Below are 57248 nucleotides of genomic sequence, written 5' to 3'. Positions count from 1 at the left end.
TGGAGCCCGGCGGTCGCGCGGAACACGCCGCCGAAATAGCCGACATCCTCGCCCATCACGACGACCTGGTCGTCGCGCTCCATCATCACGTCCATGGCGGAGTTGATCGCCTGGATCATGTTCATCCGGGGGGCGCTCATATGCCCGCCGCCTTGCGCTCGGCGATCATCTGGTCGCTCTGTTCCTTCAAATGCCAGGGCATCTCCTCGAACACGCCCTCGAACATGGTTTCGAACGGCTGGTGCATGCCGTGGCCGAGGATGCCGTTCTTCTCGGCCTCCTTCTGCGCGCGCTTCACCGTCTCGGCGAGTTCGAGGTCCATCGCCGCGTGGCGCTCCTCGTCCCATTCGCCGAGGCCGATCAGGTGATCCTTCAGCCGCCGGATCGGATCTCCGAGCGGCCAGGCATTGGGTTCGCCGGCCGAGCGATAGGCGCTGGGATCGTCCGAGGTGGAGTGGCCCTCGGCGCGGTAGGTGAAATGCTCGATCAGCGTCGGGCCCTGGTTGGTCCGCGCGCGCTCGGCCGCCCATTCGGTAGCCGCATAGACCGCCAGCGCATCGTTGCCGTCGACGCGCAGCCCGGCGATGCCATAGCCGATCGCGCGCGCCGCGAAGGTGGTCGCCTCGGCGCCCGCAAAGCCGGAGAAGCTCGAGATCGCCCACTGGTTGTTGACGACGTTGAAGATCACCGGCGCGCGATAGACGGTGGCGAAGGTCAGCGCCGAGTGGAAGTCGCCCTCCGCGGTCGAGCCCTCGCCGCACCAGGTGGCGGCGATGCGGGTGTCGCCGCGCGCCGCGCTCGCCATCGCCCAGCCCACCGCCTGCGGATATTGCGTGGCGAGGTTGCCGGAGATCGAGAAGAAGCCGGTCTCCTTCGACGAATACATGATCGGCAGCTGCCGGCCCTGCAGCGGATCGCCGCGGTTCGAGTAGATCTGGTTCATCATCTCGACCAGCGGATAGCCGCGCGTGATCAGGATGCCCTGCTGGCGATAGCTGGGGAAGCACATGTCGTCGCCGGCCATCGCCAGCGCGGCGGAAACCGACACCGCCTCCTCGCCGGTCGACTTCATGTAGAAGCTGGTCTTGCCCTGGCGCTGGGCGCGGAACATGCGCTCGTCGAACGCGCGGGTGAGCGCCATGCTGCGCAGCATGCGGCGCTTGGCCTCGGCGTCGAGCCGCGGATCCCAGGGGCCGACGGCGTTGCCGGCATCGTCGAGGACGCGGACCAGGCCATAAGCGAGTTCGTGGAAGCGGTCGGCCGGCTCGGCGGTGTCCGGGCGGCGTGCGGCGCCGGCGGGGGGCACGACGAGATCGCTGAAATCGGCCTCGTCGCCGGGGCGAAAGCGCGGCTCGGGGACATGCAGCGATAGCGGCGGCAGGTTGGCGCGCGGGGCGTCCACCGTCATGGTCTCTCCATCAAATACGGCCGTGTCGCCACGGACAACGCACGAACTCGAATTGCGCAAGGCTGTTATAAAATTTCAACGCGTCTGTCGAGATGGGGCAGCAGGGCTGGCCTAAAAATTTGGGACACCGAGCCCGATTGACTCCTGTCTGGATTGGAACAAAATAGGAACGAACGAGTCGGACCTGTCATCAACCCCCGAGCGAGTCGCCGTGCCCGATCCTGCCACTCTCGACCAGTTGCGCGCAATGCTCAGCGCCATCGACGGCACCGGATTCCGCCGGCGCCCGGTGCTGCCGTTCGGGCTGGAGCGGCTCGATTCGCGGCTGGCGGACGGCGGGCTGCGGCTCGATGCGCTGCACGAGATTTCGGGCGCGACGCCCGACCTGACCGACGATTGCGCCGCCACCACCTTCCTCGGCGGAATCGCCGCGCGCTGCTGGGGGCCGGTGCTGTGGGTGGTGCGCCGGCGCGACCTGTTCGCCCCCGGCCTGGCGCAGGTGGGCCTCGATCCCAAGCGGGTGATCTATGCCGAGGCGCGCGACGACGACGAACTGCTCGCGATCATGGAGGAGGGGCTGCGCCATCGCGGCCTCGGCGCGGTGATCGGCGAGGTGAAGCGGCTCGCCATGCCGGCGACCCGGCGGCTGCAGCTGGTGGCCGAGGGGGGGCGCACGATCGCGCTGCTGCTCAAGCGCCATGCCCGTGAGGGGAGCGATCCGCTGGGGGCGCCGTCCGCGGCGGTGACGCGCTGGCGGATCGGCTGCGCGCCCTCGGCGCCGCTGCCGGTGGAGGGGGTCGGTCGGCCGCGCTGGGACGTGTCGCTGGCGCGGCAACGTGGGGGGGAATCATTCCAACTCTTGGTGGAGGCCTGCGATGCAACGGGTCGCTGCGCTCTTCCTGCCCCACTGGTCGCTCGATCGCGTGCGGCGGGCCGAGCGGCGCGCGCTGCCGCCGCCTGAGCGGGGCCGGGCGCTTTCTACGAACGATACCGCACCCGTTGCCCTGCCGCTTGCGAGAGGGGCCGGGGGAGGGGCTGATCTTAGCGTAGTCCACCCTCTCCACGTCAGTCCCTCCTCCAGGCGGGAGGGGAGCGAAGACTTGGAAGGGCTCGTCCAGGCACAAGCGCTCGCCGCTGCCGAGCAGGAAGCCGCGTGCTCCGTCCAGCGCGGTGGCGGCTGGCGGCCGGGGGCGCGCTGGGCGCGGGCCGCGCGCGATGCTGCCATCGCCGCGCTGCCGCCGCACCAGCGGCCGCCGATGCGCGAGCTCGGCCGGCGCAGCGAGGCGGCCGAGCCGGTGTTCAGGCGGATGCGGCCCGACGAGGGCGGGGCAATGGCGGGTGGGGTGGTGCGGTTGCCGCTGGCGGCGCGCGGGGCTGCGCCGTCCGTCGTGGCGTCGGCGCCTCCCCCACAATCGTCATCCCGGCGAAAGCCGGGATCCATTCGCCTGTCGGTTTCGGCTTCCTCCCCAGCGGAGAAGGTAATGGATCCCGGCCTTCGCCGGGATGACGAAAGGGGTGTGGAGTCTCCCCGCATCCTCTCCCGCCGCACCGGCAGCCGCAGCGAAGTCGCTGCGGCCTGCCCGGCTGCGCTTGCCGCGGGTATCCGCATCGGCATGGCGCTTACCCAGGCCCGTGCGCTGGTGCCCGAGCTCCGCGTCGACCCGGCCGATCCGGACGGCGATCGCGCCGATCTCGAACGGCTGGCGCACGGCCTCGCGCGGCGCTGGTCGCCGAGCGTGACCCTGGCCGGGGAGGACCTGCTGTTCCTCGACCTGACCGGCGTTGCCCATCTCCACGGCGGCGAGGCCAGGATGCTGCGCCGGCTGCATGCGCTGCTCGCCCGGCTGGGCTTCGCCGCTAGGATCGCCGTCGCCGATACCCTTGGCGCCGCCTGGGCCTTGGCGCGCTTCCGCCCCGAGACGCTGCTCCGCTGCCCGCCCGGCGAACATGGCGCGTGGCTCGCGCCGCTGCCGGTCGAGGCGTTGCGGCTGGAGGGGGATGCGCTCGACCTGCTGCACCGGCTCGGCGTCGACAGCATCGGCCAGCTCGCCGCGCTCCCCCGCGCGCCGTTGGTCCGCCGCTTCGGCACCGTCATCGCCGCACGGCTGGACCAGGCGCTGGGCCGCATCCCGGAGCCGGTCACCCCCGTCACACCGCCCGAGCCGATCGCGGTCACCCAGCGCTTTGCCGAGCCGATCGCCACGCCTGAGGCGATCGCCCACTGGCTGGGCGATCTCGTCCACCGTCTCGCCGAAGCATTGGCCGAAGCAGGGCAAGGGGCGCGCCGCATTGGGCTGGTCGCCGACCGCGTCGACGGCGTGCCGCAACGGATCGGCATCGGTCTCGCCCGCGCCAGCCGTGATCCCGCGCATCTGCTCCGCCTGCTCGCGCGCCGGATCGACCAGATCGAGCCGGGCTATGGCCTCGACGCGATGACGCTGCATTTGCTGCGCAGCGAACCCCTCGGCGCGCTGCCGGTGGAAGAGCGGCTCGATGCCGAGACGGTGCCCGATCTCGCGCCCTTGATAGACACGCTGGCGACGCGGATCGGCATGGCGCGGCTCTGGCGGATGCGGCCGGTGGAGAGCGACGTGCCGGAGCGCTCGGCGGCGGCCCTCCCGCCGCTCGATCCGCCCGAACGCGAGGCCCCGCCGATGAAGGCCGACGATGTCCGCCAGCTCGACCGCAATGCCCCGCTGCCGCCCTGGCACCCCGACTGGCCGCGCCCGATCCGCCTGCTACGCCGGCCCGAGCGGCTGGACTTCGTGGTCGCCGAGCTGCCTGACCAGCCGCCGCGTCGCTTCACCTGGCGGGGCGAGCGGCACGAGGTGGTCCATGCCGACGGGCCCGAGCGCATCCATGGCGAATGGTGGAAGCGCGCGGCGGAAACCCATGCCACGCGCGACTATTTCCGCGTCGAGGACGAGCGCGGCCGCCGTTACTGGTTGTTCCGCCAGGGCGATGGCGAACGTAGCGTTACCGGCGATCTCAGCTGGTATCTCCACGGCCTGTTCGGGTGACCGCCATGTATGCCGAACTCCAGGTAACCAGCCATTATTCCTTCCTGCGCGGTGCCTCCGCGCCGTCCGAGCTGTTCGAGGCGGCGGCGGCCTATGGCATGCCCGCGCTCGGCATTACCGATCACAACAGTGTCGGCGGGATCGTCCGCGCGCTGGTCGCGGCGGAGGCGACGGGCGTGCGGCTGGTCACCGGCTGCCGGCTGGACCTGACCGACGGCAGCGGCGTGCTGGTCTGGCCCGAGGATCTCGCCGCCTGGTCGCGGCTCACCCGGCTGCTCAGCATCGGCAAGGCGCGGGCGGATGCGCAGCATGGCGAGAAGGGGCAGTGCTTCCTCCATTGGGAGGATGTGGCGGGGCATGCCGACGGCCTTGTCGCCGCGCTGGCGCCGGGCATGGCGGATGGCGGCGACCCGGCGGCGCTGCGCTGGATGGCGGATGTGTTCGGGGAGCGCGGGCATGTCACGCTCACCCGCCATCGTCGCCCGCAGGAGGCGGTGCGGCTGCACAGGCTGGCAGAGGCCGCCGCGGCGCATGGCCTGACCCCGCTCGCCACCGGCGATGTGCTCTATCATCACCCCGATCGGCGGATGCTGCACGACGTGATGACCGCGATCCGCCACACCACCACCGTCGACGATCTCGGCTTCCGCCGCGCCCGCAGCGCTGACCGGCATCTCAAGCCCCCGCACGAAATGGCGCGCCGCTTCGCCGCCTGGCCCGAGGCGCTGCAGGCGGTGGAGGCAGTGGTCGAGCGCTGCAGCTTCAATCCCCGCGAACTCGGCACGCTCTATCGCTACCCCGACGAAGTGGTGATGTCCGGCCGCAGCCCGCAGGAAGCGCTGGCCAAGCTCGCCCGCGATGCGCTTGCCGTGAAGTTTCCGGAGGGACCGCCGCCGGCCTATGCCGAGCTGCTGGAGAAGGAGCTGACGCTGGTCGAGAAATTCGGCTACGCGCCCTATTTCCTCACCGTGCATTCGATCGTCCGCTACGCCCGCGCGCAGGAAATCCTGTGCCAGGGGCGGGGCAGTGCGGCCAATTCGCTGATCTGCTTCCTGCTCGGGGTCACCTCGATCGACCCGGTGGTGCACAAGCTGCTGTTCGAGCGGTTCCTCTCCGCCGACCGCAACGAGCCGCCCGATATCGACGTCGATTTCGAGCATGAGCGGCGCGAGGAAGTGATCCAGTGGATCTACGAGACCTATGGCGCGCGCCACGCCGCGCTCACCGCCGTGGTCAGCCGCTATCGTACGCGTGGGGCGGTGCGCGAGGTCGGCAAGGCGCTGGGGCTGCCCGAGGACGTCACCGCCGGGCTGGCGGGGCAGGTCTGGGGCTGGTCGAACGAAGGGGTGAGCGAGGCCGATGCCGCCGCGCTCAACCTCGATGCCAGCGAACCGCGGCTGGCGCTGACGCTCGATCTCGCCCGCCAGCTGATCGGCACCCCGCGCCATCGCTCGCAGCATCCCGGTGGCTTCGTGCTGGCCCAGGCGAATCTCGACGAGATCGTGCCGATCGAACCGGCGGCGATGGTGGCGCGGCGGGTGATCGAATGGGAGAAGGACGATATCGAGGAACTCGGCCTGATGAAGGTCGATATTCTCGGGCTCGGCATGCTCGGCTGCATGCGGCGCGCGTTCGATCTGCTCGAACAGCACAAGGGGGTGAAGCTCACGCTCGCCTCGGACGCGATGCAGGAGGACGATCCCGCCACCTTCGCGATGATCCGACAAGCCGATACCCTCGGCACCTTCCAGATCGAAAGCCGGGCGCAGATGTCGATGCTGCCGCGGTTGAAGCCGCACAAATTCTACGACCTCGTCATCCAGGTCGCGATCGTGCGGCCGGGGCCGATCCAGGGGGACATGGTGCACCCCTATCTGCGGCGGCGCGAGGGCAAGGAGGAGGTCGAGTATCCGAGCGCGGAACTGGAGGACGTCTTGTCGAAGACCTTCGGCGTGCCGCTGTTCCAGGAGCAGGCGATGAAGGTCGCCATCGTCGGCGCGGGGTTCGAACCGGCCGAGGCCGATGCGCTGCGCCGCGCGATGGCGACCTTCAAGTCGACCGGCGGCGTCACGCACTTCAGGGAGAAGATGATCAGCGGGATGCTCAAGAAGGGCTACACCCAGGATTTCGCCGAGCGGACCTTCAAGCAGATCGAGGGTTTCGGCAGCTATGGCTTTCCCGAGAGCCACGCGGCGAGCTTCGCCAAGATCGCCTATGCGTCGAGCTGGATGAAGTGCCACCATCCGGACATCTTCTGCGCGGCGCTGCTCAACGCCCAGCCGATGGGCTTTTACGCGCCGGCGCAGATCGTCCGCGATGCGCGCGAGCATGGCGTCGAGGTGCGCGCGGTGTGCGTCAACGACAGCGACTGGGATACGCGGGTCTTACGATCCTCCCCGGAACGGGAAGGGGGACCATGTGCGCCAGCACATGGTGGAGGGGCCGCCGCGGCACGCGGCGGTGATCCCGGACGACGTGGCACTACCGCGCCTTCGGCGCGGCCCTTCCACCCCGCGCCTGCGGCGAGCGGTCCCCCTCCCCGTTCCGGGGAGGAATTATTGCCCCTTCGCCTCGGCATGCGCGTCGTCCAAGGGCTCTCCGCGCGCGATGCCGAGGCGATCCTCGCCGCACGCGCCGAGCGGCCCTTTACCTCGATCGAGGACGTATGGCGCCGCGCCCGTGTCTCCCCCGCCGCGCTGACGAAGCTCGCCCAGGCCGATGCCTTCCGCGCCTTTGGGCAGGACCGGCGCCAGGCGCTCTGGGCGATCAAGGCGCTCGACCAGGCGCCCTTGCCGCTGTTCGCAGGCATCGAGGGGCCGATCCAGGCCGCCGAGCCTGCGGTGACGCTCACCCCGCTCACCGCCGGGCGCGAGGTGGTGGAGGATTATCGCGCCACCCAGCTGAGCCTTCGCGCGCATCCGCTCCACTTCCTGCGCGGCACGCTCGCGGCGCGGCGCATCCGCCCCTGCGGCGACCTCAAGACGCTCAAGGACGGCGCGCGGGTGGAGGTGGCGGGAATCGTGCTCGTCCGCCAGAAGCCGGGCAGCGCCAAGAGCATCTTCCTCACGCTGGAGGACGAGAGCGGGATCGCCAATGCGATCGTCTGGCCGGCGCGCTTCGCGCTCTACCGCCCGATCATCCTCGCCGCGCCGATGATCGCGGTGCGCGGGCGCCTCCAGCGCGAGGGCGAGGTGCTGCACCTGATCGCCGAGACGATCACCGACCTGACCGATCTGCTGCGCAGCGTCGGCGCGCTCGACCTGCCGCGAATGACGATGCCCGGCGACGGCGCGACGCATGGCGGCACGATCGATTCGCGCGATCGCAAGGTCACCCGGTCGAGCGATCCCGCGCAAGCCTATCCAAAGCAGCGAACGCCGGAGAGCTGGCCGTCGCGGCGCGAGGATATCATCCCGATCAAGTCGCACGATTTCCACTGATTCTGAATATCGCTACGCCGTTGCATCATCTTCCGGGGGGGAACCATGCTGAACCATCTTCTGATCGCCGGATCCGGTCTGCTGCTCGCATCCACCGCGCACGCGCAAAGCGTCGCGCCGCCGCCCGCGGCGCTGCAGGCGCTCGAAGGCTGCTGGCAGGGCAGCGGCAAGGTGATGGACAAGCCCGTCACCCTCACGCTCCGCGCCGCGCCGACGGCGATGGGGGCAATGATCGCGCTCGATACGACCAGCGTCGCCACCGCCGATGCCGCCGACCGCTACGCCGCGCACCTCGTCTTCGGCTGGTTGCCCGCCAAGGCCGGGCGCCCGGCAGGCGCGTTCACCGGCTATTGGGCGGACAGCTTCGGCGGCGCCTTCGCGGCGCCCGGCGAGGGCGAGGCGCAGGATCAGGGATTCGAGATGCGCTATCGCTTCGGCAGCGACACCTTCGTCAATCGCTGGCGGCGCACGGGGCAGATGCTCGACTGGACGATCGTCGCGCGCGATGCCGCGGCCAAGGAAAGCACCTTCGCTACGTACCGGCTGACCGTCACGCCGTGCGGACCGGCCAGGCCGGCGCCGCGCCGTTAGGACGCCGCGCCGGCCCGCGGATCAGCCTGCCACCACCGTCTGCTCGATCGTGCCGAAGATCGGGTGGTGCTTGTCGTCCTCCGCCCAGATGCGGATCGTGTCGCCGGCCTTGAGGAACGGTGTCTCGGCGCTCCCACGCAGGATCGTCTCGACGGTGCGCACCTCGGCGAGGCAGCAATAGCCCTTGCCGCCCTCGCCGATCGGCTTGCCCGGGCCACCACCCTCGTCGCGGTTGGAGACGGTGCCCGAGCCAATGATCGTGCCTGCACCCAGCGCGCGCGTCTTCGCCGCATGGGCGATCAGCGTGCCGAAATCGAAGGTCATGTCCTCGCCCGCGTCGACCCGGCCGAACGGCTGGCCGTTGAGATCGACCATCAGCGTGCGGTGGAACTTGCCCTCCTGCCACCAGTCGCCCAGCGCATCGGGCGTGACGAACACCGGCGAGAAGGCGCTGGCCGGCTTGGACTGGAAGAAGCCGAAGCCCTTGGCGAGTTCGCCCGGGATCAGGTTGCGCAAGCTCACGTCGTTGGTCAGGCCCACCAGCCGCACCGCCGCCAGCGCTTCCTCACGGCTGGCACCCAGCGGCACGTCGCCGGTGACGACCACCACTTCGGCCTCGAGGTCGCAGCCCCAGCTTTCGTCCTTGAGCGGGATCGAATCGCGCGGGCCCAGGAAGCCGTCGGATCCGCCCTGGTACATCAGGGGATCCTGCCAGAAGCTCTCCGGCAGCTCGGCGCCGCGCGCCTGCCGCACCAGCGCGACATGGTTCACATAGGCGGAGCCGTCCGCCCATTGATAGGCGCGGGGCAAGGGGGCTGCGGCCTGGCGCTCATGGAAGCGCATCATCGGGATGGTCTCATGCTCGAGATCGGTGGCGAGGTTGCGCAGATCGCCCTCCACCCGCGCCCAATCGTCCAGCGCCGCCTGCAGCGTGGGGGCGATATGGCTGGCATCGGCGCACCAGGCGAGATCGTTCGAGACGACGACGAGCTTGCCGTCGCGGCCCTGCTTGAGGCTGGCTAGTTTCATTTGACACCATCTCCTTCGGCGGTCGCATTAGAGCAACTTCGCGCTCGGCGGAACCGTAGCGCGTTGCTACGTATTTTGCCCAGTCGCATTGACTTCGGGGTGGGCCATGATCAACGAATTGCACATGGCTGCGCCGCTACGCTTTCTGGATCATGGCGGTGAGATGGCCGACCGTATCCGGACGTTCGACTGGACCGGCCATCCGTTCGGCACGCCCGCGACCTGGTGCGAACCGCTGCGCATCGCCGTCGATATGATGCTGGCCTCGCGCTTTCCGAAGGCGATTTACTGGGGGCCCGAGTTCCGCCTGCTCTACAACGACGCCTGGGCGCCGATCGCAGCCGACCGGCATCCTTGGGCGCTTGGACGGGCGGGCAGCGAGGTCTGGGCGGAAATCTGGGACGTGATCAGCCCGCAGATGGAGGAGGTGGTCGCAACCGGCCGTGGCTTCGCCGTCTATGACCAGCTGCTGCGCATGGCGCGCGACGGCGTGCCGCGCGACAGCTGGTGGAATTACAGTTTCACGCCGATTCGCGACGCCGAGGGCCGGGTGCTCGGCATCCTGAACCAGGGCAATGAGACGACGCGGGTAGTGCTCGCCGAGCGGGCACAGCAGGCCGAGCTGGAGCGGCTGCGAGAATATTTCCAGCAGGCCCCGGGGGCGGTGGCGCTGGTCGAGGGGGCGGAACACCGCTTCGTCCTTGCCAACCCGGCCTATCTCGAACTGGTCGGACGGGATGCGGTGGTGGGCCGGTCGGTCGCGGAGGTGCTGCCCGAGATCATCGAGCAGGGCTATGTGGAGGTACTCGACCAGGTCTACCGGAAGGGCGAACCCTATCGCGCGGTCAATCGCGACGTCCTGCTGCGCCGGGGCGAGGAAATCGACGCGAAGCGTCGCGTGCTGGACTTCGCCTTCCAGCCGATCAAGGACGGGAGAGGCGCCTGCACCGGCATCTTCATCGCCGCCGCGGACATCACCGAGCGCGCCGAGGCCGAGGAGGCCCTGCGCCGGAGCGAGGAGCGCCTGCAGCTCGCGCTGAACGCGTCGACCGGCGTCGGCACATGGGACTGGAAGGCGGAAACCGGCCGGATCACCGGTGACGAACGTTTCGCGGCGCTGTTCGGGATCGCTCCGGAGCGCGTTGCCGATGGCGGCGGTTTCGATCGGGTCCTCAACCTGATCCACCCGGACGACCGCGCGCGCATCGCCGCGGAAGTGCGCCAGTCGATCGCGGACCGCAGCGCGCTCAAGCTCGAATTTCGGGTGATGCGTGCGGACGGACAGGTGCGCTGGCTGCTGACCCAGGGGCGCTGCATCTTCGATGCTGCGGGGCAACCGGTCCGCTTTCCGGGTGTCAGCCTCGACATCACCGATCGCAAGCTGGCGGAGGAGGCCGCGCAGGAAGCAGCCGACGATCTGCGCGGCATCACCGAATCGCAATCCTTCCTGCACGGCCTCGCGGAGCGTCAGCGCGCGCTGGACACGCCCGATGCGATCATGGAGCTGACCGCCGCCGAACTGGGCAGGAAGCTAGGCCTGTCCCGTGTCGGCTTCTACCGGGTGGCGGGGGACGTCATCCATCTCGGTCCCTGCTGGACCGATGGCGGCCTGCCCAAATTCGCGGGCCAGTGGCGACTGGACGCCGTCGCCCCGCTGGTCGAGCGCTACCGCGAGGGGCGCACGATCACCTTCGACGACAGCAATGCCGAATATCCGCATACGGAGCTGAGCAGACTCTCTCCCTCGGCAATCGGCGTGCCGCTGCTGCGCGGGGGGCAATGGGTTGCTACCTTCTACGCCAACGGTTCCGGCCCGCGGCATTGGAAGCCGGAGGAAATCGCCTTCGTCGAGACCGTGGTGGAGACCACATGGGATTCGGTGGAACGTGCCGATGCGGTGCTGGCGCTGCGCAAAAGCGAGGCCCAGTTCCGCGCGATCACCAACTCGATCGACCATATGGTATGGTCTGCGGATGCCGAAGGGGCCGTCGATTACTATAACGACCGCTGGTACGAATATACCGGCGTCGAACATGGCAGCACCGATGGACATGCCTGGGGCAAGGTACTGCATCCCGACGATCAGCGACGCGCGGCGGCAGTGTGGGAGCATTGCGTTCAGACCGGCGATCTGTACCGCATCGAATATCGGATGCGGCATCACAGCGGCACCTATCGTTGGGCCTTGGGACGCGCGCAGGCGCTTCGGGACGATAGCGGACGAATCGTGCGCTGGTTCGGCACCAGTACCGACATCCAGGATATCGTGGACGCCCGCGAAGTGCTCGCCCGCTCGCGGGAGGAGCTGGAGGCGGCGGTCCGCGAACGAACCGAGCGGTTGATGGCTGCCGAGGCCCAGCTCCGCCAGGCGCAGAAAATGGAGGCGGTGGGCCAGTTGACTGGCGGCATCGCGCACGACTTCAACAATATGCTGGCGGTCGTGATCGGCGCGCTGGATCTGATGGAGCGGCGCGTCGCGCAAGGCCGCACCGATATCGATCGCTATCTGATCGCCGCGCGGGATGGAGCGAGCCGCGCCGCCGCGCTGACCCAGCGCCTGCTTGCCTTTTCGCGCCGACAGCCGCTGGCGCCGACCGCGCTCGATGTGAACGATATGCTGGGGGGCATGATCGAGCTGCTCGTCCGCACCCTGGGCGAGGGGGTGGTGATCGAGACCCAGTTCGCCCGTCGGCTCGACCCCGTCGTCGCGGATCGCAACCAGCTGGAGAATGTGGTCCTCAACCTCGCGGTGAACGGTCGCGACGCGATGCCGCAGGGCGGTACGCTGACGATCGAGACCGACCATGTCGCGATCGGGGCCGAGGTTGCGGCGCGGTACGAGATCGCGGCCGGCGATTATGTCGAGATCCGTATCCGCGACACCGGCGTCGGCATGCCGCCGGACGTGGCGGCGCGCGCGTTCGATCCTTTCTTCACCACCAAGGGCGTGGGCAAGGGAACCGGTCTGGGGCTCAGCCAGGTGTTCGGCTTCATCCGCCAGTCGGGCGGGCATGTCACGATCGAGAGCGAGCCGGAGCGCGGCACCAACGTTCGCGTGCTGTTACCCGCCAAGCCGGAGGCCGTCCCGGCACCTGCGGCAAATTGCATCGAAGGCGAGTTGCCGAGGGGCAAGGCGTCCGAAATCATCCTGGTCGTCGAGGACGAGGATCGGGTACGAACCTACTCGGTCGAGGCGCTGCGCGAGCTTGGCTATGGCGTGGTATTCGCCCGTGACGGGATCGAGGCGCTGCGGCTGCTCGAGCGCGGTCAGAAGGTCTCGCTGCTGTTCAGCGACGTCGTCATGCCCGAAATGAGCGGGCGCGAGCTGGCGGCAAAGGTGCGCGCGCGGATGCCGGCGCTGAAGGTACTGCTCACCAGCGGCTATGCTCCCGACGCACCGGCGCCCGATATGGACGAGGCCATCCTGCCCAAGCCTTTCGACATCGCGACGCTGGCCACCGCGATCCGTGCCGCATTGGACGGTTGACGGCAGGAAAGGCTTGACCTTCGGGCCCGTTCTCGCCATTCGCCCCGCGGCTTCGGGCGACGCGTCCGGTTGACCAGTCCCTGCCGCCGAGTCCTGTCGAAGGGCGGCCAGGGTCCGCCCGGCAGGCGGAGGACGTGTATCCATGGCAAATGTGGCAGTGATCGGCGCCCAATGGGGTGACGAAGGCAAGGGCAAGATCGTCGACTGGCTCGCCGAGCGTGCCGATGTTGTCGTCCGTTTCCAGGGCGGGCATAATGCCGGCCATACGCTGGTGATCGGCGAGAAGGTCTACAAGCTCTCGCTGTTGCCCTCGGGCATCGTGCGCGGCACGCCCAGCGTGATCGGCAACGGCGTGGTGCTCGACCCCTGGGCGCTCAAGGCCGAAGTGGAGAAGCTGCGCGAGCAGGGCGTCGACGTGACCCCGGACACGCTGAAGATCGCCGATACCTGCCCGCTGATCCTGCCTTTCCACCGCGATCTCGACGCGCTGCGCGAGGACGCCAGCGGCGCGGGCAAGATCGGCACCACCCGTCGCGGCATCGGCCCGGCCTATGAGGACAAGGTCGGCCGACGTGCGATCCGGGTGTGCGATCTCGCCAATCTTGATGCGATCGGGCCTCAGGTCGATCGTCTCGCTGCGCATCACGATGCATTGCGCGCCGGCTTCGGCCAGCCGCCGATCGACCGGGAGGGCTTGCTCGAGGAACTGCGCGGCATCGCCGGCTTCGTGCTGCCGTTCGTGCAGCCGGTGTGGAAGATGCTCAACGAGGTGCGGTCGCGCGGCCGCCGCATCCTGTTCGAGGGCGCCCAGGGCGTGCTGCTCGACATCGACCACGGCACCTATCCGTTCGTCACCTCGTCCAACACCGTCTCGGGCACTGCGGCGAGCGGCAGCGGCATGGGGCCGGGCGCGGTGGGCTTCGTTCTCGGTATCGCCAAGGCCTATACTACCCGCGTCGGATCGGGCCCGTTCCCGAGCGAGCTGGACAATGCGGTGGGCGAGCGGCTCGGCACGCGCGGCCACGAGTTCGGCACCGTCACCGGGCGCAAGCGTCGTTGCGGCTGGCTCGATGCGGTATTGCTGCGCCAGTCGGTCGCGGTCGCCGGCATCACCGGCATCGCGCTGACCAAGCTCGACGTGCTCGACGGGTTCGACGAGATCCAGGTCTGCACCGGCTATCGCCTGAACGGCGAGGTGCTCGACTATTATCCGGCCAGCGCGCCCGACCAGGCAGCGGTGGAGCCGATCTACGAGACGATGGAAGGCTGGTCCGAATCGACCTTCGGCGCGCGAAGCTGGGCCGAGCTGCCGGCGCAGGCGATCAAGTATATCCGTCGCGTGGAAGAGCTGATCCAGTGCCCGGTCGCGCTGGTATCGACCAGCCCCGAGCGCGAGGACACCATCCTCGTCCGCGATCCCTTCGCGGACTGACGCAAAAACGCCCGGCTCTCGAAGGAGGGCCGGGCGAGCTTGGTTCGAGGCGAGGAACCGAAAGGGGGGAAAGGTTCCTCTTTCCCGAGCAGCGCTTAGCGGGGACGCTTGCGCTTCGGCTTGTCGCCGGTGTTATCGCCCATGGTCGAGTCCGTCGTGCTGGCGCTCGGATCGGTGGGGGACGTGGTGGTTGTGGACGAATCCGGCGTGTTCATCGTGCCCGATCCGGTCGTGCCGCCGGGCGTCGTGGTGGTCGACGGATTCATCGAAGGATCGGTGGGCGACGTGGTCTGACCCGGGCTCGTCTGGCCCGGCATGGTGCTCTGATCCGTGGTGGTGCCGCCCGGGGTCGTCTGGCCCGGCGTGGTCTGCTGCGCGAACGCGGCCGGGGCAGCGATCAGCGTAGCGGCGGCGAGAATCGTCTTGATGTACATTACTCGGCATCCTTCTGTTGATCTGCCAACGGAAGAATAACCACCAAGCTCGCAAGAAGTCTCATCAACTGATTTCCATTAGCCGATAAAAGCGAACGGTTCAGGGGTGAGTCGAGCGCAAGATCAGCCGACTTGCGCCCGGTGCAGCAATTTCTGGTCTGCCAGTACGAGCGCCACCATTGCTTCGACGACCGGTACGCCGCGAATGCCGACGCACGGATCGTGGCGGCCCTTGGTGCGGATCTCGCTCGCCGCGCCGTCGCGGGTGACGGTTTCGACGGGGATGAGGATCGAGCTGGTCGGCTTGAATGCCACCCGCATCCGCACCGGCTGGCCCGTGGCGATGCCGCCCGCGATGCCGCCCGCATGGTTGGCCAGGAAGGCGACGCCGCCGTCATTGCCGGGACGCATGGCGTCGGCATTGTCCTCGCCGCGCAGGGCTGCCGCTGCGAAGCCGTCGCCGATCTCGAAACCCTTCACCGCGTTGATCGACATGCAGGCCGCCGCGAGTTCGCTGTCGAGCTTGGCGTAGAGCGGCGCGCCCCAGCCGGCTGGCACCCCGGTTGCCTCGCAGGCGACGACCGCGCCGAGCGAGGAGCCGTCCTTGCGCGCCGCGTCGACCAGCGCTTCCCAGCGGATGGCTGCCTCCGGATCGGGGCAGAAGAACGGGTTGTTGCCGATCTCGGCCGCGTCGAACCTGGCATAGTCGATCGCGTCGCCGCCGATCGCCTCGACCCAGGCGGTGATCGTCACCTCCGGGATCACCAGCCGCGCCACGGCGCCGGCGGCAACGCGCGCCGCGGTCTCGCGCGCCGAGGACCGGCCACCGCCGCGATAGTCGCGGAAGCCGTATTTCTGGTCATAGGCATAATCGGCATGGCCGGGGCGATAGGCCTTGGCGACCTCCGAATAATCCTTGGAGCGCTGGTCGACATTGTCGATGTGGAGCGCGATCGGCGTACCCGTGGTGCGCCCCTCGAACACGCCGGAGAGGATGCGGACCTGGTCCGGCTCCTGCCGCTGGGTGGTGAAACGCGACTGGCCGGGGCGGCGGCGATCGAGAAAGGGCTGGATGTCCGTTTCGGTCAGGTTCAGCCCCGGCGGGCAGCCATCGACCACTGCGCCCAGCGCAGGCCCATGGCTCTCGCCCCAGGTGGTGAAGCGGAATACGCGACCGAAGCTGTTGAACGACATCGGCGCACGCCCTCCGCCTGGTTGAAAACAGCCGGCCGTTTCGCAGGTGTCGCGCGCGGCTGCAACCCGTCCGTCCCGCACCGGGCGGGCAGCAGCCTGTCAGCACGATGATTCGAGTCTTGGGTACGTCTGGCGTCAGTCGCGGAACTCGGGTGCGCGTTTCTGCATATTGGCCATCACCGCCTCAATCTGATTGGGTGTGCGCAGCAGCGCTGCCTGCTCGACGCTCTCCGCCGATAGCACCGCGGCGGCATCGCCCTCATGATTGGCGAGCCGCTTGGCGGCGCGGATCGCGTCCGGGTTGCGACCGGCGATGGCGCCGGCGAGGGCCATGGCTTCCGCATGGGGGTCGTCTGCGAGGCGGGTGACGAAGCCAAAGCCTTGTGCCTCCGCCGCGTCGAACTCGCGGGCGGTGTAGGTCAGCTCGCGCAGCACGTCGTCGCGCACGGTGCCGCGCCAGAGCACGAAGCCGGCCATGTCGGGCACGATGCCCCATTTCAGCTCCATCACCGAGAGCCGCGTATCGGGTGTGGCGATCCGGACATCCGCGCCGCTCGCGATCTGGAGCCCGCCGCCGAAGGCGACGCCGTGCACCGCGGCGATCACCGGTACGGGCAGGGTCCGCCAGCCCCAGGCCACCTGCTGGAAGCTGTTGGCGAGGCCGTGGGTGCGCGCGGCGATGTCGACACTCCCACCGACATTGGCCATGCTCGCCATGTCGAGCCCGGCGCAGAAGGCGCGGCCCTCGCCGGAAAGCACGATCGCGCGCAGGCCCCTGGTTTGTCCGAGCGTATCGATCGCGGCCAGCAGCCCTTCGATCATCGCCGGGTCGAGCGCGTTCATCTTGTCGGGGCGCGCCAGCCGTACATCGGCCACGCCGCCTTCGATGGTCCAGGTCACGCGCTCGGTCATCTCGCATCCTCTCTCGCTTGCCGGCGACTGTGCGGCGAAGCATTTGCGCGGGCAAGATGGCGGCGCTAGAAAAGTGGGTATGTCCCAGCCCAGCGATCCCGCGGCGCCGCCCCGGTTCGATCCGCGCATGTTCTTTGCGCTCCGCTTTCCCAACCATGGCAGCCGCCTGGGGATTGCGCACCACGACCATGGCGAGGACTGGTCGGAGTTGGAGTTGCCCTGGCGCGCCGATCTGGTGGGGCAGGAAGAAACCGGCGTGCTCGCCTCGGGCCCGATCCTTGCGCTGATGGACATGGCGAGCAGCGTCGCGGTGTGGCTGAAAGCGGGCAGGTTCCTGCCGCATGCGACGCTCGACCTGCGGATCGACTATCTGCGTCCGGCGCGGACGGGGCAGACGATCATCGGGCGCGGCGAATGCTACCGGCTCACCCGCTCGATCGCCTTCGTGCGGGGGCAGGCGCATGACGGCGATCCGGCCGATCCGGTGGCGCATGTCGCGGGCACCTTCATGGCGGCGGAGGGCTATTGGTGAAGCTCCCGCCTTATGCCGAGCTGCTGGGGCTCACCGTCGAGCCGGGCGCGGATGCGCCGGTGCTGGTCCTGCCTTTTTCCGGCGACGTGGTCGGGCGACCGGGGTTTCTGCATGGCGGTGCCATCGGCGGGCTGCTGGAAATGGCAGCGGTCGGTGCGCTGCTCCAGGCGCTGGAGGGCGAGGGCGGGGCGAAGGTTAAGCCGGTCAGCGTCACCGTCGATTATATGCGCGGCGGCCGCGAGAAGGAAACGCGGGCCAAGGGCACGGTGACGCGGCTGGGCAATCGCGTGGCGAACGTCAGCGCGGTGGCGTGGCAGGACGAAGAGGACCGGCCGATCGCCGCGGCGCGGATGAATTTCCTGATTGTCCGGTAGGAACGCCCCTCCCGCTGGCGGGAGGGGAGCGCCGATGGCGGGGGCGCCGTCTTACTTCTTCGGGCTGACTCGCATCAGCCAGCCGCCGTCGCCCTTGGCGCCGTCCTGCAGCAGCCAGAGCGAGCCGTCCGGTCCCTGGGCCACGTCGCGGATTCGCATGCCCATGTCCCACTGGTCCGCCTTGCGGGCGTTCGTTCCGTCGAGCGCGATGCGGATCAGCGCCTGGCCGGACATCGCGCCCATCAGCAGCGAGCCCTTCCACTGCGGGAACTCGCTGCCGGTATAGTAGATCAGCCCGGACGGCGAGATCGACGGCACCCAATAGAGCTTGGGCATCTCATAGCCGTCGCCTGCCTTGGGCTTGGGGATCGGCTTGTTGTTGTAGTTCTCGCCGAACGAGACGTTGGGCCAGCCATAGTTGCGGCCCTTGACGATCAGGTTGAGTTCGTCGCCGCCCTGCGGGCCCATCTCGTGCTCCCACAGATTGCCGGATGCATCGAAGACGAGGCCGTACGGATTGCGATGGCCGCTGCTCCAGGTCGAGGCCGGTGCGGGGTTGGGACCGTCAAAGGCGAAAGGCCGGCCCTTGGCGGCCTTGGCGGCCTCGGTGTCTTCCGGCGGATCTATCACCTGCACGGTGGTGGCGCCGACTTTGTCGGCATCGGGATTGTCCGACGCGGGCTTGCCGTCCAGCGTAAGGTGGAGGATCTTGCCGATCGCCTGGTTCGGATCCTGCGCGGGGGTGAAGCGCTGGCGCTCGCCCGAGGAGAGGAACAGCGACTTGCCGTCGGGGGCGAAGGCGATCACCGCGCCGAACTGGCCGCCGTCACCATCCGCGCCCGCGCGGAACAGCACCTCCACATTATCGAGTCGCGGCGCCATCGCCTTGCCGCGGGTGAGCTTGGCGCGGGCGAGCGCCAGTGCGCTGCCGTTGGCGCGCGGCTCCGAATAGGTGAAGTAGATCGTGTTGCTGCTGGCGAAGTCCGGCGCGGCGGCGACATCGAGCAGGCCGCCCTGGCCGCCCGCGGCGACCTTGGGCACGCCGGTGACCGCCTGCGCCTTCTGGTTGACCTCCCAATATTGCAATTGCCCGGCCTTCTCGGTCACCAGCGCGGCGCCGTCGGGCAGAAAGGCGAGCGCGAAGGGCGAGTCGAAATCGGCGACGCGGATCGCCGTGAACGGTGCGCCGGCGGGGAGCGGGGCGGGGGTGCCGCTCGGCACGGGTAGCGGTGTCGGCGCGGCTGCCGCACCGGTCGGCTGTTGGGCGTTGGAGCCTGGCGACGAACAGGCAGCGGCGAACAAGATCGGTATCAGCAGCAGCGAGCGGGGCATGGGAAATCCTCTCCGGCGATGGTTCGGCCACGAACGCAGCCGGTTTTGCAACGTGTTGCAACGACTTTCGTCCGCGAAAAGATGCAAGTAGCGAGGCGCCCCCTTGCTCCCGTAACAAGGATTGCGTATATCGCCGGTGCTTTCTCGGACATCGTCAAACATGATCGAGGTCGGGGCCACCAGGCTCCGGCGCCGAAGCTGCTTGATTTCAACCGGAGATGTGTGTGGCGAATCTCGCCGAACTGGCCAAGATGATCGAAACCGAAGCGCAGGCACTGGGCTTTGCCCTGGTGCGCGTGAAACTGTTCGGCGGCCAGAGCGATCCCACGCTGCAGATCATGGCCGAGCGCCCGGACACGCGCCAGCTGACGATCGACGATTGCGCCGATCTGTCGCGCCGCATCTCGGACCTGCTGGACCGGCTCGAGGCAGAGGGGCGCGATCCGATCGACCATGCCTATCGGCTGGAGGTCAGCTCGCCGGGCATCGACCGGCCGCTCACCCGGTTGCAGGATTTCGCCGACTGGAAGGGCCATGAGGCCCGCATCACGCTCGCGGAGAAGCTCGACGGGCGCAAGCAGTTCAAGGGTGATCTCGCCGGCATCGATGCGGAAGCCGCGACCGTCACGATCGTGACGCAGGGCGAGACGCAGCATGTGTTGCCGTTCGCAGCGATCGAAGACGCCAAGCTGACAATGACCGATCGCCTGATCGCCGCCACCGCGCCGCTCTCCGCCGAGGGCGCCGACAAGATTATCGAAGTAGAAGGATAAGCCCGGATGGCCACCGCCATTTCTGCCAACAAGGCCGAGCTGCTCGCGATCGCCGATTCGGTCGCGAAGGAAAAGCTGATCGACAAGGCCATCGTCATCGAGGCGATGGAAGATGCGATCCAGCGCGCCGCGAAGAATCGCTACGGCGTCGAGAACGACATTCGCGCGAAGCTCGACCCGGTTTCGGGCGACCTCCGCCTGTGGCGCGTCGTCGAGGTGGTCGAGCAGGTCGACGACTATTTCAAGCAGGTCGACCTGAAGGGCGCCGAGAAGCTCCAGAAGGGCGCGAAGGTTGGTGACTTCATCGTCGATCCGCTGCCCCCGATCGAGTTCGGCCGCATCCAGGCGCAGGCCTCGAAGCAGATCATCTTCCAGAAGGTCCGCGACGCCGAGCGCGAGCGCCAGTATGACGAGTTCAAGGACCGGGTGAACGAGATCATCACCGGTGTGGTGAAGCGCGTCGAGTTCGGCCATGTCGTCGTCGACCTGGGCCGCGCCGAGGGCGTGATCCGCCGCGACCAGCAGATCCCGCGCGAAGTGGTTCGCGTCGGCGATCGCGTCCGCTCGGTGGTGCTCAACGTCCGCCGCGAGAACCGTGGTCCGCAGATATTCCTGAGCCGGGCGCACCCCGAGTTCATGAAGAAGCTGTTCGCGCAGGAAGTGCCCGAAATCTACGACGGCATCATCGAGATCAAGGCCGCCGCCCGCGACCCGGGCAGCCGCGCCAAGATCGGCGTGATCAGCCATGACGGCTCGATCGACCCGGTCGGCGCCTGCGTCGGCATGAAGGGCAGCCGCGTGCAGGCCGTCGTGCAGGAAATGCAGGGCGAGAAGATCGACATCATCCCCTGGTCGCCGGACACCGCCACCTTCGTCGTCAACGCGCTGCAGCCGGCGAATGTCAGCCGCGTCGTGATCGACGAGGAAGAGGACCGCATCGAAGTCGTCGTCCCCGACGATCAGCTGAGCCTGGCGATCGGCCGTCGCGGCCAGAATGTCCGTCTGGCGTCGCAGCTGACCGGCAAGGCGATCGACATCCTCACCGAGGCGGATGCGAGCGAGAAGCGCCAGAAGGAATTCGTCGAGCGTTCGGAGATGTTCCAGAACGAGCTCGACGTCGACGAGACGCTGGCCCAGCTGCTGGTCGCCGAAGGTTTCGGCGCGCTGGAAGAAGTCGCCTATGTCGAGGTCGAGGAACTGGCGGCGATCGAGGGCTTCGACGAAGATCTTGCGCAGGAACTCCAGAACCGCGCCCAGGAAGCGCTGGAGCGCCGCGAGGAAGCCAATCGCGAAGAGCGCCGTGCGCTCGGCGTCGAGGACGACCTGACCACCATGCCGTACCTGACCGAAGCGATGCTGGTCACGCTCGGCAAGGCCGGCATCAAGACGCTCGACGACCTCGCCGATCTGGCGACCGACGAACTGGTCGAGAAGAAGCGCGCCGAGCCGCGTCGCCGCGGCGACGACACCCCCCGCAAGGAGCCCAAGGGCGGCATCCTCGCGGAATATGGCCTGAGCGACGAACAGGGCAACGAGATCATCATGGCGGCCCGCGCCCATTGGTTCGCCGATGAAGAACCTGCGCAAGCAGGCGAGGAGGACGCAATTGCGGACTCCGAACAATGATACGCGCCGACTGACATTGGCACTGGTCCTCCCCCCTCTCGGCAACGGGAGGGGACGATGACCGACGCGGTTCGCACCTGCATCCTGTCGCGCGAGGAATCGCCGCGTGAAGGGCTGATCCGACTCGTGCTTTCGCCCGAAGGCGAAGTGCTGCCCGACATTCGTGCCAAGGCCCCCGGACGCGGTGCCTGGATCTCCGTCGACAAGGCGGGGCTGACGGCGTCGCGCGACAAGGGCAAACTGAAGGGCGCGCTGTCGCGCAGCTTTCGCACCGGCGAGATTCGCATCCCCGACGATCTGGAGGACCGGATCGCCGCCCAGCTGCAGCGCGCCGCGCTCGACCGGCTGGGGCTGGAGGCGAAGGCGGGCTATGTGGTGATCGGTGCCGAGCGGATCGAAAAGGCCGCGCGCAGCGGCCGACTCCATCTGCTGCTCCACGCATCCGACGCCCGCGACGACGGCAGCCGAAAGCTGGCCCAGGCGTGGCGAGTTGGCTCGGATCGGGAAGGTTCTGCCCTCAAGGGCTTAACATTGCCGGTCTCGCGCACCATATTGTCCTTGGCGTTAGGCCGCGAAAATGTGGTACACGCCGGACTTATCGACGCCCGGGCGGCGCAGCGGACGAGCGAAGCGCTCGATCGCTGGCTGCACTTTATCGGACCCGAACCTGATCCCGTGTCTTGCGATTCCGAATCGCAAGGCGCATCGGCTTTGCCGTCCGCCGTGCCATTGACGACGAACATTATCGAGGAACTTGAGTAGCCGCATGAGCGACACCGAAAACGACAAGCCGAAACTGGGCATGCGCGCACCGCTGGGACTGAAGCGCACGGTGGAAACCGGCAAGGTGAAGCAGAGCTTCAGCCATGGCCGTTCCAACACCGTGGTCGTGGAGGTCAAGCGTCGCCGTGTTCTCGGCCCGCAGGGTGCGCCGATCGACGAGTCGACGCCGGCCCCTGCCGCTGCGCCCGAGGCTCCGGCTGCTCAGGCTCCCCGTCCCGCTGCCCCGCAGCAGGCATCGCGCCCGGCTGCCCAGCCGCCGCGCAAGCCGATGGACAATCTCTCGCCGCAGGAGCGCCAGGCCAAGCTGCTTCGCGAGGCCGAGGAACAGCGCATGCAGGCGCTGGAAGAGAGCCGTCGTCGTGACGACCGACTCCGCGCCGAAGCGCAGGAAGAAGAGCGTCGCCGCGCCGAAGAGCGCGCACGTGCCCAGACCGAGGCGGCGGCCGCCCCGGCGCCTGCGCCCGAGCCGACGCCGGCCCCTGCGCCCGCACCGGAACCGAAGCCGGAAGTGGTAGCGGAGGCCCCGGCGCCGACGCCCACGCCGACGCCGGAGCCGACTCCCGCACCCGCACCCGCACCCGCTCCGGCGGCACCGCAGGCCGCTGCCCCGCAGCAGCCGGCAGCGCCCAAGCCTGCCCAGCCGCAGGCCGCAGCGCCCAAGCCGGCCACGCCCGCGCAGCCGCCGCGCCGTCCGGTGCCCCAGGGTCCGATCACGCTGCAGCTCGACGCGTCGCTGCCGGCGCCGCGCCGGTTCACGCCGGTCGTGCGCCCGGAAATCCCCAAGCCGCAGCCGAAGCCCGAGCCGCAGCAGGCAGCGCCGGCCGCGACCCAGCAGACGCAACAGCAGCCCGCGCAGAACCAGAACCAGCAGCGTCCCGCAGCTGGTGCCGGTGCGCCGCGTCCGGCGCCTTCGGGTCCCGGCGCCGCGCCGCGCCGCCCGGGTGCCGATCCGGCCAAGCCGTCGCGCGACCGCAAGGGCGACGATCGCCGCCAGTCGGGCAAGCTCACCGTCACGCGCGCCCTGGGCGGCGACGATGGTGCGCGTGCGCGCAGCCTCGCGGCGCTGAAGCGCGCCCGTGAGAAGGAGCATCGCCGCTCCTATGGCGGCCCGCGCGAGCCGCAGATCAAGCAGGTCCGCGACGTGGTGGTGCCCGACGCCATCACCGTGCAGGAACTCGCCAACCGCATGGCCGAAAAGGGCGCGGACCTGGTGAAGGCCCTGTTCAAGATGGGCATGATGGTCACGGTCAATCAGTCAATCGACCAGGATACCGCCGAACTGCTCGTTACCGATTTCGGTCACAATGTGCAGCGCGTCAGCGACAGCGACGTCGATCTTCAGATCGATACCGAGCAGGATCCCGAGGACAAGCTGCAGCCGCGTCCGCCGGTCGTCACGATCATGGGGCACGTCGATCACGGCAAGACCTCGCTGCTCGACGCGCTGCGCGGCACCGATGTGGTGCGCGGCGAAGCCGGCGGCATCACCCAGCATATCGGCGCCTATCAGGTCACCCTGAAGGACAAGTCGAAGATCACCTTCCTCGACACGCCGGGCCATGAAGCGTTCAGCGAAATGCGCGCGCGTGGTGCCAACGTCACCGACATCGTGGTGCTGGTGGTGGCCGCGAACGACGGGCTGATGCCGCAGACGATCGAGGCTATCAACCACACCAAGGCGGCCGGCGTGCCGATGATCGTGGCGATCAACAAGGTCGACCTCGACAGCGCCAACCCGCAAAAGGTGCGCGAACGTCTGCTCGAGCATGAGGTGATCGTCGAGGAGATGGGCGGCGACGTCCAGAACGTCGAAGTATCGGCGCTGAAGAAGATCGGCCTCGACGCACTGATCGAGAAGATCCAGCTCCAGGCCGAACTGCTCGAACTGCGCGCCAACCCGGATCGCGAGGCGGAAGGCACCGTGATCGAGGCGAAGCTCGACAAGGGCCGCGGCCCGGTCGCGACGATCCTCGTCAACCGCGGTACGCTGCGCGTGGGCGACGTGTTCGTCGTCGGCGCGGAGAGCGGCAAGGTCCGTGCAATGATCGACGACAAGGGTCGCCAGATCAAGGAAGCGGGCCCGGCGATGCCGGTCGAGGTGCTTGGCATCTCGGGCGTGCCGTCGGCCGGCGATCCGATGCAGGTAGTCGACAGCGAGGCGCGTGCCCGCGAGGTCGCCGAATATCGTCAGGGCGTGCTGCTCCAGAAGCGCACCACCCAGGCGCCGGCGAGCCTGGAGAGCATGTTCTCCGCGCTCAAGGACAAGCAGGCGATCGAATATCCGGTGGTGGTCAAGGCCGACACGCAGGGGTCGACCGAAGCGATCGTGGGTGCGCTCAGCAAGCTGGGCAACGACGACATCCGCGTGCGCATCCTGCACTCGGGCGTCGGCGGCATCACCGAGAGCGACGTGGCGCTGGCTTCGGCAAGCGGCGCGCCGATCATCGGCTTCAACGTCCGCGCCAATGCCAAGGCGCGCGAGATCGCCGAGCGGAACAAGGTGGCGCTCAAATATTACGACGTCATCTACGACCTGACCGACGAGATCCGCGCTGGCATGGCGGGCGAGCTGGGTCCGGAAGCCTTCGAAACGGTCGTCGGCCGCGCCGAGATCAAGGAAGTCTTCTCGGCGGGCAAGCACGGCAAGGCAGCCGGTCTGCTGGTCGTCGACGGCTTCATCCGCAAGGCGCTCAAGGCACGCATCACGCGCAACGACGTCATCATCTACACCGGCGAGATCGCCTCGCTGCGTAGGTTCAAGGACGATGTCGCCGAAGTGCGCGCAGGCCTCGAGTGCGGTGTGACGTTCACGCAGAACTTCGTGGACATCAAGGCGGGCGATTACCTCGAAACTTACGAGGTCGAGCTGCGCGAACGTACGCTGTGATGCGGCTGCCCTTGTAAAACGCACGTTTTACAAGGGCTGTTGATCGCTCAGGCGGATGCGAACGCGTACACCTCCTTTCATCGCTACGTCGATGGAAGGAGGTGCGTATGTCGATTGAAGTAGTTCCTGGTTTCGCGATGCTGGTCATCGCGCAGTTTGGGCTAGCGATTAAGCGCATCGAGCTGAGCGGCAGGTAAGCTCGTGCGGGCTCCAGGTGCTGCAACGCCGGGAGCCTAATATGATTTGAGCCCGGGCGCTGGAACACCCGGGCTCAGGAAGTGATCGATTGCACAGAATTGACTGCAGTCCGTAACAGATAGCAAGAACCGGTCAGAATCACACGATGCGCCAGAACGACACCGATGAAACCCGCTCCGTCCGCGTGCTGCGCGTGGGCGAACAGGTGCGCCATATCCTCAGCGAAATCCTCCAGCGCGGCGACGTGCATGACGAGGTGCTGGCGAAGCACATGGTTTCGATAACGGAAGTGCGCATGTCCCCCGATCTGCGCCATGCGACGGTGTTCGTGAAGCCGCTGCTCGGCAAGGACGAGGAAGCGGTGCTCAAGGCGCTGCGCACCAACACCGCCTTCCTCCAGCGCGAAGTCGCGCACCGGGTGAAGATGAAGTACGCGGCCAAGCTCAAATTCCTGTCGGACGAGAGCTTCGACGAAGGCAGCCATATCGACCAGTTGCTCCGCGATCCCAAGGTCGCGCAGGACTTGGGCGAAAGCTCCTAGGCCCTGCCGCGCTTCGCCGAGGCCAGCGCACTGGCCCACAAGGTCGCGGCGGCTAGGAGACCGGTGGCCAGTGGGGCGTTGTCGGGCGGTAGCAGCCAGCCCATGGCGCCCACCAGCACCAACGCCGCGCCCGACCAATAATAGATTCGCGCCGGTATCCCGCGCGCCAGCGGCAGGAAATGCAGCCCCACGATGATTGCCATCGTCGGCAGAAGCCGTTCGGCCATGTGCAGTTTGATCAGGATATTCGCCGCCAGGAAAATCACCACCCCCTCGGCGCTGCTCCAGATCGCTACCAGCCGGCCGACATGCGAGCGATCGGCGTCGTCGGTCTCATCCGACGCATGGCGCGTCCCCAGCAGGATCGCCGCGCTGATTACAACCGCCGGCACGCTCCACCACAGCGGCAGGCGCGAGAAATGTAGCGCCCCCACGCACCAGAAGACCGCCATGACATTCAGAATCCAAAGCCCCGTACGCATCGTCGCCCCCCGGCAGTTTCAACGATGCTAACCGATGGACCGGGGGCGTGATAGCCGACATAGGGTGGTCGGCATGGCCAAGCTCTATTTCTACTATGCCTCGATGAATGCGGGCAAATCGACCACGTTGCTGCAGGCCGATTTCAACTATCGCGAGCGCGGCATGCGGACCCTGCTGTTCACCGCCGGCGTGCACGATCGCGGCGGGCACGGGGTGATCGACTCGCGGCTCGGCATCCATGCCGAAGCCATTCCCTTCGACGGCACCACCGATCTGCGCACCGTCGTCCAGGACGCGCATTTCGCATCGCCGCTCGCCTGCGTGCTGGTCGACGAGGCGCAGTTCCTCTCTGCCGCGCAGGTGCGCCAGCTTGCCGCCGTGTGCGACGAGGACGAGATTCCCGTGCTCTGCTACGGGCTGCGCACCGATTTTCGCGGCGTGCTGTTCGAGGGCGCGGCGGCGCTGCTGGCGATCGCGGACTCGCTGGTCGAGATCAAATCGGTCTGCGAATGCGGGCGCAAGGCGACGATGAACCTGCGCGTCGACGCCGAGGGCAGGGCCGTGCGCGAGGGCGAGCAGCGCGAGATCGGCGGCAATGATCGCTATGTCGCGCTCTGCCGTCGCCATTTCGTCGAGCGGCGCGGCGCGATCGGCTGACGCGAAAAGGGCGCCGCAGGTTGCCCCGCGACGCCCTTGGAACCGAAGTGCGCGGCCGGGAGCCAACCCACCGCGCGTTCGATCAGAAGTGGAACCGGATCTCGCCGCCGATGATGCGCGGCTCGTTGATCATGCCGGTCAGGTTGTTGAAGTCGATCGCGCTCTGCGCGCGGATCTGGTTCAGGATATTGCGGGCGAACGCCGCCACCTCATACCCTTCCGGCGCACGATAGCCGATGCGCAGGCCGCCCTCGAGCAGCGCACGCCCGCGGAACTCCTTGGCCTCGTAGAGGAAGTAGTTGATCTCGCTGCGATAGGCCCAGTCGGTATAGACATAGACTTCGCCGCCGTTCGCCAGCGGCACGCCGTAGCGGGCGGTGGCGTTCAGCACGAAGCGCGGCGCCTGGGGCAGGCGGTTGCCGTCGATCAGGGCCACGCGCTGGCCGCCGATGGTCGTGGTCGGATCGGTGACGGTGCACAGCGCGCCGCACACGCCGACCGCAAGCTTCGGGTCGCGGATCTGGGTGAAGTTGTAGCTGCCGCTGGCGGTCAGCTCCAGGCCGCGCACCGGGCGATAGCCGAACTCGGCCTCGACGCCGTAGCCGTTGACGTGATCAGCCGAGAGCAGCCGGGTCGAGTTCGTCGCGCCGCCCACGGCGGTCAGCTGCAGGTCGTCGGTGCGGAACCAGTAGCCGGTCAGCGCATAGTTCAGCCCCTTGGCCGGGAACGCGCCCTTCACGCCGGCTTCGGCCGATTTGGTGAACTGCTTGCCCGCCGTGGTCGGCACCGAGCCGAAGGTCACGCGGTCCTGGATCGCCGGGCCGAGATAACCGGTGGCGAAGCGCGCATAGACGTTGACGTCGGGAGTCAGCGCATAGGTGGCGCTGGCATCCCAGGTCACCGCCTCGCCCTTCACCTTGGTCTGCACCGGCAGCGTCAGGCCGCCGGTCAACGGGCCGAAGCCGGTGATCACGTCGTTCTTGCGGTCATGCGAATAGCGCACGCCGGCGCGCAGGGTGAGCGCGTCGGTCGCCTTGTACTCGCCCGAGGCGAACACGCCGATATTCTCGTTGATGTTGACGTGGCCGATATTCTGGTTCTGCGCGCCGCCGCCCAGCGGATAGCCATATTCGCTGTAGTTGAGGTTCTGGTCGAAATAATAGAGACCGGCTTGGCCGCGGAAGGCGCCGAACTGGTCGGTCGCGAAACGCAGTTCCTGGCTGAACTCCTTGGGCTGGGTGATGCCGCCGGTGTTCGACGGGAAGGCCGCGTTGTTCAGCCCCAGCGCGACGGCGGGATAGGTATCGCCGCCGTCGACGTCGCCGGTGCTCTGCACCTTGGCGCGCTCATAGGCGGTCACCGAATAGAGCGTGCCGATCCCGTCGAAATGATAGTCGAGCTGGACGCTGCCGCCCCACTGCTCCAGCCACTGGCTGGTATAGCCGTCGAGACGGACATGCTTGGGGTCGAAACCGGCCGAGAAGTTGTTCGAGCCCCGCTGGAACAGGCCTGCACGGAACACGCGCGGCGTGCCTTCGAGGTCGCGGCCATGGACGTTGATCAGCGCGTTGAAGTCGCCATTGGTATAGGCGAGCTGCACGCGACCGGCACGATCGGTATAGCCTTCGAGCTTGCGGTTGGCGACGCTGAGCGTGCTGGTGGTGTCGTTCACCACCCAGTTGTCGCGATGCTGGACGAGGCCCGAGACGCGCAGGCTGAAGCCGCCGCCGAGCGGGGCGTTGAGCGCGAGGTCGGCGTTAACCGTGTTGTAGGTCGCCCAGCTGACGCTGCCCTGCGCTTCGTACTTGTCGGTCGGGCGCTGCGATTCGAGCTTCACCACACCGGCCGGCGTGTTGCGGCCGAACAGCGTGCCCTGCGGTCCGCGCAGCACCTCGACGCGGGCGAGGTCGAACACCGGGAATGCCTTCAGCATCGGGTTCTCGAGCGCGACATTGTCGTACACCACCGACACCGGCTGCGCGGCGTTGGGGTCGAAGTCGGTGTTGCCGAGGCCGCGAATGTAGAAGCGCGGGAAGGTGCGGCCGAACGAGCTTTCGATCTGCAGGCTGGGGGTGCGCGATGCGAGGAAGCGGATGTCGAGCCCCGAGGAGTTCAGCACGTCGAGCTTTTCTCCGCTTATCGCGGTGACGGCGACGGGCACATCCTTGGCGGCTTCGGTGCGGCGCTGGGCGGTAACGACGATCTCGCCGGTCTGCGGCACGGTCTCGTCGGGCTGGGCGCCCTGTACCGATGCGGGGGTTTCATTAGCGTTGGCAGCGAATGCGGACGGCGTCGTAAGAGCGGCGCTGCCGAGCAGCAGAACGCGAAGAAGCGTGGCGTTGGTCATGGCGGAATCGAGTCCCCGTAAAAAGATGGCTCGTCCTCTCCAGTGCGGAGTCGCGATCGTTTCTTTTCAATGTCGCTGATATTTCGCGCGCCTGTAGCGGAACCGTCATGTGCAGCAAGCGTTTCGGGCGCCGTCCGGCGAGTTTGCTTGGCGGTGTTGCAATAATGTCGTGATTTGCGCGGGCTGCGAAGGCCACCTATGGCGCGGCGATGCACGGCTGGATCATCCTCGACAAACCTTTGGGCCTCGGCTCGACGCAAGGCGTGAGCGCGGTCAAGCGCGCGCTGCGCGAGGGCGGCTATGCCAAGGTGAAGGTGGGCCATGGCGGCACGCTGGATCCGCTCGCCACCGGCGTGCTGCCGATCGCGCTGGGCGAGGCGACCAAGCTCGCGGGCCGCATGCTCGACAGCGACAAGGTGTATGATTTCACCATCCGGTTCGGCGTGGAGACGGATACGCTGGACGCCGAGGGGAAGGTGATTGCGACGTCCGAGGTTCGGCCGACGCTGGCGCAGCTCGAGGGGGTAGTGCCGCGCTTCACCGGGCCGATCGAGCAGGTGCCGCCGGCCTATTCGGCGCTGAAGGTGGATGGCGAGCGGGCGTACGACCTGGCGCGCGCCGGCGAGGCGGTGGTGCTGAAAAGCCGGGCGGTGACGATTTACGGCCTCACTTTATCCTCCCCCGTCAGGGGGAGGTGTCAGGCGCAGCCTGACGGAGGGGGAGGAAGCGATGGATCTTCAGCGGCAGGGAGTCCTCCCTCTCCGTCCGCCTCCGGCGGCCACCTCCCCCTGGCGGGGGAGGATCGGCTTTCGGACATCACCCTGCGCGCGCACGTCTCCAAGGGCACCTACATCCGCAGCCTTGCGCGCGACATCGCCCAGGCGCTTGGCACCGTCGGCCACGTCACCTATCTCCGTCGTATCAAGGCGGGCCCCTTCACCCTGGACCAGGCGATTTCGCTGGACTCTTTGGCGGATGCCGCTAAGGAGCGGCGCCTTGAAGACATTTGCCTGCCGCTGAGGGCGGGGCTGGACGACATCCCGGCTCTACCCCTCACCCCCGATCAGGCAGGGCTGCTCCGTCAGGGGCGGGTCTTGGTCGGGATTGCCGTTCATGATGGCCTCCATTTCGCGCTGCTCGGCGATACGCCGATAGCGCTGGTAGAGGCGGAAGCCGGAAGCATCCGGGTCGTGCGCGGCTTCAACCTGTAGCTTAGATGTCGAAGGAAACGCCATGTCGATCACGCAGGAGCGCAAGGAAGCGCTCGTCAAGGAACACGCCCGCAACGAGGGCGATACCGGCAGCCCCGAAGTGCAGGTCGCGATCCTCTCGGAGCGCATCGCCAACCTCACCGAGCACTTCAAGACCCACGCGAAGGACAATCACTCGCGCCGCGGTCTGCTGATGCTGGTCAACAAGCGCCGCAGCCTGCTGGACTATCTGAAGAAGAAGGACCAGGCGCGCTACGCAGATCTCATCGCGAAGCTCGGTCTTCGCAAGTAACACGGAAAGGCGACCTTCGGGTCGCCTTTTTGTCATTCCGGTGCGATAACGCATCGGCGGTCCCCGGCGAAAGGCGCCGGGATCGAAACGGGGGATCCGGCAATACGGTCGGTCCCACGAGCCACATACGGCTCACGCATAGGCCCCCCGCGTGATTGGCACCGGGGAGTGAAGGAAACGACATGTTCGACAAGAAGACTGTATCGATCGAGTGGGGCGGCAAGACGCTGACTCTCGAAACGGGCAAGGTTGCCCGCCAGGCCGACGGCGCGGTGATCGCGACCCTCGGCGAAACCGTGGTGCTGTGCGCGGTCACCGCCGCCAAGAGCGTGAAGGAAGGCCAGGACTTCTTCCCGCTGACCGTCCACTACCAGGAAAAATTCTCGGCCGCCGGTCGCATCCCGGGCGGCTTCTTCAAGCGCGAGCGCGGCGCCACCGAGAAGGAGACGCTCGTCTCCCGCCTCATCGACCGCCCGATCCGCCCGCTGTTCCCGGAAGGCTTCTACAACGAAGTCAACGCCATCGCCCAGGTGCTGAGCTATGACGGCGAGAACGAGCCCGACATCCTGTCGATGATCGCGGCCTCGGCAGCGCTCACGCTCTCGGGCGTGCCGTTCATGGGCCCGATCGGCGCCGCCCGCGTCGGTTACCTCAACGGCGAGTATATCCTGAACCCGACCGACGCGCAGGTTGCCGAGGGCGATCTCGATCTCGTCGTCGCCGCTACCTATGACGCGGTGATGATGGTCGAATCCGAAGCCAAGGAGCTTTCGGAAGAGGTCATGCTCGGCGCCGTGCTGTTCGCGCACGATGCCTGCCGCGAGATCGTCAAGGCGATCGTTAAGCTCGCCGAGCAGGCCGCCAAGGAGCCTTGGGAAATGGCGTCGTCGAACGACAACGCCAAGATCAAGGACAAGCTCAAGAAGCTGATCGGCAAGGACATCGCCGCCGCCTACAAGCTGACCGACAAGTCGGCCCGCTCGAACGCGCTGAACGAGGCGCGTGCCAAGGCGAAGGCGCAGTTCACCGAGGAAGGTCTGAGCCCGCAGGACGTCATGGCCGGCATCAAGCTGACCAAGAAGCTGGAAGCCGAGATCGTCCGCACCGCCATCCTCAAGGACGGCAAGCGCATCGACGGCCGCACCACCACGCAGATCCGCCCGATCGAGGCGGAGACGCACTTCCTCCCGCGCGCGCACGGCTCGGCGCTGTTCACCCGCGGCGAGACCCAGACCATCGCCACCTGCACCCTCGGCACCAAGGATGCCGAGCAGATGATCGATGGCCTGAACGGCCTCAGCTACCAGAACTTCATGCTGCACTATAACTTCCCGCCCTATTCGGTCGGCGAAGTGGGCCGCTTCGGCGCGCCGGGCCGTCGCGAAGTCGGCCATGGCAAGCTGGCATGGCGCGCGCTGCACCCGGTGCTGCCCGCCAAGGAAGACTTCCCCTACACGATCCGCCTGACCAGCGACATTACCGAGTCGAACGGCTCGTCGTCGATGGCGTCGGTGTGCGGCGGCAGCCTCGCGATGATGGACGCCGGCGTGCCGATCAAGCGTCCGGTCTCGGGCATCGCCATGGGCCTGATCCTCGAGGGCAAGGACTATGCGATCCTGTCCGACATCCTGGGGGACGAAGATCACCTGGGCGACATGGACTTCAAGGTCGCCGGCACGTCCGAGGGCATCACCACGATGCAGATGGACATCAAGATCGCCGGCATCACCAAGGAGATCTTCGAGGCGGCGCTCAACCAGGCCAAGGCCGGTCGCGCGCACATCCTGGGCGAGATGAACAAGGCGCTGGGCGAAGTCCGCTCGGAGCTGTCCGCGCACGCGCCGCGCATCGAGACCTTCACGATCGACAAGTCGAAGATCCGCGAAGTGATCGGCACCGGCGGCAAGGTGATCCGCGAGATCGTCGCCACCACCGGCGCCAAGGTCGACATCGACGACGAGGGCGTAATCAAGGTCAGCTCGTCGGATCCGGCGCAGATCGAAGCCGCGATCAAGTGGATCAAGGGCCTGGTCGAGGAAGCCGAAGTCGGCAAGATCTACAACGGCAAGGTCGTCAACCTCGTCGATTTCGGTGCGTTCGTGAACTTCATGGGCGGCAAGGACGGTCTCGTCCACGTCTCGGAGATCAAGAACGAGCGCGTCGAGAAGGTCTCGGACGTCCTGAGCGAAGGCCAGGAAGTCAAGGTCAAGGTCCTCGAGATCGATCCGCGCGGCAAGGTGCGCCTGTCGATGCGCGTCGTCGACCAGGAAACCGGTGCCGAGCTGGAAGACTCGCGCCCCGCACGTGAAGCCCGCGAACCGCGCGGCGACCGTGGGGATCGCGGCGACCGCGGCGATCGTGGCGGCGACCGCCGTCGCGAAGGCGGCCGTGGCGGCGAGCGCGGTGGTGAGCGCGGCGAGCGTGGCCCCCGTCGCGACCGTGGCGACAAGCCGCGCAGCGGTGGTCGCGAAGGCGGCAAGGATGAGGGCGGCGAAGACATCGGCCTGCCCGCGTTCCTGACCGGTGATCGCGACTGATCGCACGCGTTCCGCGCAAGAAAGGAAGGGGTTCGGCACTGCCGGGCCCCTTTTTTCTTGAAACTGATTCTCGGGTTCCACTTTCCCGCCAATCGCGCTAGAAACGAGACGGGGGATCAGGAAGCGGAGTTTCGCAACGGCGCGATGTGAGGGCGGATAATCATGGCTACGACGACGATCGCGGAACTGCGGCGCGATCACGAGATGATCGATATTCTCGCGCGACGCCTTTCCGGACTGCTTGAGAGCGACGCCTCTCCGGTCGACCTCTCCAATGCGCTCGATCATCTGCTCAACTGCGTGGCAGAGCATCTCGCACGCGAGGACACGGCCATCTACGCGCTGGCCCTATCCGCCAAGCCCGGCATTTCACGCGCCAAGGTCGATCAGGTCCGCGACGAGTTCGAGCGGCTGAAGGCCCATTGGCAGGACTATCTGCAGTTCTGGACGCCCGCACAGATCGCCGCCGATCGCGCCGGATTCGCGACCGCCAGCCGCGCGCTGCTGCCGCGTCTGCGTAACCGGGTGAAGCTGGAGGAAAGCCTGCTCGTGGCCTCGGCGCTGCAAAGCGAACCGAGTCTGCAGGTCCGCCACTAGGCTATTCGGCGGCGAGCAGGCTCGTCGCTCCGCCGAGATCGACCGAGACCAGCCGGCTTACGCCGCGCTCGACCATCGTCACGCCGAACAGCCGGTGCATCCGCGCCATGGTCGCGGCATTGTGGGTGACGATCAGATACCGGGTCGCGGTCTCCCGCGTCATCGCCTCCAGAAGATCGCAGAAGCGATCGACATTGGCGTCGTCGAGCGGCGCGTCGACTTCGTCGAGCACGCAGATCGGCGAGGGTTTGGTGAGGAATAGCGCGAAGATCAGCGCGACTGCGGTCAGCGCCTGCTCGCCGCCCGAGAGCAGGGTGAGCGATTGCAGCTTCTTGCCCGGGGGCTGGGCCATGATTTCCAGCCCGGCCTCCAGCGGATCGTCCGAATCGATGAGGGCCAGATGCGCCTGGCCGCCGTTGAACAGCGTGGTGAACAGCCGGCGGAAATGCTGGTCTACCGCCTCGAACGCGGCGAGCAGCCGCTGGCGCCCCTCGCGGTTGAGCGTGCCGATCGAGCCGCGCAGGCGGTGGACCGCCTGGATCAACTCGTCCCGCTCCTTGGCGTTGGTGCCGAACGACGCTTCCAGCTCGGCAAGTTCGGTCTCTGCCACCAGATTGACCGGCCCCAGCCGCTCGCGATCGGTGCTGAGCCTTTCCAGTGCGGCCGATTCGTCCTGCGGGGTCCGCACGCTCTCAGCCTCGAACTGGAGTCGTACCGGAAGCAGCGGCGGGGGACATTCGAAGCGCTCGCCCGAAACCCGGCCCATTTCCGTCCGGCGCAGGTCCTGGCTCTCCGCCCGGGCGGCGGCGCCCGCCCGGCGCTCGCGCGCCTCTGAAAGAGATTCGCTTGCCTTGCGCATCGCCGCCTCGGCCGAGCGCAGCACCGTGTCGGCCTCGCGCTCTGCAGTCTGGGCGGCGCTCGACTCGCGCTTCGTCGCTTCGTTGGCGGCTTCCGCGTCGGCAAGCTGCGCGGCAAGCTGGGCGGGGCGGCCGGCGATCGTCTCGCGCTCCTGCGCCAATGTCGCGGCGCGCGCATCCATCTCTGTCGTGCGACGGGCTGCGTCGGTGGCCCGGGCGGACCAGCTTTTCGCTTCCGCTGCCGCCGCCGCCAGCCGCTCCCGGGCCTGGGCGAGATCACGGTCGAACGTGGTGCGTTCCGCACGTGCGCTTGCCACGGCGGCGCGTGCGAGGTCCGCGGCACGGGACAATGCCGCCACCTTCGCGCGCGTTTCGGTGCCGTCCGGCAGCGCGGCCTTGGCAGCTTCGGCGCGTGCAAGCTCGGAAGCGGCTTCCGCCGCCTCGTCGGCGATGCGGGTACGCCGCGTCTCGAGGTCGGCACGCTGCGCTTCCAGCCGTTCCAGCTGGACGGCGGCACGGTCTTCGGCGCGGGCAGCCTCGCGCGCGGCAAGGTCCGCCTGGTCGAGCCGCTTGCGGTTCTCCGCGGCGCTGCGGCGTGCCTCGGCGATGGCCGCTTCCGTCCGGCGGAGATCGGCCGCCGCCGTCTCCAGCGCCGCCAGTGCCGCGGGGCGCGCGCGATCCAGCGCGGCGAGCCGATTCACTCGTTCCAGCCGCTCCGCCGCGGCCGCGCCGACCGAACGCGCGCGATACCCATCCCATCGCCGGAGCGTGCCCTGCAGCGTCACCAGTCGTTGTCCGGCGGCTAGCGGAGCGCCGTGGTCGACCTCGCACACCAGAACCTGGGCGAGGCGTCTCGCAAGTTCCGGCGGTGCGGTGACCTGCTCCGCGAGGGGCGCGGTACCCGACGGGGGCAGCGGGTCTTCCGGTGACGGTGCCGCGCCGCCCCAATGGCGTTCGGCGGTGGTGTCGAGGCCCGCGTCGAGATCGTCGCCCAGCGCAGCGGCCAGCGCGCGCTCATAGCCCGCTGCAACCGTCACCCGATCAAGCAGCCGGTCCTTGCCGGCAGGCTTGGTCGCCTTGGCGAGCGCGGTCGCTTCGCTGTCGATCTGGGCAAGCTCGGCATGGGCGGTGGCCCGGGATGCCTGCGCAGTGTTGCGCGCTTCGATTGCCGCGCGTTCGTCGGCGTCGGCGCGGGCAAGGGCGTCGCGGGCCGTGTCGGCCTGGCGCTGTGCGTCCGCGCGCGATTCGGCTGCGCGGAGGCGCGCCGCGAGCAGCGGTTCGGCCTCGCCCAGTGCCCGTGCTTCGGCATCGATGCGCGCCTGGTCGCGCTGGCTGCGTTCCACCCGTCCTTGCGCCGCGACGAGCGCGGCTTCGGCGACGCGCACCTCGGCTGCTTCGCTCGCCTGCTGCGCCACCGCCTGGGAGAGCGCGACTTCGGCGTCGCGGGCAGCGCGTTCCGTTTCCGCCAGCACCGATTCCAGGTGCGGTACGCGAGTCGCGGCCTCGGCGATGCGTGCTTCCAACATTGCCTGTTCCGCCGTCAGTCGTTCGACGGCCTCGGTCGCGTCGCGGGCAAGCGCGGCTTCGCGAAGGCGATCGGTCTCCAGTCTTCGGCTCGCCTCCGCCAGCTCGGCGATCCGTCGTTCCACGCCGTGCCGCGCATTGCGCAATGTCTGGAGACGGTGCTGGGCGTCGCTGGCCGCGTCGCGCAAGCGAAGCGCCTGGGCACGCAACTTGCCCACCATCTCGGCCGCCGCCAGCTGCGCGGCTTCCGCTTCGGCCTGCGCAGCACTGCGCGCCACAACCATGGATTCGGCTTCCGCTGCATCCTTGCGGGCCGCGTCGGCTGCGGCGGCGGCATCGCGCCAGCGGGCGAAGATCATGCGCGCCTCCGCCACCCGGATGCGGTCGGAAAGCGCGCGGTAGCGCTCCGCCTGCCGCGCCTGGCGTTTCAGTGCGGCGGCGCGCTGCTCCTGCTCGCCGATCAGTTCGTCGAGCCGGGTGAGATTGGTTTCGGTGGCGCGCAGCTTCTGCTCGGCATCGCGGCGGCGGACGTGAAGGCCCGCAATTCCTGCCGCTTCCTCCAGCATCGCGCGGCGCTCGCCCGGCTTGGCGGCGATGATCGCGCCGATTCGCCCCTGGCTGACCAGCGCCGGAGAATGCGCGCCGGTCGCGGCATCGGCAAAGGCCAGCGCCACGTCCTTGGCGCGCACGTCGCGGCCGTTGATGCGATAGGCGGATCCGGCGCCGCGCTCGATGCGGCGGATGATCTCCAGCTCGTCCTGCTGCTCGGGCAGATCCGCGACCACCGCCACTTCGGCGAAGTCGCGCTGCGGGCGGGTGGCGGTGCCGGCGAAGATCACGTCTTCCATGCCGCTGCCGCGCATCGATTTCGCGCTGGTCTCGCCCATCACCCAGCGCAGCGCTTCGAGCAGGTTGGACTTGCCGCAGCCATTGGGGCCGACGATGCCCGTCAGCCCCGGTTCGATCCGCAGATCGGCCGGGTCGACGAAGCTCTTGAAGCCCGTCAGCCGCAGCCGTTTTATCTGCACAGCTGGTCGATCAGCGTGCGCCGGCCTTCTGGAGCAGCGGCTCCAGATCGGTCCAGGTGTTCACGTCGGTCTTCTGGCCGTTGATGAAGAAGGTCGGCGTCGAGTTCACGCCATAGACATTGGCGCCGTCGGCATTGACCTTGGCGATCGTCTCGATCTGCTTCTGGTCGGCAAGGCACGCCTTGGCCTGCGCCTCGGGCAGGCCGCGCTGCTTCATGAAGTCGACCATGCCCAGCGCCTGGGCAAAGCCGGCTGCGGCCTGGGGCGGCGGCATCTGCTGGATCTGGTCGAGCACCTGCGGGTTGGTCTGCTGGAGCGCCATGATCTTCTTCTCGAACTCTTCCTGGCCGGCATAGATCTGGTCCAGCGTCGGGAAGAAGGCATCGGTCGGCACGCACTGGTTGAGCAATGCGAGCGCGAGGTCGGGGGCGCCGTGAATCAGGAAGTCGCGATATTCATAGCTGACCTTGCCGGTGGAAATATACTTCTCGCGCAGCGGGCCGACCCCGGTGGTGCCGAACTGGGCGCAGAACGGGCACATGCGCGAGCCATATTCCACCAGCTTGATCGGTGCGTTCGGGTTGCCCTGGCGGAAGCCGTTGTCCTTGGTCTTCTCGACGACATCTGTCCACTGCTTGCCGGCCGGGGCGGGCACGCCGGCAACCGGCGCCGAGGTCTGGACGGGCGCGCTGCTGTTGCCGCCGGTGCCGCCGGCCTTGTTGCCGCCGTTGCAGGCGGCGAGCGCCAGAATGGGAAGGAGCACGAGGGCGAAACGCATGAAAGTCTCCGATTACGAAAGGGTCAGGCGCCGGCGGCGCGCAGTTCGGGCTCGAGATAAGGCCAGGTAAAGGCGCGGACCTTGCGGCCGTTGACGAAGAAGCTCGGCGTGCCGTCGACCTTGTAGAGGTTCGCGCCGTCTGCCTGTGTTTTGGCGACACGGGCGATCGCCTTGGGATCGGCGAGGCACTGGCGGGCCTTGGCCTCGGGCAGGCCCTGCGTCTTGAGGAAGGCGATCATGCCCATGTTCTCGGCGAAGCGCGTGGCCATCTGCGGCGGGGGCAGCTTCTGCCAGGCCTCGATCGTCGCGGGCGCCTTCTCCAGCGCGATCAGCTTTTCTTCGAACTTGGACTGGTTGGCGTAGATCGCGTCGAGCACGGGGAAGAAGCGCTGCGTGCCCACGCACCGGTTGAGCAGGGCGAGCGCGAGATCGGGCGCGCCGTGCACCAGATAGTCGCGATATTCATAGCTCACCTTGCCCGTGGCGATATATTGATCGCGCAGCGGCTTCATGCCCTCGGTGGCGAAGCGACCACAGGTCGGGCAGGTGCGCGAACCATATTCGACCAGCTTTACGGTCGCGTTGGGATTGCCCTGCCGGTAGCCACCCTCTGGCGTCGCGACGACGGTGGTCAGCCAGTTGGCCTGCGGGGCGGGGACGGCACCGAGCGCGAAGAGCGGCACCAGCGCGAGAATCAGGGTGAGGAATCGCTGCATCATCTCAATCGATCCGGCCGAACACCGGCGTTTCGTCCTGCGCCGCGACGCCCGCGGCAAGCGATTCGAGCACCGCGCGCAGTTCCGGGTCGGCGATGCCCCGCAAGCTGTCGCCCATCGCTTCCGACAGCGGCTTGAGGCTGGGGGGGGGCGCCGGCTTGGCTTTCGGCGCGCGCAGGTCGCCGTGGCGGATCGCCAGCTTGGCGACGGCGGGATAGCCGAAAAAGCGGTTCACCCGCTCGATGATCTCGGGCGCGATATGCTGCATCATCGGCGCGAAGGCGCCCGAGACGGTGAGCGCCAGCACGCCTTCCTCGCGCTTGCCGCGCGGGAAGCGAATCGATTCGGGGGCGGAGACGCGGGCATAGCGCTCGCCGACGATCTCGCTCCAGCGGCTGACCACGGCGGACTGGACGAAGCCGAACTTGCGAAAGGCGGCGCCGCCCACGTCCGGCAGCAGCTCGGATACCGCGCGGACGCGGTTCGAGCGCTGCGGCTCGGGGCGCGGCTGGCGGGTGGTGGTACGCGGGGGCTTCGTCATTGCGGGTCCCCCATGCCATAGGCGGGGCGTGCCCGACAACGCTCCTGAATCGATCGCCCCCGCCCTGCTCGCCTGGTACGACGCAAACGCCCGCCGCCTGCCCTGGCGAGCGCCGCCCGGCGCCGATTCCGCGGAGCCGTACCGGGTGTGGCTGTCCGAGGTGATGCTGCAGCAGACGCAGGTGGCCACGGTCATTCCTTATTTCGAGAAATTCACCAGCCGCTGGCCGAGTTTCGCAGCGATGGCCGCGGCAGAGGATGCTGACGTGATGGCCGCCTGGGCGGGGCTCGGCTATTATGCCCGCGCTCGCAACATGCTCGCCTGCGCCCGCGACGTGGCGCGGCTGGGCGAACTGCCCGACACCGAGCCCGGGCTGCGCGCGCTCCCGGGCATCGGCGACTATACCGCCGCCGCGATCGCCGCGATCGCCTTCGGGCGGCGCGCGGTGGTGGTCGACGCCAATGTCGAGCGGGTAGTGACGCGGCTGTTCGCGCTCGCGGATCCGCTGCCGGGATCGCGTCCGGCGATTCGGCGGCATACCGACACGATCACCCCCGATGCCCGCGCGGGCGATTTCGCCCAGGCGATGATGGATCTCGGCAGCGGCATCTGCACCGTGCGTGCGCCGAAATGCCTGCTCTGCCCGATCGCCTTCGGTTGCACCGCGCGGGCGCAAGGCGATCCGGAGCGCTATCCGGTCAAGGCCAAGAAGGCGCCCAAGCCGCAGCGCCACGGCACGATGTTCTGGCTGGAGCGCGACGACGCGGTGCTGCTCGTCCGCCGGCCGGACAAGGGCCTGCTCGGCGGCATGCGGGCGCTGCCCACCGGGCCTTGGGGCGAGTCGTCCCCGGGCGTCGTCGACGCGCCCGTCGCCACCAACTGGCGGATGTTGAACGAAACCGTCCGTCACGGTTTCACCCATTTCGATCTCGAGGTGGCGCTTGCGACTGCAACAATCCCTCGCCATGCAAGCGCACCCCCCGGCGAATGGTGGCCGATCGCCGACATCGAGTCGGCGGGGCTTCCCACCGTCTTCGCCAAGGCGGCCAAAGCGATACGGAGACTGCGATGACGGCCAAGCGAATGTTCGGACTGATCGGGGCGATGGCGCTGCTGCAGGCGCCGCTGGTGCAGGCCCAGACGGCCCCCGTGCCGGCCCCCGGCAAGGTCCAGAGCTTCGCGCGCCAGACCGTCGCGTCGGGCAAGGTGCCCGGCATCGTCGTCGCTTATGCCAAGGGCCAGGCGCCCGCGACGATCGTCGCCGACGGCCGGATGTCCGACGAGCCGACCTCGCCCAAGGTCAATGGCGACACGCTGTGGCGGGTCTATTCGATGACCAAGCCGATCACCGGCATCGCCGCGATGATCCTGATCGAGCAAGGCAAGCTCAAGCTCGACCAGCCGATCAGCGACTTCATCCCAGCGTTCAAGGACATGAAGGTGCTGGTCGATCCGAACAAGGACCTGACCAGCCGCCCGGCGACCCGGCCGATCACCGTGCGCAACCTGCTGACGCACACCGCCGGGCTCGGCTACAACATCATCACCAAGGGGCCGCTGCTCAACGAGTATAACCGCCTCGGCATCAACCCGGCCCAGGTGAGCGACTCATTCGAGGCGACCGCGCGCCCGGTGCGTCCGGCGACGCTGGAAGAGTTCGCCAACCGCACCGCGACGCTCCCGCTGATCGCCGAGCCGGGTGCCAAGTTCAGCTATTCGATCGGGCTCGACGTGCTCGGCCGCGTGATCGAGGTGGCGAGCGGGATGCCGTTCGACAGCTTCGTCAACACCCGTATCCTCGCGCCGCTCAAGATGACCTCCAGCTATTGGACGGTACCTGCGGGCGAGGCCGGACGGCTTGCCACGGAATACACGATCGTTGGAGTCAACCGCCTGCCGATCGATCCTGGCGCCACCTCGGTCTATCTGAAGAAGCCGAGCTTCCCTTATGGCGGTGCAGGGCTGGCGATGTCGGCGCGCGACTATGACCGCTTCCTCCACATGCTGCAGAATGGCGGCACGCTGGACGGCGTGCGCATCCTCAAGCCGGAGACGGCGGCGCTCGCCATGTCCGACCTGCTGCCGGCAGGCGTCGACAAGACGATGCTTGCGGTGATGGCGCGCGATACCGGGGTGCCGATGGGCTTTGGCGCCGGCGGATCGGTGTTCCTCGCCGACCAGCCGGGCGGGGCGGGCAAGGGCACGTTCGGCTGGTCGGGCGCGGCGGGTACCTTCGCCTGGGTGGACCCCAAGAACCAGGTCCGCGCAACGATGATGGTCAACATCCTGCTTGCCGATCTCGGCCTCAAGGTGCCGGTGCGTGCGGCCGTCTACGCCGATCTGAACAAGTGATCGCGCCCGGCTTCACAGGCGGCACGCTGGACCGCGATGACCGCGTCCGCCATGAACCCGAGCTGCTGGCGGCGGCGCTCGCCGATCCGTGCGCGCGGCTGCTGGTGATGGACGGGCTGGTGCCGCAGCTGGACGGGGAGGGACGGCTGGTCTGGACCGGGCTCGATGCGGCAACGCAGCCGCTGTTGTTCCTCGGCTTCATCGCGGGCGAACCGCGTTTCGTGCAGACGCTGGTGGCGGGCACGCCGCTGCCGCCGGGGCGCCCGCCCGAGCTGTCGGCGATCCTCGACGCCTTCCGCCCCGAGGATGCGGCCAACTACGCGGCGGCGCGCAGCCTGATCGACTGGCATGCCCGCAACGGGTTCTGCTCGCGCTGCGGCACGCCGACCGAGATCTTCCGGGGCGGCTGGGGCCGGCTCTGCCCCAATTGCGGGACCGAGCATTACCCGCGCGTCGATCCCGTGGTAATCATGCTAGCCGAGCATGGCGACCGAGTGCTGCTCGGCCGCCAGCCTAGCTGGCCGCCCGGGCGCTATTCGGCGCTCGCCGGTTTCCTCGAGGTGGGCGAGAGCATCGAGGATGCGGTCCGGCGCGAGACGCTGGAGGAATCGGGCGTGCATGTCGGTGCGGTGCGCTATGTGGCAAGCCAGCCCTGGCCCTTCCCGTCGCAACTGATGATCGCATGCATCGGCGAGGCGCTCGACGAGGAAATCGCGATCGACGCGCACGAGCTGGAACATGCCGGCTGGTTCGATCGCGCGCAGGTGCGCCAGGCGCTGGCACGGGATCCGGAAGCGCCGTTCCTCGCGCCGCCGGGATACGCGATCGCCTATACGTTGCTGAAGGCCTGGGCCGAGGGGGAATAGGCGCGACCGTATCCTCCCCCGCCAGGGGGAGGTGGCGCGCGAAGCGCGACGGAGGGGGAGGATGCCAGAACCTCCCGGCCGTCGTGCTTCCTCCCCCTCCGAGCCGCTGCGCGGCCCACCTCCCCCCGCCAGGGGGAGGATACGCTTTCTACCTTACGGTCGTGGACGTGCCTGCGGATACGTCCCCAGCAGACGCACCCACTTCGAGTGGAAGCCCAGCTCCTCCAGCGCGCGGAGTACGCCCGTGTCGTCGGGGCTGCCGACGATGTCGGCGTAGAACTCGGTCGCCGAGAAGGTCGCTTCGCGTTGGTAGCTTTCCAGCTTGGTCATGTTGACGCCGTTGGTCGCGAAGCCGCCCAGCGCCTTGTAGAGCGCCGCGGGGATGTTCTTCACCTCGAAGATCAGCGAGGTCATGAACGGGCCTTCGCCGGTGATCCCCGGCGCCTCGCGCGAAAGCACCACGAATCGCGTCATGTTGTGCGCGGCGTCCGCGATGTCGCTGGCCAGCACGTTCAGGCCGTACAGTTCCGCGGCATGTGCGGGTGCCAGCGCAGCGACCTTGGGATCGGCCAGTTCCGCCACCATCGCTGCGGCGCCCGCCGTGTCGGGATAGGCGACCTGTGCGATGCCGTGCGCTTTCAACCAGTGGCGGCACTGGCCGAGGGCCTGGGGATGGCTCATCGCCTCGCGCACGCCGGCAATCGGGCCGGTGCCCATCAGCGTGTGGCGGATGGCGAGGAAATGCTCGCCGATGATCGACAAGCCGGATTCGGGCAGCAGGAAGTGGATGTCCGCCACGCGGCCGTGGAGCGAATTCTCGATCGGAATCATCGCCCGGTCGGCGCGGCCTTCCTTCACCGCATCGATCGCATCGTCGAACGAGAAGCAGGGCAGCGGCAGTGCATCGGGAAACGCCTCGCGCACCGCGACATGCGAATTGGCGCCCGGCGCGCCTTGAAATGCCACGGCGCGCGCCGGAGCAGCCTCGGCCTCGGCAAGCATGCGGGCGACGATCGGGCGGGCGGGGGCGGCGAAATTCTCCATGGCGGGCGGGGCTAGCCTCCGGGAAAGCCCGCCGCAAGTCCGCTTGCCTTTGTTGTCGGCCACGCTCTAAAGATGAACCAAAGCACAGGTGGGAGCGGATGGATGCAGGATCGCTTCAATACGATCGCAGGTTGGGCGCTGGCGGGTGGTATCGCCGCCCTTGGACTTTCGATCGCGAGCGCGAAATACTTCCATTCCGAAAAGCCTGAACGTCCCGGCTATGTCGTCGAGGCAGTCGAAGATGCGACCGGCGGCGCCGCCGCAGCCGAGCCGCTGCCGGTACGCCTCGCCAAGGGCGACGTCGCCAAGGGCGAGAGCGGCTTCAAGCAGTGTGCCTCGTGCCACACCATCGCGCAGGGCGGCGCCAACGGCATCGGCCCGAACCTCTACGCCACGCTGGGCGAGGGCATCGCACAGGGCAAGGGCGGCTTTGCCTTCTCCGACGCGCTGAAGGGCGTCGGCGGCAGCTGGGATCTCGACAAGATGGACGCCTGGCTGACCAACCCGCGCAAGTTCGCGCCCGGCACCAAGATGACCTTCGCCGGCATCTCGGATCCGCAGCTGCGCGCCGACGTGATCCTGTATCTCAACAAGCAGGGCTCGAACCTGCCGCTGCCGGCTGCTCCTGCCGCGGGCTCGCAGCCGGACAATGCCGGGGTCCAGAGCAACAGTGCGGCCGAAGGCGCGGACGTCTCGGTGAACGTCCAGCAGGCGACGCCGGGTGAGGGCACGCCCGCCAAGGATCCGCAGGCGGCGGTGCAGGCCGAGAAGAAAAACTAGGCTTCGCGTTTTGATTTCCTGCGCTTTGCTTCCCCCTTCCGGAGGCAGCTGGGGGGATCAGGTCTGCAGGTCGTACGCCTTCAGCAGATCATATAGCGTGGGCCGGCTGATCCCGAGCAGCCGCGCGGCCGCAGAGACATTGCCGTCGCTCCGCGCCAGCGCATGGCGGATGGCCCGGCGGTCGGCTGCCTCGCGCACCGCGCGGAGGTTGATCGCCGCCGCGTCGCCCGGTGCGAGGTCAAGGTCCTCGGCATGGACCGTCTTGCCCTCGGCCATGATCACCGCGCGCTTGATGCGGTTCTCCAACTCCCGGACATTGCCCGGCCAGCCCCAGGCGTCGATCGCCGCGAGCGCGTCGGGGGCGAAGCTCTTCTGCCCGGCCTTCATCTGATCGGCGTAGCGGGCGAGGAAGTGGCGGGCGAGCAGTCCGGCGTCACCCGGTCGTTCCGCCAGCGACGGAATCCGCACGACGATCTCGGCGAGCCGATAATAGAGATCCTCGCGGAACCGGCCTTCCGCCACCATCGCATCGAGGTCGCGATGGGTGGCGCAGACGATCCGCGTGTCGACCGGGATCGCCTTGCGCCCGCCGATCCGCTCGATCACCCGCTCCTGCAGGAAGCGCAGCAGCTTGACCTGCAGCGGCAGCGGAATGTCGCCCACTTCGTCGAGGAACAGCGTGCCGCCCTGCGCCAGCTCGATCTTGCCCTCGGTGGTCTTCACCGCGCCGGTGAACGCGCCCTTCTCATGGCCGAACAGCTCCGATTCGAGCAGCGTCTCGGGAATCGCCGCGCAGTTGATCGCGACGAAGCTGCCGGCGCTGCGGGGGCTCGCCTCGTGCAACCCGCGAGCGAGCAACTCCTTGCCGGTGCCGCTGGCACCCAACAGCATCACCGATACATCGGCACCCGCGACCCGCTCGATCGTGCGGGTGACCTTGAGCATCTCCGGCGCCGCGGTGATCATGCCCCCCAGCACGGCCTTTGCCTCGGCCCGTTCGGCGAGCCGGCGATTCTCCGCCTCCAGCGCATGGACGTGAAAGGCACGGGCGACAATCAACCCCAGCGCGTCGATGTCGATCGGCTTCTGGTAAAAGTCCCAGGCGCCCAGTTCGATCGCGCGGCGCATCGACTCGCGCTCGAAATGGCCCGAGGCGACGATCACCTTGGTGGCAGGGGCGAGCTTGAGGATCGCTTCCAGTGTCGCGAAGCCCTCGCTGGTGCCGTCCGGATCGGGGGGCAGGCCCAGGTCGAGCGTCACCACCGGCGGCTCCTCGGCGCGGAGCATGGTGATCGCCTCGTCGCGGGTCGTGGCGGCGAGAATCGTGTAGCCTTCATAGGCCCAGCGCAGCTGGCGCTGGAGTCCGGCATCGTCCTCGACGATCAGCAACTTTGGCAACAGCCTGATGGACGCCTCGCTCATGCCGCGACCTCCACCGCCGGGGCGGCGCGCAGGACGATGCGGAAGCGGGTGCCCTGGCCCTCGCGCGAATGCACCTCGATCCGGCCGCCCATACCCTGCACCAGCTGCTGCGCTTCGAACGTGCCGAGCCCAAAGCCGCCTGGCTTGGACGAGGTGAACGGCTTGAACAGGCGGTTGCGGACGAAGCTGGGCGACATGCCGCAGCCGCGATCAATCACGTCGATGATGGCGCTTTCCCGGTCGGTGGCGAGCCCGATGCGCACCGGCGCGTCGGCCGGGCTCGCTTCGATCGCGTTCTGGATGAGGTGGACAAGCAGTTGCTCCAGCGCCGCCGGCTCGGCCAAGGCGATGGCGGGCGCTGCGCCCGATAGCAGCGCAACCTGCGCAGGCTGGCGGGCGGCCAGCCGTTCAATCAGCGGCAGCAGCGGGGTGGGGCGCGGCGGCTCGCTGCGCCCGCGATGGTGTTGGCCGAGGCGAGCGAGCAGCGCGTTCAGTCGGTCCGACGAATCGCGTAGCGTCGCGATCATGTCGGCCCGGAATTCGGGATTGTCGGCGTGGCGCTCGGCGTTGCGGGCGGTAAGCGCCAATTGGCTCACCAGGTTTTTGATGTCGTGCAGCAGGAAAGCGAAGCGGCGGTTGAACTCGTCGAAGCGCTGCGCTTCGGCGAGTGCTTCCTGGGCGCGGGCTTCGGCGAGATAGCTCGCCACCTGGCGGCCGGCGGCCTTGAGCAGGTCGAAATCTTCCCAGTCGAGCCGTCGCGCCTCGGCCGGGCGTGCGAGCACGATCGCACCGACCAGCGTACCACGATGGAGCAACGGCACCACCACCCACGCGCTTTCCGTTTCGCGCAACCAGCCGGGGGTCGCATCGGTATCGGCCGCGTCCGCCTGACCCTGCCGAACGGCATCCACCTCGATGATGCGGCCGGTCGATTCGAGGTGCATCGCCAGTGCCGTGTCGGTCACGGGCGGCAGCGTGGCGCGGTCCCAGTGCCAGCCCGCGCCTGGTATCAGCCCGCCCTCTTCGGCAACGAGCAACAGGCCCGCGGGCGAGGCGGTCAGGTCAGCGAGGGCGCGAACGATGCGTTGATCGAGCGGTGCAACGCCCGGCGCCCCCAGCGTTTCGGTGAACCGCAGCCACTCGGCACGATAGTCGTAGCGGTGCCGGAACAGGTGCTTGGCGAGCTTCACCTTCACCCAGCCGCGCAGCCCGCTGTTCGAGACGAGCGCCAGGATCGCGGCCGTCGCCCCGAAGACGAACGCGGTCTGCAACAGCCGGGCATGGCTGCCGCCCAGCGTCGCGAACGCGCTGGTCGCCAGTGCCAGCAGCACGAAATAGGCGCCGACCGCGACGAGCGTCAGCGACTGATAGGCCACGGTCCGGGACATCCGCACGCGCCAGTCGCCGCGCCGCTGCAACCCGAGGCCCATGGCGGCGGCGACACACACCAGCGCCGTTCCGCGCGCGACGAGCAGCAGCCCGGCGAGCGGCACGCCCAGATAGGCGAGGGTAAGGACGGCAAATTCGGTGAGCCACAATCCGCCGACTGCCGCCACCGTCCAGCGCAGGCCCCCGCCCGCGCTATGGGCAAGCGCGGAATGCAGCGCCTGCACCATCACCATCGCGGCCACGGCGACCAGCAGGTGCAGCAGCAGCGCCACCGAGCCTGCTTCCTCGGTCATCGATCCCGGCACCGCGGCGACAAGATCGAGCGCGAACGCCGCCAGCGTCACCAGCGCCACCACGCCGTAGACCGTCTCGAGTGCGAGCGGCGGTCGCGGCTCCCCGGCGCGGCGGTGCAGCAGCAACAGGAAGCCCAGCCAGGCAAATGTGCGCAGCGTTTCGGCGATTCGGGTGGCGATTTCCTGCGCGCCAATGCCGGCGGTTGCCAGCGCCGCCAACGCAGTAAGCGCCAGCGCCGCTGCCAATGCGCGACGCGGCAGCGGGTCCCCGCCAGTGCGCAGCGCGGCGACGGGAAGCAGCGCGAAGAGCAGCGCTGCCAGCGCATGCAGCCAGAGGCTCAGCGCCGCCGTCAGCATCAGCGTGCGCCGCTCGGGAACAGGATGACGCGCGCCGTCTGCAGCAGGATCAGGAGATCGAGGAAGGGCGAATAGTTCTTTGCATAGAACAGGTCATATTCGAGTTTCTGGCGCGCATCGTCGATCGAGGCGCCATAGGGATAGTTGATCTGCGCCCAGCCGGTGATGCCCGGCTTCACCATGTGCCGCTCGGCATAATAGGGCAGGGCCTGTTCGAGATCGTCGACGAATTGGGGCCGCTCCGGGCGCGGGCCGACGAAGCTCATCTCGCCTTTCAGCACACTCCAGCACTGCGGCAGTTCGTCGATGCGGATCTTACGGATGATCCGGCCGACACGGGTGATGCGCGGATCGTCCTTCTCCGCCCATACCGCCTCACCCGGAGCCTCGGCATCCTGGCGCATCGAGCGCAGCTTGAGGACGTGGAAGGACTGGCCGTACAGGCCGACGCGCAGCTGGCGGTAGAGCGCGGGGCCGCGGCTTTCCAGCTTGATCAGCACCGCGGTGACGAGCACCAGCGGCAAGGTAAGCGCCAGCAGCAACAGGCTGGCGACGACGTCGAACAGCCGCTTGAACAGCCCCGACATCATTCGACCCGACGAGAAACCATCGGAGAAGATCAGCCAGCTGGGGTTTACGCTGTCCAGGTCTACCCGGCCCGTTACTCGCTCGAGAAAGGTCGAGAATTCGTTGACATGGACGCCGGTGGTCTTGATGCGCAGCAGGTCCTTCAGCGGCAGCGCATTGCGTCGCTCCTCCAGCGCGAGCACCACTTCGCTTGCGTTGAGCAGCACTACATGGTCGGCGAGATTGTAGATCGCGTCGCGCGCGATCGCTTCCGGGATCACGCGGTTGACGTCGCTCATCGCTACATAACCAACCACGGCGAAGCTGGCACCGGGTATCTTGGAGAGCTGCTTCAGCCGTTCGGCACGGGGGCCGGCGCCCAGCACGACGATTCGGCGCTTGAACGCCTGCCCGCCCAGCGTCTTGCCGAGCAGGATCCGCATCAGCAGCAATAGGGCCACCGCCGCAATGGCCGCGTAGAGCAGGTTCGAGCGCCAGAAGCCGATCGGCGGCAGCAGGAAATAGAGGACGCTAAGGCCCAGCACACCCAGGCCGATCGCCACGCCAAGTCGTGCCAGCGCATGCCGCAGCGATTGCAGCGCCTCTGCCGAATAGACGCCGAGTGCAACCATCGCGGTTTCGATGACCAGGGTGAAGCTCGCCAGCTGCGGCACGCGATCGCCGATCGGGCCCACATCCATCGGGATCTGGTGTGCCCGCAGCTGCCAGCCCAGCTCGCCCGCCGCGATCAACAGAATCACATCCAGCAGGCCGAGCAGGAGCACGGTGTTGGGGACATAGTGCTTGAACAGGCGGATCATGGCGCGCCCCTTGTAGCGCGGAAGGGTAAACGAAACGGATCAAGGGGAAATCATGGGCTTATCCCACCGCATGGCGCGCGGCACTGCGCGGGAAAGGCGCGGCGCCAAGTATCGCTGCGGCAGGCTGAAGTCGCAGGACTGCCCGATTCGGCTGGCGGAAAATTTCTCCTGTCGTAACAAAATCGCCGTGGGCTTGTTTCAGACGAGCTTTACTAGCACTTGCGTATATGTATCGAACACAGGAGCTTCATCGAATGCCGGAATCGAAGCGGATCACGCCTGTCATCCTGTCAGGTGGATCGGGGACCCGCCTTTGGCCCATGTCGCGGCCTGAGCGCCCGAAGCAGCTGCTTTCGCTGACGGCTGAGGAAACCATGCTGCAGCTCACCGTGCGCCGCGCGTCGGGCGAGCGGTTCACCGATCCCATCGTTGTCGCGAACGCGTTCCACGCCGATCTGGTGGAGGAACAGCTCGGCGGCGTCGGCACCGCCATCAAGGCGCTGATCCTCGAACCCATCGGCCGCAACACCGCACCGGCTATCGCCTTGGCCGCCCTTGCCGCGGGCGGCGGCAGCGAACCGATTCTGATCATGCCGTCCGACCATGTCATCGGCAATGTCGAGGCGTTCCACGCGGCGATCGAAGCTGCGCTGCCGCTGGTAAACGAGGGGTGGCTTGTCACGTTCGGTATCGCGCCCGACTCGCCGGAAACCGGCTATGGCTGGATCAAGATCGACGAGGAAGAACTTGCGCCCGGCGTCCACCGTGTCGGCCGCTTCGTCGAAAAGCCGCCCAAGGATCGCGCGGAAGCCATGATGGCCTCGGGGGACCACGCCTGGAACGGCGGCATCTTCCTGTTCCGCGCCGACATGTATCTCGGCGCGCTGAATGATTATGCGCCGGAGATGCTCGTCGCTGCCCAGCAGTCGATGGACAAGGCGCGGCGTGAAGGCACCCGGATATTCCCCGATGCGGAGAGCTTCGCGGCCTGCCCGTCCGACTCGATTGACTATGCGGTCATGGAAAAGGCGCCCCGTGTCGCCGTGGTGCCGGTGGCGATGGGCTGGAGCGACGTGGGCAGCTGGGATGCGCTGCATGCGATCAGCAATCCCGATGCCGGCGGTAACGTGGTGCGCGGCGACGTGGTGGCGATCGAAGCCACCAACTGCCTAGTGCAGAGCGAGCCCGGCAAGCGTGTCGCGCTCGTCGGCGTCGAGGATCTGATCGTCGTCGTCTCCGGCGCGGACGTACTGGTGCTGCCGCGCGGCCGCAGCCAGGAAGTGAAGAAGCTGATCGAGGCAATGAAGGACTGATGCGCGGGCGGGTGCGGCGCAAGGCCGCACTCGCGGCGCTCGATTGGTTGCCGGAGGGGCCGGTGCCGGCGACCTGTGCGCTGTGCAGCCGACCCCTGGGTGCACGAACCGAATGGCACCATCTCGTGCCGAAGAGCGAGGGCGGCCGCGAGACCGTGCCGCTGCATCCGATCTGTCATCGTGCCATCCACGCCAGCGCCAGCAACACCGCGCTCGCGCGGCTTTATCCCACGCTGGATCGGCTGCGCGAACGCGAGGACATCCGCCGTTTCCTCGCCTGGATCGCCGACAAGCCGGCGGATTTCCACGCGCCTACCCGGCGCCGACGCTGATCGCTCAGCGGCCGCCGCGATAGGCCGGCAGTCCCAGCTTCCACACGATCGCCGCGGCACGCAGCGCGAATCCCGCCGAGGCGGCGACCAGCCCGGCCGCGTAGGGCGGCAAGCCCAAAAGGCTCAGCGCGACATAGATGGAGGCGGTCAGCGCCGCTGCCGTTACGTAGAGCTCGGGCCGCATCAGGATCGATGGTTCGCCGGCGAGCACGTCGCGGATGATGCCGCCCACGCAGGCGGTTACCACGCCCATCACCGCAGCGGGCACCGGCGGGATGCCATAGCCGAGCGCCTTGGCCGCACCGAAGGCCGCATAAGCGGCCAGCCCCAGTGCATCGAGCCAGGCGAAGGTGCGGTCACTCCACCAATGTTGCGGCGTGATCCATACGATCGCCGACATGCCCAGGCATAGCGAAGCGACCGTCGCGTCGTGCACCCAGAAGACCGGCGCGCCAATCAGCAGGTCGCGCACCGTCCCACCACCCACGCCGGTGATCAGGGCGAAAAAGGTGGCGGTGACGATGGTCTGCTGGTGCCGGGTGGCGGCGAGCGCGCCGGTTGCGGCGAACACGGCGATCCCGAACAGGTCGAGCCACGGCAGGATGGGACCGATCTGGGCGGCGACCGAACTGTTCATCCGCTCCGTTTGCCGCGTGGCAGCGGCCGAAGTCAAACACGGCCCCTTGGCGAGTCGCGTCGGCTTGGGGCAGAGAGGGGACATGCAACGTACCGAGTCCCCGCTGATCGCACTGGCGATCCTCCTGGCGGCGCTCGCCGGCTTCGTGGATGCGCTCGCCTTCACCAGCCTGGGCGGTTTCTTCGCCTCGTTCATGAGCGGCAATTCTACGCGCCTGGGCGTCGGCCTCGGCAGCGGTTCTACCTATGACGCGGCGATCGCCGCGTCGTTGGTAATGAGTTTCGTCGCCGGGGTAATCCTGTCGAGCGTCATCTTCCGCGCCCGCCCGCAGCGGCACCAGCCGAGGATCATGGCGGTCGTCACGCTGCTGCTCGTGATCGCGGCGCTGGTTGGCAGGCTGATGCCCGGCCCGGTCGTGCTGCTCCTGCTGGCAGCGGCGATGGGCGCCGAGAACGGCGTGTTCCAGCGCGACGGCGAAGTAACGATCGGCCTCACCTACATGACGGGATCGTTGGTCAAGATGGGGCAGAAGCTGGCCGGCGCGCTGATGGGCGACGCCGATCGCTTCGGCTGGCTGCGCTATCTCGCGCTGTGGCTTGGCTTCGTCAGCGGCGTGGTGATCGGCGCCGAAAGTCAGTTCCGCTGGGGCTGGAACGCGCTTTGGCTGGCGCCGGTCTTTTCCGCGGTGCTGACGCTGGTGCTGGCGAGCATGACCCGCCCGCGCGGGCGGCCCGACCTAACCCTGGTACGCTGACCGGTCTCGCAAACACCAGCCCGCCGCGCAAGGATACGACGGCGGGATGTCGCGCGGGCAGATCAAGCGAAGCAGCGGTGGACCCAGGCGTGGCTGGCATGGCTGCGGGCCAAAGTCAGCGAAACGCCCAGCGCAACGTCTCCGCCACACGGCGCGTGGCCAGTCGCACTGCCGGCCCGGCAAGGGGCGGCGTCGAGAGATGGTGCATCTGCCGGGCCCAGCCGGGCAGCAAGTCGATGGCGGCGGCGAAGGTCATGGCCTGGAAGGGTTTGGCACCGAGATTGGGGGCAGGTTGTTCGAGCAACAGTTTCGCGACCGCACGCGTACGCGCGTCGTAGCGGAGGTCTGCACGCATTTCCGCGATCAACGCCAGCGCCTCAGAGCGATTGTGTGGCACCGGATCAGCGCCGAGCGCCTCGGCCACTACCGCGAATTCTGCGAAATAGCGATCCTGGTCCGCGTGCGACATGCCCGGCTCGGCATAGCGGATCCACCCGTCGAGGAAGCTCACCGCCTCGGTCACATGCACCCAGGCGAGGAGGCGGGGATTATCCGCGCCATACGGCGTGCAGTCCGGCAGCGTGCCGTGGATATGGTGATGGATCTCCCGCACCCGTGCGATCGCCGCCTCGGCTTCCCCGCGCGAAGCATAGCTGGTCAGTGCAATGAAGCGCGCGGTGCGGCGAAGCCGGCCGAGCATGTCGTGCCGGAACTTCGAATGGTCCCATACGCCCGCCAGCACCGCCGGATGCAGCATCTGGAGGAACAACGCGGCAACACCGCCGACCATCATCGTGGTCACGTCGCCATGTACCCGCCACACTACCGATTCGGGCCCGAAGAGCCCGTCCGCGCTCCGCTGCACGGGTGTTTCGCCGCGCGCGGCATCGTTGAACACCGCCCGCACCTGGCCGATCATCGCGCGTCGTACGCTGTGGGTTGCAAATGCAACGAAATCCATGCGCTTAAGCTAGGGATTCTGGTAGCGTGAACAAGTTGACCGCGTTCGCTTTGCAGTGCAGCAAATGCGGCCATGGCCAGTATCGCAATCACCAACAATCCCGACATCCGCTTTCTCGGGCGGCTGCTGGGGGATGTCATTCGCGCCTATGGTGGCGAGGAACTGTTCAAGCGCATCGAATATATTCGCGCGACCTCGGTGGATCGGCATCGCGGCGTCGCGGGGGCAGGCGCGATCGATTCGGGGCTCGACCGGCTGAGCCTGGACGAGACGCTGGATTTCGTGCGCGGCTTCATGCTGTTCTCGATGCTCGCCAATCTGGCGGAAGACCGCCAGGGCGTTGCTACCGAGAAGGACGCCGATGTCGCCGCTGCGCTGGAGCGGCTGGCCAAGTCCGGTATCGGCCGCGAGCCGGTCATGGCGTTGCTCGATCATGCGCTGGTCAGCCCGGTGCTCACCGCGCATCCGACCGAGGTGCGGCGCAAGTCCATGATCGACCACAAGAACCGCATCGCCGAGCTGATGGCGCTGCGCGACCAGGGCGTCGCCGAGACGCCCGACGGCGACCAGGTCGAAGAAGCCATTCTCCGCCAGATCGCGCTGCTCTGGCAGACCAGGGTGCTACGCCGCGAGAAGCTGGGCGTGCCTGATGAGGTAGAAACCGCACTTTCCTATTTCCGCGACGTGTTCCTGCCGGTGCTGCCCGCGCTCTACGCCCGTTGGGACCGCGCACTGGGCGACCGCGCGCCGAGCTTCCTGCGCCCCGGCAGCTGGATCGGTGGCGACAGGGACGGCAATCCTTTCGTCACCGCAGAATCGATGCGCTTCGCGCTTGCCCGCGCTGCCGAGACGGTGCTCGATCATTATCTCGAATCGGTCCACGCGCTCGGCGCCGAGCTGTCGATCTCGACCGAGCACACGGAGGTGCCCGAGGCGGTGCTCAAGCTCGCCGAAGCCAGCGGCGACACCGGCAAGAGCCGCAGCGACGAGCCCTATCGTCGCGCGCTGACCGGCATCTACGCCCGACTCTCCGCGACGCACGAGCAGCTGGTCGGCAAGAAGCCGGGCCGGCCGTCGCCCATCCCGGCCAAGCCCTATGGCCACCCGGCGGAATTCCGCGAGGACCTCGTTGCGATCGCACGCGGGCTTGCCGATGGCGGGCCGCTCGCCACCGGCGGCGCACTCGGCCGGCTGATCCGGGCGGTGGAAACGTTCGGCTTCCACCTCGCAACGCTCGACATGCGCCAGAACAGCGCGATCCACGAGCGGGTGGTTGCGGAGCTGCTCCAGTCGGCGGGCGTGTGTGACGACTACCCCGCCCTCGGTGAGCAGGCCCGCATCGACCTGCTGCGCGGCGAACTCGCCAATGCCCGGCCGCTGACCAGCCCCTATGCCGTCTATTCGGAGGAAACCGCCACCGAGCTCGCGATCGTGCGCGAGGCCGCGGCGGCACATGCCCGCTACGGCCGGGATTGTATCCGCCACTACATCGTTTCGATGGCGCAGTCGGTATCCGACCTGCTCGAGGTCCATATCCTGCTCAAGGAAGCCGGGCTCTACGTGCCGGGCGAGATGCCGCAGGCGCACATCATGGCGATTCCGTTGTTCGAAACGATCGCCGACCTCGAAGCCGCGCCGCCGATCATGGAAGCCTGGCTCGGCCTGCCCGAGGTCGCCGCAATCGCCGCGGCGCGCGGGCAACAGGAAGTGATGATCGGCTATTCCGATTCGAACAAGGATGGGGGGTACCTCACCTCCACCTGGCAGCTTAGTCGCGGGTCGACCGCGCTCAAGCCGGTGTTCGAGGAAGCGGGCGTCGCCATGCAGCTGTTCCATGGCCGCGGCGGCGCGGTGGGGCGCGGCGGCGGATCGAGCTTCTCGGCGATCCTCGCGCAGCCGCCGGGCACGGTGCAGGGCCGCATCCGCATCACCGAACAGGGCGAGGTGATCGCCGCCAAATATGGCAGCCCCGAAAGCGCGATGACCAATCTCGAGGCGATGACCTCGGCCACGCTGCTCGCCAGCCTGGAGCCCGAACGGCTGGCGCCCGCCGATGCCGAGCGCTTCGCCGCGGCGATGGACCAGCTCTCCGACAGCGCTTTCCGTGCCTATCGCGGGCTGGTCTACGAGACACCGGGCTTCACCACCTTCTTCCGCCAGATGACGCCGATCGCCGAGATTGCGGGCCTGAAGATCGGCTCGCGCCCCGCCAGCCGCAAGAAGAGCGACGCGATCGAGGATCTGCGCGCGATTCCCTGGGTGTTCAGCTGGGCGCAGGCCCGCGTGATGCTGCCTGGCTGGTACGGCGTCGGCGCGGCGCTGGAGGCGTTCGAGGACAAGGGGCTGCTGCGCGAAATGGCGAGCGCCTGGCCGCTGTTCCGCGCGACACTGGACAATATGGAACAGGTGCTCGCCAAGTCCGACATGGGCATTGCCAGCCATTATGCGGCGCTGGTCGAGGACGCAGCGCTGCGCAACGGCATCTTCGGGCGGATTCGCGACGGCTGGCAGCAGACCCATGACGGGCTTCTCCAGGTGACGCGTCAGACACGCCTGCTGGAGAAACACCCGCCGTTGGAAACCTCGATCCGGTTGCGGCTGCCCTATATCGAGCCACTCAACCTGCTTCAAATCGAGTTGATGAAGCGTCACCGCGCGGGCGAAGCCGATCCGCGGATCGGCGAGGGCATTCTTCTTTCGATCAACGCCATCGCCACGGCGCTTCGCAATAGCGGGTAGGTGCCCGGAGCGGCGGCCTAACCAACAGTTAACCATGGGGGATTAGCCCAGCTTCATGGGTTCGGGCCTTCCTCGCTGCGCCGTGCGCGATTCGATCCACGCGGTCGGCCTGGCGCTGCTGCTGGGGGCCGCATGGACGGCGCGGGATCATGCCGGGCTTGCGGCGCTGCGCTTGCCCGACGCCGATGACGGCTTGCGATTGCAACAGGTCCGGGACTGGCTGGGCGGGCAGGGCTTTGCCGATCTGACCCAGTATCGGCTTGGCCCCCCGCCGGGCCTGCCGATGCATTGGTCGCGCATCGCGGATCTGGCACCGGCGGCGATGATCCTCCTCGGGACGCCGATTCTCGGTTCCTATGCGGCGACGATCGTCGCGGTGACGGCGGTGCCCATCCTGTGGTTCGCCGTGGCGCTGATGCTGGTCGCGGGTATCGCGCGGCGGCTTGCTGTACCCCCCGGCGCGGCGTTGCTCGTTGCTGCGCTGGCCTATCCCGCGACGACGATCTTCGCGCCGGGGCGCATCGATCATCACGGCCTGCAACTGGTGCTCGTGCTGGCGCTGCTCCGCGCGGCGCTGGCGGCAGGGACGATGGGGGCAGGTGCAGCTGCGGGTGCGGCGAGCGCGATATCGCTGGGGATCGGGCTGGAAACCGCACCGATTCTGGCGGTCGGCGGACTCGGTATCGCGGTACGGTGGGTGCGCGAAGGCCGGGCGGGGCAGGCGCGCATGGCAGGCTATGCGATGGCGCTGTTGATCGGCTTGGGCGTCGAACGCGCGCTGTTCGCTACGCGCGGTTGGGACTATCCTGCCTGTGACGGATTCACCGCCACCCTCTGGCGTGCCGCGATGCTGGGCGCTCTCGCGCCCGCCATGATGGCGGGGGGCGGAGTCGTCCTTGAGGATCCGCGGGGGCGGCTGGTCGTGCTGCTGGCGAGCGGCGGTACGGCAGTCTGCGCGGCCCTGCTGGTATCGCCGGCCTGCTTGTCGCCCTATGGGGCCGTCGATCCGGTGCTCGCGCGCGTCTGGCTGGCGAAGGTGGCCGAGGCGCAGACGATCACG

46 protein-coding genes (2 of these 46 running past the window's edge) are annotated in these 57248 nt (G+C 68.0%); 27 read left to right on the top strand and 19 right to left on the bottom strand.

The genetic code is table 11. From position 1 onward, the window contains the following. Both A7X12_RS05065 and A7X12_RS05060 read right to left on the bottom strand, forming a co-directional pair. Positions 1–125, bottom strand: the 5' portion of a protein-coding gene (locus A7X12_RS05065) for an alpha-ketoacid dehydrogenase subunit beta (protein ID WP_064310539.1). Its footprint begins 880 nt before the window's first position; only the first 125 of its 1005 coding nucleotides appear in the window; the start codon lies at positions 123–125; its stop codon lies beyond the left edge, outside the window. An 11-nt stretch (positions 126–136) separates the two neighbouring features. After that, positions 137–1408, bottom strand: coding sequence for a 3-methyl-2-oxobutanoate dehydrogenase (2-methylpropanoyl-transferring) subunit alpha (locus tag A7X12_RS05060; RefSeq protein WP_064310538.1), 1272 nt, complete (start codon positions 1406–1408; stop codon positions 137–139). A 247-nt stretch (positions 1409–1655) separates the two neighbouring features. On the opposite strand from A7X12_RS05060, the gene A7X12_RS05055 reads away from it, so the two are divergent. The 4 genes from A7X12_RS05055 (at position 1656) to A7X12_RS05040 (ending at position 8459) form a co-directional block, all read left to right on the top strand. Then, the gene (locus A7X12_RS05055) at positions 1656–2369 is read left to right on the top strand and encodes an ImuA family protein (RefSeq protein ID WP_064310537.1); all 714 of its coding nucleotides are present in this window, start codon (positions 1656–1658) and stop codon (positions 2367–2369) included. A gap of 139 nt (positions 2370–2508) precedes the next feature. Next, positions 2509–4428, top strand: a complete 1920-nt coding sequence (locus A7X12_RS05050; RefSeq protein ID WP_332308513.1) for a DNA polymerase Y family protein — start codon at positions 2509–2511, stop codon at positions 4426–4428. Between the two features lie 5 nt (positions 4429–4433). Further along, entirely contained in the window at positions 4434–7868 is a 3435-nt protein-coding gene (locus A7X12_RS05045) for an error-prone DNA polymerase (protein WP_064310686.1), read from the top strand. 45 nt (positions 7869–7913) lie between these two features. Continuing rightward, positions 7914–8459 (top strand): hypothetical protein, encoded by a 546-nt coding sequence (locus A7X12_RS05040; RefSeq protein ID WP_064310535.1) that lies wholly within the window; start codon positions 7914–7916, stop codon positions 8457–8459. Positions 8460–8480: 21 nt separating this feature from the next. Here A7X12_RS05040 and A7X12_RS05035 read toward each other — a convergent pair whose 3' ends face one another. Further along, entirely contained in the window at positions 8481–9488 is a 1008-nt protein-coding gene (locus A7X12_RS05035) for a fumarylacetoacetate hydrolase family protein (protein WP_064310534.1), read from the bottom strand. 106 nt (positions 9489–9594) lie between these two features. Between A7X12_RS05035 and A7X12_RS05030 the strand changes: the two genes are divergently transcribed. After that, a complete protein-coding gene (locus A7X12_RS05030) occupies positions 9595–12975 on the top strand; it encodes a PAS domain-containing protein (protein WP_232318366.1) in 3381 nt (1126 codons plus the stop codon). A 142-nt stretch (positions 12976–13117) separates the two neighbouring features. Then, on the top strand, positions 13118–14407 hold the full coding sequence (locus tag A7X12_RS05025) for an adenylosuccinate synthase (protein WP_064310533.1): 1290 nt from the start codon (positions 13118–13120) through the stop codon (positions 14405–14407). Between the two features lie 95 nt (positions 14408–14502). Here the strand turns inward: A7X12_RS05025 and A7X12_RS05020 are convergent, their stop codons facing one another. The 3 genes from A7X12_RS05020 to A7X12_RS05010 form a co-directional block, all read right to left on the bottom strand. Then, on the bottom strand, positions 14503–14841 hold the full coding sequence (locus A7X12_RS05020; RefSeq protein ID WP_064310532.1) for a hypothetical protein: 339 nt from the start codon (positions 14839–14841) through the stop codon (positions 14503–14505). Positions 14842–14964: 123 nt separating this feature from the next. Then, positions 14965–16035, bottom strand: coding sequence for a chorismate synthase (aroC, locus tag A7X12_RS05015; RefSeq protein WP_064310531.1), 1071 nt, complete (start codon positions 16033–16035; stop codon positions 14965–14967). A gap of 135 nt (positions 16036–16170) precedes the next feature. Then, positions 16171–16947 carry a crotonase/enoyl-CoA hydratase family protein gene (locus tag A7X12_RS05010; RefSeq protein WP_064310530.1) on the bottom strand — a complete coding sequence of 259 codons (777 nt, stop codon included), beginning with the start codon at positions 16945–16947 and terminating at the stop codon, positions 16171–16173. A 79-nt stretch (positions 16948–17026) separates the two neighbouring features. Here A7X12_RS05010 and A7X12_RS05005 point away from each other — a divergent pair, with 79 nt between their 5' ends. After that, the gene (locus tag A7X12_RS05005) at positions 17027–17479 is read left to right on the top strand and encodes a PaaI family thioesterase (RefSeq protein WP_064310529.1); all 453 of its coding nucleotides are present in this window, start codon (positions 17027–17029) and stop codon (positions 17477–17479) included. Next, positions 17476–17853 carry a PaaI family thioesterase gene (locus A7X12_RS05000; RefSeq protein WP_064310528.1) on the top strand — a complete coding sequence of 126 codons (378 nt, stop codon included), beginning with the start codon at positions 17476–17478 and terminating at the stop codon, positions 17851–17853. The genes A7X12_RS05005 and A7X12_RS05000 overlap by 4 nt, the downstream gene beginning before the upstream one ends. A gap of 51 nt (positions 17854–17904) precedes the next feature. On the opposite strand, the gene A7X12_RS04995 is transcribed toward A7X12_RS05000, so the two are convergent. After that, the gene (locus A7X12_RS04995; RefSeq protein ID WP_064310527.1) at positions 17905–19185 is read right to left on the bottom strand and encodes a PQQ-dependent sugar dehydrogenase; all 1281 of its coding nucleotides are present in this window, start codon (positions 19183–19185) and stop codon (positions 17905–17907) included. A gap of 218 nt (positions 19186–19403) precedes the next feature. On the opposite strand from A7X12_RS04995, the gene rimP reads away from it, so the two are divergent. The 5 genes from rimP (at position 19404) to rbfA (ending at position 25993) form a co-directional block, all read left to right on the top strand. After that, the gene (gene rimP, locus A7X12_RS04990; protein WP_064310526.1) at positions 19404–19958 is read left to right on the top strand and encodes a ribosome maturation protein RimP; all 555 of its coding nucleotides are present in this window, start codon (positions 19404–19406) and stop codon (positions 19956–19958) included. A 6-nt stretch (positions 19959–19964) separates the two neighbouring features. Then, a complete protein-coding gene (nusA, locus tag A7X12_RS04985) occupies positions 19965–21584 on the top strand; it encodes a transcription termination factor NusA (RefSeq protein WP_064310525.1) in 1620 nt (539 codons plus the stop codon). A gap of 57 nt (positions 21585–21641) precedes the next feature. Continuing rightward, positions 21642–22346: a DUF448 domain-containing protein gene (locus A7X12_RS04980; RefSeq protein WP_064310524.1), complete on the top strand. Its 705-nt coding sequence runs from the start codon at positions 21642–21644 to the stop codon at positions 22344–22346. Between the two features lie 4 nt (positions 22347–22350). Beyond that, the gene (gene infB, locus A7X12_RS04975) at positions 22351–25254 is read left to right on the top strand and encodes a translation initiation factor IF-2 (protein WP_064310523.1); all 2904 of its coding nucleotides are present in this window, start codon (positions 22351–22353) and stop codon (positions 25252–25254) included. 343 nt (positions 25255–25597) lie between these two features. After that, positions 25598–25993, top strand: a complete 396-nt coding sequence (gene rbfA / locus A7X12_RS04970; protein WP_064310522.1) for a 30S ribosome-binding factor RbfA — start codon at positions 25598–25600, stop codon at positions 25991–25993. Here the strand turns inward: rbfA and A7X12_RS04965 are convergent. Next, the gene (locus tag A7X12_RS04965; RefSeq protein WP_157105498.1) at positions 25990–26475 is read right to left on the bottom strand and encodes a hypothetical protein; all 486 of its coding nucleotides are present in this window, start codon (positions 26473–26475) and stop codon (positions 25990–25992) included. The two genes, rbfA and A7X12_RS04965, sit on opposite strands and share 4 nt — an antisense overlap. A 73-nt stretch (positions 26476–26548) precedes the next feature. Between A7X12_RS04965 and A7X12_RS04960 the strand changes: the two genes are divergently transcribed. Continuing rightward, on the top strand, positions 26549–27133 hold the full coding sequence (locus tag A7X12_RS04960; protein ID WP_064310684.1) for a thymidine kinase: 585 nt from the start codon (positions 26549–26551) through the stop codon (positions 27131–27133). A gap of 82 nt (positions 27134–27215) precedes the next feature. Here the strand turns inward: A7X12_RS04960 and A7X12_RS04955 are convergent, their stop codons facing one another. Continuing rightward, complete coding sequence (locus A7X12_RS04955; RefSeq protein WP_064310520.1) at positions 27216–29480, bottom strand: TonB-dependent receptor; 2265 nt, start codon at positions 29478–29480, stop codon at positions 27216–27218. Positions 29481–29689: 209 nt separating this feature from the next. Here A7X12_RS04955 and truB point away from each other — a divergent pair, with 209 nt between their 5' ends. From truB to A7X12_RS04935, 4 genes are all read left to right on the top strand, one after another. Further along, complete coding sequence (gene truB, locus A7X12_RS04950) at positions 29690–30691, top strand: tRNA pseudouridine(55) synthase TruB (RefSeq protein ID WP_064310519.1); 1002 nt, start codon at positions 29690–29692, stop codon at positions 30689–30691. 22 nt (positions 30692–30713) lie between these two features. Continuing rightward, a complete protein-coding gene (gene rpsO / locus A7X12_RS04945) occupies positions 30714–30983 on the top strand; it encodes a 30S ribosomal protein S15 (protein ID WP_010544825.1) in 270 nt (89 codons plus the stop codon). A gap of 182 nt (positions 30984–31165) precedes the next feature. Then, complete coding sequence (gene pnp, locus A7X12_RS04940) at positions 31166–33520, top strand: polyribonucleotide nucleotidyltransferase (RefSeq protein WP_064310518.1); 2355 nt, start codon at positions 31166–31168, stop codon at positions 33518–33520. Between the two features lie 162 nt (positions 33521–33682). Next, positions 33683–34117 carry a hemerythrin domain-containing protein gene (locus A7X12_RS04935; RefSeq protein WP_232318365.1) on the top strand — a complete coding sequence of 145 codons (435 nt, stop codon included), beginning with the start codon at positions 33683–33685 and terminating at the stop codon, positions 34115–34117. 1 nt (position 34118) lies between these two features. On the opposite strand, the gene smc is transcribed toward A7X12_RS04935, so the two are convergent. The 4 genes from smc to A7X12_RS04915 are packed head-to-tail and all read right to left on the bottom strand — an operon-like array spanning position 34119 to position 39561. Continuing rightward, positions 34119–37526 (bottom strand): chromosome segregation protein SMC, encoded by a 3408-nt coding sequence (smc, locus tag A7X12_RS04930; protein WP_064310516.1) that lies wholly within the window; start codon positions 37524–37526, stop codon positions 34119–34121. 10 nt (positions 37527–37536) lie between these two features. Next, positions 37537–38304, bottom strand: a complete 768-nt coding sequence (locus A7X12_RS04925) for a thioredoxin domain-containing protein (RefSeq protein WP_064310515.1) — start codon at positions 38302–38304, stop codon at positions 37537–37539. Positions 38305–38327: 23 nt separating this feature from the next. After that, complete coding sequence (locus tag A7X12_RS04920) at positions 38328–39023, bottom strand: DsbA family protein (RefSeq protein WP_064310514.1); 696 nt, start codon at positions 39021–39023, stop codon at positions 38328–38330. A gap of 1 nt (position 39024) precedes the next feature. After that, a complete protein-coding gene (locus A7X12_RS04915) occupies positions 39025–39561 on the bottom strand; it encodes a DUF721 domain-containing protein (RefSeq protein WP_064310513.1) in 537 nt (178 codons plus the stop codon). 28 nt (positions 39562–39589) lie between these two features. Between A7X12_RS04915 and A7X12_RS04910 the strand changes: the two genes are divergently transcribed. From A7X12_RS04910 to nudC, 3 genes are read left to right on the top strand one after another with little or no spacing between them, the layout of a single operon-like run. Then, on the top strand, positions 39590–40633 hold the full coding sequence (locus tag A7X12_RS04910; protein WP_064310512.1) for an A/G-specific adenine glycosylase: 1044 nt from the start codon (positions 39590–39592) through the stop codon (positions 40631–40633). Beyond that, a complete protein-coding gene (locus A7X12_RS04905) occupies positions 40630–41913 on the top strand; it encodes a serine hydrolase domain-containing protein (RefSeq protein ID WP_064310511.1) in 1284 nt (427 codons plus the stop codon). The genes A7X12_RS04910 and A7X12_RS04905 overlap by 4 nt, the downstream gene beginning before the upstream one ends. After that, the gene (gene nudC / locus A7X12_RS04900; RefSeq protein ID WP_064310510.1) at positions 41910–42779 is read left to right on the top strand and encodes an NAD(+) diphosphatase; all 870 of its coding nucleotides are present in this window, start codon (positions 41910–41912) and stop codon (positions 42777–42779) included. Before A7X12_RS04905 ends, nudC begins: the two co-directional genes overlap by 4 nt. A gap of 153 nt (positions 42780–42932) precedes the next feature. On the opposite strand, the gene A7X12_RS04895 is transcribed toward nudC, so the two are convergent. Next, on the bottom strand, positions 42933–43823 hold the full coding sequence (locus tag A7X12_RS04895; protein WP_064310509.1) for a prephenate dehydratase: 891 nt from the start codon (positions 43821–43823) through the stop codon (positions 42933–42935). 102 nt (positions 43824–43925) lie between these two features. On the opposite strand from A7X12_RS04895, the gene A7X12_RS04890 reads away from it, so the two are divergent. After that, positions 43926–44603 (top strand): c-type cytochrome, encoded by a 678-nt coding sequence (locus A7X12_RS04890; protein ID WP_064310508.1) that lies wholly within the window; start codon positions 43926–43928, stop codon positions 44601–44603. 57 nt (positions 44604–44660) lie between these two features. Here A7X12_RS04890 and prsR read toward each other — a convergent pair whose 3' ends face one another. From prsR to A7X12_RS04875, 3 genes are read right to left on the bottom strand one after another with little or no spacing between them, the layout of a single operon-like run. Next, entirely contained in the window at positions 44661–46025 is a 1365-nt protein-coding gene (gene prsR, locus A7X12_RS04885) for a PEP-CTERM-box response regulator transcription factor (RefSeq protein WP_064310507.1), read from the bottom strand. Beyond that, on the bottom strand, positions 46022–48064 hold the full coding sequence (gene prsK, locus A7X12_RS04880) for an XrtA/PEP-CTERM system histidine kinase PrsK (protein WP_064310506.1): 2043 nt from the start codon (positions 48062–48064) through the stop codon (positions 46022–46024). The genes prsR and prsK overlap by 4 nt, the downstream gene beginning before the upstream one ends. Continuing rightward, complete coding sequence (locus tag A7X12_RS04875) at positions 48064–49452, bottom strand: TIGR03013 family XrtA/PEP-CTERM system glycosyltransferase (RefSeq protein WP_064310505.1); 1389 nt, start codon at positions 49450–49452, stop codon at positions 48064–48066. The genes prsK and A7X12_RS04875 overlap by 1 nt, the downstream gene beginning before the upstream one ends. Positions 49453–49706: 254 nt before the next feature. On the opposite strand from A7X12_RS04875, the gene A7X12_RS04870 reads away from it, so the two are divergent. Both A7X12_RS04870 and A7X12_RS04865 read left to right on the top strand, forming a co-directional pair. Then, the gene (locus A7X12_RS04870) at positions 49707–50765 is read left to right on the top strand and encodes a mannose-1-phosphate guanylyltransferase/mannose-6-phosphate isomerase (protein ID WP_198161884.1); all 1059 of its coding nucleotides are present in this window, start codon (positions 49707–49709) and stop codon (positions 50763–50765) included. Next, entirely contained in the window at positions 50765–51097 is a 333-nt protein-coding gene (locus A7X12_RS04865; protein ID WP_232318364.1) for an HNH endonuclease, read from the top strand. Before A7X12_RS04870 ends, A7X12_RS04865 begins: the two co-directional genes overlap by 1 nt. Positions 51098–51101: 4 nt before the next feature. Here A7X12_RS04865 and A7X12_RS04860 read toward each other — a convergent pair whose 3' ends face one another. Continuing rightward, complete coding sequence (locus tag A7X12_RS04860; RefSeq protein WP_064310503.1) at positions 51102–51734, bottom strand: trimeric intracellular cation channel family protein; 633 nt, start codon at positions 51732–51734, stop codon at positions 51102–51104. Positions 51735–51816: 82 nt separating this feature from the next. On the opposite strand from A7X12_RS04860, the gene A7X12_RS04855 reads away from it, so the two are divergent. Next, entirely contained in the window at positions 51817–52488 is a 672-nt protein-coding gene (locus A7X12_RS04855) for a YoaK family protein (RefSeq protein WP_064310502.1), read from the top strand. Positions 52489–52603: 115 nt separating this feature from the next. On the opposite strand, the gene A7X12_RS04850 is transcribed toward A7X12_RS04855, so the two are convergent. Continuing rightward, entirely contained in the window at positions 52604–53449 is an 846-nt protein-coding gene (locus tag A7X12_RS04850) for an oxygenase MpaB family protein (protein WP_064310501.1), read from the bottom strand. A 72-nt stretch (positions 53450–53521) separates the two neighbouring features. On the opposite strand from A7X12_RS04850, the gene ppc reads away from it, so the two are divergent. Both ppc and A7X12_RS04840 read left to right on the top strand, forming a co-directional pair. Next, a complete protein-coding gene (gene ppc, locus A7X12_RS04845) occupies positions 53522–56188 on the top strand; it encodes a phosphoenolpyruvate carboxylase (protein ID WP_064310500.1) in 2667 nt (888 codons plus the stop codon). Positions 56189–56243: 55 nt separating this feature from the next. Then, positions 56244–57248, top strand: the 5' portion of a protein-coding gene (locus A7X12_RS04840) for a hypothetical protein (RefSeq protein ID WP_064310499.1). It continues 717 nt past the right edge of the window; only the first 1005 of its 1722 coding nucleotides appear in the window; its start codon is at positions 56244–56246; its stop codon lies beyond the right edge, outside the window.

Origin of the sequence: Sphingomonas sp. TDK1 (assembly GCF_001650735.1) — a bacterium.
In the GTDB taxonomy this organism is placed as follows: Bacteria; Pseudomonadota; Alphaproteobacteria; order Sphingomonadales; family Sphingomonadaceae; genus Sphingomonas.
Note: the sequence above shows the minus strand (reverse complement) of the source record. Positions and strands in the feature narration are given on the sequence as shown.

What these genes read in the sequence shown, in the direction of transcription:
- A7X12_RS04925 (WP_064310515.1), bottom strand. Translation starts at nt 38,304, where the DNA reads ATGCGTTTCGCCCTCGTGCTCCTTCCCATTCTGGCGCTCGCCGCCTGC.
- aroC (WP_064310531.1), bottom strand. Translation starts at nt 16,035, where the DNA reads ATGTCGTTCAACAGCTTCGGTCGCGTATTCCGCTTCACCACCTGGGGC.
- A7X12_RS04875 (WP_064310505.1), bottom strand. Translation starts at nt 49,452, where the DNA reads ATGATCCGCCTGTTCAAGCACTATGTCCCCAACACCGTGCTCCTGCTC.
- A7X12_RS05025 (WP_064310533.1), top strand. Translation starts at nt 13,118, where the DNA reads ATGGCAAATGTGGCAGTGATCGGCGCCCAATGGGGTGACGAAGGCAAG.
- A7X12_RS04935 (WP_232318365.1), top strand. Translation starts at nt 33,683, where the DNA reads ATGGCTACGACGACGATCGCGGAACTGCGGCGCGATCACGAGATGATC.
- A7X12_RS05030 (WP_232318366.1), top strand. Translation starts at nt 9,595, where the DNA reads ATGATCAACGAATTGCACATGGCTGCGCCGCTACGCTTTCTGGATCAT.
- A7X12_RS05040 (WP_064310535.1), top strand. Translation starts at nt 7,914, where the DNA reads ATGCTGAACCATCTTCTGATCGCCGGATCCGGTCTGCTGCTCGCATCC.
- A7X12_RS04965 (WP_157105498.1), bottom strand. Translation starts at nt 26,475, where the DNA reads ATGCGTACGGGGCTTTGGATTCTGAATGTCATGGCGGTCTTCTGGTGC.
- A7X12_RS05035 (WP_064310534.1), bottom strand. Translation starts at nt 9,488, where the DNA reads ATGAAACTAGCCAGCCTCAAGCAGGGCCGCGACGGCAAGCTCGTCGTC.
- A7X12_RS05045 (WP_064310686.1), top strand. Translation starts at nt 4,434, where the DNA reads ATGTATGCCGAACTCCAGGTAACCAGCCATTATTCCTTCCTGCGCGGT.
- A7X12_RS04870 (WP_198161884.1), top strand. Translation starts at nt 49,707, where the DNA reads ATGCCGGAATCGAAGCGGATCACGCCTGTCATCCTGTCAGGTGGATCG.
- pnp (WP_064310518.1), top strand. Translation starts at nt 31,166, where the DNA reads ATGTTCGACAAGAAGACTGTATCGATCGAGTGGGGCGGCAAGACGCTG.
- A7X12_RS04960 (WP_064310684.1), top strand. Translation starts at nt 26,549, where the DNA reads ATGGCCAAGCTCTATTTCTACTATGCCTCGATGAATGCGGGCAAATCG.
- rimP (WP_064310526.1), top strand. Translation starts at nt 19,404, where the DNA reads ATGTGTGTGGCGAATCTCGCCGAACTGGCCAAGATGATCGAAACCGAA.
- A7X12_RS05020 (WP_064310532.1), bottom strand. Translation starts at nt 14,841, where the DNA reads ATGTACATCAAGACGATTCTCGCCGCCGCTACGCTGATCGCTGCCCCG.
- A7X12_RS04850 (WP_064310501.1), bottom strand. Translation starts at nt 53,449, where the DNA reads ATGGATTTCGTTGCATTTGCAACCCACAGCGTACGACGCGCGATGATC.
- prsK (WP_064310506.1), bottom strand. Translation starts at nt 48,064, where the DNA reads ATGCTGACGGCGGCGCTGAGCCTCTGGCTGCATGCGCTGGCAGCGCTG.
- nusA (WP_064310525.1), top strand. Translation starts at nt 19,965, where the DNA reads ATGGCCACCGCCATTTCTGCCAACAAGGCCGAGCTGCTCGCGATCGCC.
- A7X12_RS05060 (WP_064310538.1), bottom strand. Translation starts at nt 1,408, where the DNA reads ATGACGGTGGACGCCCCGCGCGCCAACCTGCCGCCGCTATCGCTGCAT.
- A7X12_RS05005 (WP_064310529.1), top strand. Translation starts at nt 17,027, where the DNA reads ATGTCCCAGCCCAGCGATCCCGCGGCGCCGCCCCGGTTCGATCCGCGC.
- A7X12_RS04855 (WP_064310502.1), top strand. Translation starts at nt 51,817, where the DNA reads ATGCAACGTACCGAGTCCCCGCTGATCGCACTGGCGATCCTCCTGGCG.
- prsR (WP_064310507.1), bottom strand. Translation starts at nt 46,025, where the DNA reads ATGAGCGAGGCGTCCATCAGGCTGTTGCCAAAGTTGCTGATCGTCGAG.
- A7X12_RS04860 (WP_064310503.1), bottom strand. Translation starts at nt 51,734, where the DNA reads ATGAACAGTTCGGTCGCCGCCCAGATCGGTCCCATCCTGCCGTGGCTC.
- infB (WP_064310523.1), top strand. Translation starts at nt 22,351, where the DNA reads ATGAGCGACACCGAAAACGACAAGCCGAAACTGGGCATGCGCGCACCG.
- A7X12_RS04895 (WP_064310509.1), bottom strand. Translation starts at nt 43,823, where the DNA reads ATGGAGAATTTCGCCGCCCCCGCCCGCCCGATCGTCGCCCGCATGCTT.
- ppc (WP_064310500.1), top strand. Translation starts at nt 53,522, where the DNA reads ATGGCCAGTATCGCAATCACCAACAATCCCGACATCCGCTTTCTCGGG.
- A7X12_RS04865 (WP_232318364.1), top strand. Translation starts at nt 50,765, where the DNA reads ATGCGCGGGCGGGTGCGGCGCAAGGCCGCACTCGCGGCGCTCGATTGG.
- A7X12_RS04995 (WP_064310527.1), bottom strand. Translation starts at nt 19,185, where the DNA reads ATGCCCCGCTCGCTGCTGCTGATACCGATCTTGTTCGCCGCTGCCTGT.
- A7X12_RS04980 (WP_064310524.1), top strand. Translation starts at nt 21,642, where the DNA reads ATGACCGACGCGGTTCGCACCTGCATCCTGTCGCGCGAGGAATCGCCG.
- A7X12_RS04915 (WP_064310513.1), bottom strand. Translation starts at nt 39,561, where the DNA reads ATGACGAAGCCCCCGCGTACCACCACCCGCCAGCCGCGCCCCGAGCCG.
- A7X12_RS04920 (WP_064310514.1), bottom strand. Translation starts at nt 39,023, where the DNA reads ATGATGCAGCGATTCCTCACCCTGATTCTCGCGCTGGTGCCGCTCTTC.
- truB (WP_064310519.1), top strand. Translation starts at nt 29,690, where the DNA reads ATGCACGGCTGGATCATCCTCGACAAACCTTTGGGCCTCGGCTCGACG.
- A7X12_RS04955 (WP_064310520.1), bottom strand. Translation starts at nt 29,480, where the DNA reads ATGACCAACGCCACGCTTCTTCGCGTTCTGCTGCTCGGCAGCGCCGCT.
- A7X12_RS05010 (WP_064310530.1), bottom strand. Translation starts at nt 16,947, where the DNA reads ATGACCGAGCGCGTGACCTGGACCATCGAAGGCGGCGTGGCCGATGTA.
- rpsO (WP_010544825.1), top strand. Translation starts at nt 30,714, where the DNA reads ATGTCGATCACGCAGGAGCGCAAGGAAGCGCTCGTCAAGGAACACGCC.
- rbfA (WP_064310522.1), top strand. Translation starts at nt 25,598, where the DNA reads ATGCGCCAGAACGACACCGATGAAACCCGCTCCGTCCGCGTGCTGCGC.
- A7X12_RS04890 (WP_064310508.1), top strand. Translation starts at nt 43,926, where the DNA reads ATGCAGGATCGCTTCAATACGATCGCAGGTTGGGCGCTGGCGGGTGGT.
- A7X12_RS05055 (WP_064310537.1), top strand. Translation starts at nt 1,656, where the DNA reads ATGCTCAGCGCCATCGACGGCACCGGATTCCGCCGGCGCCCGGTGCTG.
- A7X12_RS04905 (WP_064310511.1), top strand. Translation starts at nt 40,630, where the DNA reads ATGACGGCCAAGCGAATGTTCGGACTGATCGGGGCGATGGCGCTGCTG.